The sequence below is a fragment of the Aeromonas enterica genome, from assembly GCF_054052465.1.
The window spans coordinates 1-55,994 of record NZ_JBSTYL010000004.1; the positions used below are offsets into that span (position 1 = coordinate 1).

Annotated in this window: 55 protein-coding genes, 1 tRNA gene and 2 pseudogenes (1 of these 58 running past the window's edge); 30 read left to right on the top strand and 28 right to left on the bottom strand. The window is 59.5% G+C overall.

Going from position 1 to position 55,994, the window contains the following annotated elements; all coding sequences use genetic code 11:
* Positions 1–121: 121 nt before the first annotated feature.
* Positions 122–871 carry a DsbA family protein gene (locus ACW5XD_RS05890; RefSeq protein WP_456494074.1) on the bottom strand — a complete coding sequence of 250 codons (750 nt, stop codon included), beginning with the start codon at positions 869–871 and terminating at the stop codon, positions 122–124.
* Positions 872–1,069: 198 nt separating this feature from the next.
* On the opposite strand from ACW5XD_RS05890, the gene ACW5XD_RS05895 reads away from it, so the two are divergent.
* From ACW5XD_RS05895 to ACW5XD_RS05940, 10 genes and pseudogenes are all read left to right on the top strand, one after another.
* Positions 1,070–1,157 (top strand) — tRNA-Ser (locus ACW5XD_RS05895).
* A gap of 225 nt (positions 1,158–1,382) precedes the next feature.
* Positions 1,383–2,153, top strand: a complete 771-nt coding sequence (locus ACW5XD_RS05900) for a LuxR family transcriptional regulator (RefSeq protein WP_456494075.1) — start codon at positions 1,383–1,385, stop codon at positions 2,151–2,153.
* A gap of 232 nt (positions 2,154–2,385) precedes the next feature.
* Positions 2,386–2,904 (top strand): type VI secretion system effector Hcp1, encoded by a 519-nt coding sequence (hcp1, locus tag ACW5XD_RS05905; RefSeq protein ID WP_042867131.1) that lies wholly within the window; start codon positions 2,386–2,388, stop codon positions 2,902–2,904.
* Between the two features lie 189 nt (positions 2,905–3,093).
* Positions 3,094–3,399, top strand: a complete 306-nt coding sequence (locus ACW5XD_RS05910; protein ID WP_456494076.1) for a PAAR domain-containing protein — start codon at positions 3,094–3,096, stop codon at positions 3,397–3,399.
* Between the two features lie 11 nt (positions 3,400–3,410).
* Positions 3,411–5,417 (top strand): annotated as a pseudogene (tssI, locus tag ACW5XD_RS05915) (type VI secretion system tip protein TssI/VgrG); the annotation flags it as partial.
* The gene (locus ACW5XD_RS05920; protein WP_456494321.1) at positions 5,403–6,155 is read left to right on the top strand and encodes an ADP-ribosyltransferase; all 753 of its coding nucleotides are present in this window, start codon (positions 5,403–5,405) and stop codon (positions 6,153–6,155) included. The pseudogene tssI and the gene ACW5XD_RS05920, both read left to right, overlap by 15 nt.
* Positions 6,152–6,952, top strand: coding sequence for a DUF4123 domain-containing protein (locus ACW5XD_RS05925; protein ID WP_456494077.1), 801 nt, complete (start codon positions 6,152–6,154; stop codon positions 6,950–6,952). Before ACW5XD_RS05920 ends, ACW5XD_RS05925 begins: the two co-directional genes overlap by 4 nt.
* Complete coding sequence (locus tag ACW5XD_RS05930) at positions 6,952–8,958, top strand: T6SS phospholipase effector Tle1-like catalytic domain-containing protein (RefSeq protein WP_456494078.1); 2,007 nt, start codon at positions 6,952–6,954, stop codon at positions 8,956–8,958. Before ACW5XD_RS05925 ends, ACW5XD_RS05930 begins: the two co-directional genes overlap by 1 nt.
* Complete coding sequence (locus ACW5XD_RS05935; protein ID WP_456494079.1) at positions 8,955–9,653, top strand: DUF2931 family protein; 699 nt, start codon at positions 8,955–8,957, stop codon at positions 9,651–9,653. Before ACW5XD_RS05930 ends, ACW5XD_RS05935 begins: the two co-directional genes overlap by 4 nt.
* A gap of 233 nt (positions 9,654–9,886) precedes the next feature.
* Positions 9,887–10,672, top strand: a complete 786-nt coding sequence (locus tag ACW5XD_RS05940) for a tetratricopeptide repeat protein (protein ID WP_456494080.1) — start codon at positions 9,887–9,889, stop codon at positions 10,670–10,672.
* 221 nt (positions 10,673–10,893) lie between these two features.
* Here the strand turns inward: ACW5XD_RS05940 and ACW5XD_RS05945 are convergent, their stop codons facing one another.
* Positions 10,894–11,778 carry a LysR family transcriptional regulator gene (locus ACW5XD_RS05945; protein WP_456494081.1) on the bottom strand — a complete coding sequence of 295 codons (885 nt, stop codon included), beginning with the start codon at positions 11,776–11,778 and terminating at the stop codon, positions 10,894–10,896.
* Positions 11,779–11,887: 109 nt separating this feature from the next.
* Here ACW5XD_RS05945 and budA point away from each other — a divergent pair, with 109 nt between their 5' ends.
* Together budA and alsS are read left to right on the top strand one after the other, a co-directional pair.
* Positions 11,888–12,667 carry an acetolactate decarboxylase gene (gene budA, locus ACW5XD_RS05950; protein ID WP_098984791.1) on the top strand — a complete coding sequence of 260 codons (780 nt, stop codon included), beginning with the start codon at positions 11,888–11,890 and terminating at the stop codon, positions 12,665–12,667.
* Between the two features lie 27 nt (positions 12,668–12,694).
* Complete coding sequence (alsS, locus tag ACW5XD_RS05955; RefSeq protein ID WP_456494082.1) at positions 12,695–14,365, top strand: acetolactate synthase AlsS; 1,671 nt, start codon at positions 12,695–12,697, stop codon at positions 14,363–14,365.
* A gap of 111 nt (positions 14,366–14,476) precedes the next feature.
* Here alsS and ACW5XD_RS05960 read toward each other — a convergent pair.
* Positions 14,477–14,997: pseudogene (locus ACW5XD_RS05960) on the bottom strand (DJ-1/PfpI family protein).
* Between the two features lie 36 nt (positions 14,998–15,033).
* Positions 15,034–15,966, bottom strand: coding sequence for a ketopantoate reductase family protein (locus ACW5XD_RS05965; RefSeq protein WP_456494083.1), 933 nt, complete (start codon positions 15,964–15,966; stop codon positions 15,034–15,036).
* A gap of 201 nt (positions 15,967–16,167) precedes the next feature.
* On the opposite strand from ACW5XD_RS05965, the gene ACW5XD_RS05970 reads away from it, so the two are divergent.
* Complete coding sequence (locus tag ACW5XD_RS05970; RefSeq protein ID WP_005311958.1) at positions 16,168–16,650, top strand: YajQ family cyclic di-GMP-binding protein; 483 nt, start codon at positions 16,168–16,170, stop codon at positions 16,648–16,650.
* A gap of 132 nt (positions 16,651–16,782) precedes the next feature.
* Here ACW5XD_RS05970 and ACW5XD_RS05975 read toward each other — a convergent pair whose 3' ends face one another.
* From ACW5XD_RS05975 to ACW5XD_RS06000, 6 genes are all read right to left on the bottom strand, one after another.
* A complete protein-coding gene (locus ACW5XD_RS05975) occupies positions 16,783–17,625 on the bottom strand; it encodes a nucleoside-specific channel-forming Tsx family protein (RefSeq protein ID WP_043134423.1) in 843 nt (280 codons plus the stop codon).
* 156 nt (positions 17,626–17,781) lie between these two features.
* Entirely contained in the window at positions 17,782–19,161 is a 1,380-nt protein-coding gene (locus tag ACW5XD_RS05980; protein WP_456494084.1) for an AmpG family muropeptide MFS transporter, read from the bottom strand.
* A gap of 85 nt (positions 19,162–19,246) precedes the next feature.
* Positions 19,247–19,576, bottom strand: coding sequence for a hypothetical protein (locus tag ACW5XD_RS05985; protein ID WP_456494085.1), 330 nt, complete (start codon positions 19,574–19,576; stop codon positions 19,247–19,249).
* 115 nt (positions 19,577–19,691) lie between these two features.
* Positions 19,692–20,243: a peptidylprolyl isomerase gene (locus tag ACW5XD_RS05990; RefSeq protein ID WP_456494086.1), complete on the bottom strand. Its 552-nt coding sequence runs from the start codon at positions 20,241–20,243 to the stop codon at positions 19,692–19,694.
* 14 nt (positions 20,244–20,257) lie between these two features.
* Positions 20,258–20,830, bottom strand: a complete 573-nt coding sequence (locus ACW5XD_RS05995; protein WP_456494087.1) for a YajG family lipoprotein — start codon at positions 20,828–20,830, stop codon at positions 20,258–20,260.
* A 29-nt stretch (positions 20,831–20,859) separates the two neighbouring features.
* A complete protein-coding gene (locus ACW5XD_RS06000) occupies positions 20,860–22,005 on the bottom strand; it encodes a methyltransferase (RefSeq protein ID WP_456494088.1) in 1,146 nt (381 codons plus the stop codon).
* A 206-nt stretch (positions 22,006–22,211) separates the two neighbouring features.
* Here ACW5XD_RS06000 and ACW5XD_RS06005 point away from each other — a divergent pair, with 206 nt between their 5' ends.
* The 9 genes from ACW5XD_RS06005 (at position 22,212) to nqrM (ending at position 30,058) form a co-directional block, all read left to right on the top strand.
* On the top strand, positions 22,212–22,520 hold the full coding sequence (locus ACW5XD_RS06005) for a BolA family protein (RefSeq protein ID WP_065401500.1): 309 nt from the start codon (positions 22,212–22,214) through the stop codon (positions 22,518–22,520).
* 439 nt (positions 22,521–22,959) lie between these two features.
* Positions 22,960–24,303, top strand: a complete 1,344-nt coding sequence (locus ACW5XD_RS06010) for a Na(+)-translocating NADH-quinone reductase subunit A (protein WP_456494089.1) — start codon at positions 22,960–22,962, stop codon at positions 24,301–24,303.
* Between the two features lie 3 nt (positions 24,304–24,306).
* Positions 24,307–25,536, top strand: coding sequence for an NADH:ubiquinone reductase (Na(+)-transporting) subunit B (locus ACW5XD_RS06015; RefSeq protein ID WP_456494090.1), 1,230 nt, complete (start codon positions 24,307–24,309; stop codon positions 25,534–25,536).
* Positions 25,526–26,314, top strand: coding sequence for a Na(+)-translocating NADH-quinone reductase subunit C (locus ACW5XD_RS06020; protein WP_456494091.1), 789 nt, complete (start codon positions 25,526–25,528; stop codon positions 26,312–26,314). Before ACW5XD_RS06015 ends, ACW5XD_RS06020 begins: the two co-directional genes overlap by 11 nt.
* Complete coding sequence (locus tag ACW5XD_RS06025) at positions 26,307–26,939, top strand: NADH:ubiquinone reductase (Na(+)-transporting) subunit D (protein WP_042654098.1); 633 nt, start codon at positions 26,307–26,309, stop codon at positions 26,937–26,939. Before ACW5XD_RS06020 ends, ACW5XD_RS06025 begins: the two co-directional genes overlap by 8 nt.
* Positions 26,940–26,942: 3 nt before the next feature.
* Complete coding sequence (gene nqrE, locus ACW5XD_RS06030; protein ID WP_005330713.1) at positions 26,943–27,539, top strand: NADH:ubiquinone reductase (Na(+)-transporting) subunit E; 597 nt, start codon at positions 26,943–26,945, stop codon at positions 27,537–27,539.
* Between the two features lie 18 nt (positions 27,540–27,557).
* Entirely contained in the window at positions 27,558–28,781 is a 1,224-nt protein-coding gene (nqrF, locus tag ACW5XD_RS06035; protein WP_456494092.1) for an NADH:ubiquinone reductase (Na(+)-transporting) subunit F, read from the top strand.
* 3 nt (positions 28,782–28,784) lie between these two features.
* Positions 28,785–29,822: an FAD:protein FMN transferase gene (locus ACW5XD_RS06040; RefSeq protein WP_456494093.1), complete on the top strand. Its 1,038-nt coding sequence runs from the start codon at positions 28,785–28,787 to the stop codon at positions 29,820–29,822.
* Positions 29,823–29,833: 11 nt separating this feature from the next.
* Entirely contained in the window at positions 29,834–30,058 is a 225-nt protein-coding gene (gene nqrM / locus ACW5XD_RS06045) for a (Na+)-NQR maturation NqrM (protein ID WP_042867164.1), read from the top strand.
* 85 nt (positions 30,059–30,143) lie between these two features.
* Here nqrM and ACW5XD_RS06050 read toward each other — a convergent pair whose 3' ends face one another.
* A complete protein-coding gene (locus ACW5XD_RS06050) occupies positions 30,144–30,362 on the bottom strand; it encodes a hypothetical protein (RefSeq protein WP_456494094.1) in 219 nt (72 codons plus the stop codon).
* Positions 30,363–30,494: 132 nt separating this feature from the next.
* On the opposite strand from ACW5XD_RS06050, the gene dinB reads away from it, so the two are divergent.
* The 6 genes from dinB (at position 30,495) to rlmM (ending at position 37,149) form a co-directional block, all read left to right on the top strand.
* On the top strand, positions 30,495–31,547 hold the full coding sequence (gene dinB / locus ACW5XD_RS06055; RefSeq protein ID WP_456494095.1) for a DNA polymerase IV: 1,053 nt from the start codon (positions 30,495–30,497) through the stop codon (positions 31,545–31,547).
* 66 nt (positions 31,548–31,613) lie between these two features.
* Positions 31,614–33,755, top strand: a complete 2,142-nt coding sequence (locus ACW5XD_RS06060) for a methyl-accepting chemotaxis protein (protein WP_456494096.1) — start codon at positions 31,614–31,616, stop codon at positions 33,753–33,755.
* Positions 33,756–34,038: 283 nt separating this feature from the next.
* On the top strand, positions 34,039–34,959 hold the full coding sequence (locus tag ACW5XD_RS06065; RefSeq protein ID WP_456494097.1) for a transcriptional regulator GcvA: 921 nt from the start codon (positions 34,039–34,041) through the stop codon (positions 34,957–34,959).
* 46 nt (positions 34,960–35,005) lie between these two features.
* Positions 35,006–35,644 carry an alpha/beta fold hydrolase gene (locus ACW5XD_RS06070; protein ID WP_456494098.1) on the top strand — a complete coding sequence of 213 codons (639 nt, stop codon included), beginning with the start codon at positions 35,006–35,008 and terminating at the stop codon, positions 35,642–35,644.
* A gap of 31 nt (positions 35,645–35,675) precedes the next feature.
* On the top strand, positions 35,676–36,062 hold the full coding sequence (locus ACW5XD_RS06075) for a DUF423 domain-containing protein (protein ID WP_456494099.1): 387 nt from the start codon (positions 35,676–35,678) through the stop codon (positions 36,060–36,062).
* Positions 36,055–37,149 carry a 23S rRNA (cytidine(2498)-2'-O)-methyltransferase RlmM gene (rlmM, locus tag ACW5XD_RS06080; protein ID WP_456494100.1) on the top strand — a complete coding sequence of 365 codons (1,095 nt, stop codon included), beginning with the start codon at positions 36,055–36,057 and terminating at the stop codon, positions 37,147–37,149. The genes ACW5XD_RS06075 and rlmM overlap by 8 nt, the downstream gene beginning before the upstream one ends.
* Before the next feature lie 74 nt (positions 37,150–37,223).
* Here rlmM and ACW5XD_RS06085 read toward each other — a convergent pair whose 3' ends face one another.
* The 7 genes from ACW5XD_RS06085 to queF all read right to left on the bottom strand — a co-directional run bounded on the left by ACW5XD_RS06085 (position 37,224) and on the right by queF (position 46,360).
* The gene (locus ACW5XD_RS06085) at positions 37,224–37,667 is read right to left on the bottom strand and encodes a hypothetical protein (RefSeq protein WP_456494101.1); all 444 of its coding nucleotides are present in this window, start codon (positions 37,665–37,667) and stop codon (positions 37,224–37,226) included.
* A gap of 121 nt (positions 37,668–37,788) precedes the next feature.
* Positions 37,789–38,796 (bottom strand): isocitrate dehydrogenase, encoded by a 1,008-nt coding sequence (locus ACW5XD_RS06090; protein WP_456494102.1) that lies wholly within the window; start codon positions 38,794–38,796, stop codon positions 37,789–37,791.
* 162 nt (positions 38,797–38,958) lie between these two features.
* Positions 38,959–39,768 carry a flap endonuclease Xni gene (xni, locus tag ACW5XD_RS06095; RefSeq protein ID WP_456494103.1) on the bottom strand — a complete coding sequence of 270 codons (810 nt, stop codon included), beginning with the start codon at positions 39,766–39,768 and terminating at the stop codon, positions 38,959–38,961.
* A gap of 128 nt (positions 39,769–39,896) precedes the next feature.
* The gene (gene ppnN, locus ACW5XD_RS06100) at positions 39,897–41,252 is read right to left on the bottom strand and encodes a nucleotide 5'-monophosphate nucleosidase PpnN (protein WP_456494104.1); all 1,356 of its coding nucleotides are present in this window, start codon (positions 41,250–41,252) and stop codon (positions 39,897–39,899) included.
* A 150-nt stretch (positions 41,253–41,402) separates the two neighbouring features.
* Positions 41,403–43,022: a diguanylate cyclase gene (locus ACW5XD_RS06105; protein WP_456494105.1), complete on the bottom strand. Its 1,620-nt coding sequence runs from the start codon at positions 43,020–43,022 to the stop codon at positions 41,403–41,405.
* 90 nt (positions 43,023–43,112) lie between these two features.
* Positions 43,113–45,383, bottom strand: a complete 2,271-nt coding sequence (locus tag ACW5XD_RS06110) for a hypothetical protein (protein ID WP_456494106.1) — start codon at positions 45,381–45,383, stop codon at positions 43,113–43,115.
* Between the two features lie 128 nt (positions 45,384–45,511).
* Positions 45,512–46,360: an NADPH-dependent 7-cyano-7-deazaguanine reductase QueF gene (queF, locus tag ACW5XD_RS06115; protein ID WP_456494107.1), complete on the bottom strand. Its 849-nt coding sequence runs from the start codon at positions 46,358–46,360 to the stop codon at positions 45,512–45,514.
* A 177-nt stretch (positions 46,361–46,537) separates the two neighbouring features.
* Here queF and syd point away from each other — a divergent pair, with 177 nt between their 5' ends.
* On the top strand, positions 46,538–47,086 hold the full coding sequence (gene syd / locus ACW5XD_RS06120) for a SecY-interacting protein (protein WP_456494108.1): 549 nt from the start codon (positions 46,538–46,540) through the stop codon (positions 47,084–47,086).
* 87 nt (positions 47,087–47,173) lie between these two features.
* Here syd and ACW5XD_RS06125 read toward each other — a convergent pair whose 3' ends face one another.
* The 10 genes from ACW5XD_RS06125 to ACW5XD_RS06170 form a co-directional block, all read right to left on the bottom strand.
* Positions 47,174–47,959: a Zn-ribbon-containing protein gene (locus tag ACW5XD_RS06125; RefSeq protein WP_456494109.1), complete on the bottom strand. Its 786-nt coding sequence runs from the start codon at positions 47,957–47,959 to the stop codon at positions 47,174–47,176.
* A 6-nt stretch (positions 47,960–47,965) separates the two neighbouring features.
* Complete coding sequence (locus ACW5XD_RS06130; RefSeq protein ID WP_456494110.1) at positions 47,966–48,271, bottom strand: hypothetical protein; 306 nt, start codon at positions 48,269–48,271, stop codon at positions 47,966–47,968.
* Positions 48,272–48,371: 100 nt separating this feature from the next.
* Positions 48,372–48,608: a DUF2789 domain-containing protein gene (locus ACW5XD_RS06135; protein WP_456494111.1), complete on the bottom strand. Its 237-nt coding sequence runs from the start codon at positions 48,606–48,608 to the stop codon at positions 48,372–48,374.
* A gap of 127 nt (positions 48,609–48,735) precedes the next feature.
* Entirely contained in the window at positions 48,736–49,035 is a 300-nt protein-coding gene (locus ACW5XD_RS06140) for a DUF3301 domain-containing protein (RefSeq protein ID WP_456494112.1), read from the bottom strand.
* Positions 49,036–49,109: 74 nt separating this feature from the next.
* The gene (locus ACW5XD_RS06145) at positions 49,110–50,138 is read right to left on the bottom strand and encodes a DUF3549 family protein (protein ID WP_456494113.1); all 1,029 of its coding nucleotides are present in this window, start codon (positions 50,136–50,138) and stop codon (positions 49,110–49,112) included.
* 277 nt (positions 50,139–50,415) lie between these two features.
* Positions 50,416–51,372: a D-2-hydroxyacid dehydrogenase gene (locus ACW5XD_RS06150; RefSeq protein WP_456494114.1), complete on the bottom strand. Its 957-nt coding sequence runs from the start codon at positions 51,370–51,372 to the stop codon at positions 50,416–50,418.
* A gap of 128 nt (positions 51,373–51,500) precedes the next feature.
* The gene (locus ACW5XD_RS06155) at positions 51,501–52,265 is read right to left on the bottom strand and encodes a DUF3530 family protein (RefSeq protein WP_456494115.1); all 765 of its coding nucleotides are present in this window, start codon (positions 52,263–52,265) and stop codon (positions 51,501–51,503) included.
* 119 nt (positions 52,266–52,384) lie between these two features.
* Entirely contained in the window at positions 52,385–52,951 is a 567-nt protein-coding gene (efp, locus tag ACW5XD_RS06160) for an elongation factor P (protein WP_456494116.1), read from the bottom strand.
* Between the two features lie 45 nt (positions 52,952–52,996).
* The gene (gene earP, locus ACW5XD_RS06165) at positions 52,997–54,244 is read right to left on the bottom strand and encodes an elongation factor P maturation arginine rhamnosyltransferase EarP (RefSeq protein WP_456494117.1); all 1,248 of its coding nucleotides are present in this window, start codon (positions 54,242–54,244) and stop codon (positions 52,997–52,999) included.
* A gap of 94 nt (positions 54,245–54,338) precedes the next feature.
* The gene (locus ACW5XD_RS06170) at positions 54,339–55,379 is read right to left on the bottom strand and encodes a GMP reductase (RefSeq protein ID WP_456494118.1); all 1,041 of its coding nucleotides are present in this window, start codon (positions 55,377–55,379) and stop codon (positions 54,339–54,341) included.
* Positions 55,380–55,773: 394 nt separating this feature from the next.
* Between ACW5XD_RS06170 and rloA3 the strand changes: the two genes are divergently transcribed.
* Positions 55,774–55,994, top strand: partial view of a retropepsin-like aspartic peptidase RloA3 gene (rloA3, locus tag ACW5XD_RS06175; RefSeq protein ID WP_456494119.1) — the start only. The gene runs 286 nt beyond the window's last position; the window shows 221 of its 507 coding nt (coding positions 1–221); its start codon is at positions 55,774–55,776; the stop codon falls past the right edge of the window.

Sequence of the window (55,994 nt, forward strand, 5' to 3'; positions counted from 1 at the left end):
CGCAGGATGCTGGAGCGTTACGGAAGGGGAGTAAATATCAAAGCGTGTTTGCATGAGGCGCTGGGGCACCCCATGCAACACGTAATTGGGATATAGCCTTTTTTATGTGCCAATGGCTGGGTTACTGAATGCTCTTGCCCGCGCGCACATCCTTGATGAAGCCTTTCAGGCTCGCCAGATCGCGGGGAGCGCCACGCAGTATCTGGTCACCTATGATAAAGGCCGGTGTGCCGGAGATACTCATGGCTTCGGCCAGCGCCCGGTTGGTGCCGAGGTTCTGATCTATGCTGCCGTCCTTGATCTTGGCCTCGACCTTGCTCCAGTTCACCCCGGCTGCTTCAGCCAGCTGCTTCACCTGGGCTTCATCGGACAGCGGGCCCTGATGAGCGTACAGTTTCTCGTGGAAGGCCTGGTATTTGTCAGGCTGACCCAGTTGCACCGCCAGAGCCGCACGGGCCGCGAAGTAGGAGGTCTCGCTCAGAATGGGGAACTGCTTGTAGATGTAGCGGATGTCTTTGTCTTCACCCAGCAACTGCTTGATCAGCGGATGGGCGCGCTTGCAGTAACCGCAGTTGTAATCGAAGAACTCGACCACGGTCAGGCTGCCCTTGGGGTTGCCGCTCTCGGGATCATTATTGGCATAGAGCTGCTTGGCGTGTGCCTGGATCAGGCTCTTGTCGTTGGCCGCCTGCTGGCTCTCCTGCTTGGCGCGCAAGGCATTGGACATCTCGACCAGGATCTCCGGATTCTTGACCAGATAGTCGCGCACGATTTGCTCGACATCGCTCTTGGACAGCTCGCTTGCCTGAACTGGCGCCGCAAGCAGGGTAGCGCCAGTCAGGGCGCAAAGCAGGGCATGTTTGATTCTCATAAGTCCATCTTGCTGGAAATTTCGTGATGGCCACTATAGTGGGTGAGTCTGTTTTCAAGTCAAGTTATCTGGTTGAAAAAGCGTAGCTTATGCCCCGCTTGTCGACTTTATGCGTCATTTAGCCCAATAAATCGGCAAACGAGCGGCGAGGGGATTTACAAGGGCGATCGCCATGGGTAATATTCGCAGCACTGTCGCGGAGGGGTGGCAGAGCGGCTGAATGCACCGGTCTTGAAAACCGGCGATGGGCGACCATCCGTGGGTTCAAATCCCACCTCCTCCGCCATTTATTCAGCCAAAAAGGCCATCCGAAAGGATGGCCTTTTTGCTATGTGCCCCGTGTCCTTTCAACGGTATTTTCATGCAGGCATATCTGAATTTGCAGGATAAACTGTGGGCAATCTCCAATTTTGTGACCGGTCCAAGTGTGCCATCCGTTGACGCTTGTTAACATGCGGTACGTTTCCATGTTTGGCCACCCTACCTTGTGCACGATCCTCATACCGTAGAAATGAACACCCTGCATGCGCTGGATCTCATCGCCCAGTTTGAGACGGCCGCTGATGAAGGCGCCATAGTGACCCTGCTGCGTGAGCTGACCGCGCGCATGGGATTTGATCATTTCAGGCTCGGCCTGATCTTCCCCAGCACCATTCAACGTCCCGACGTCATCATCTTCAACGGTTGCCCGCAAGCCTGGGTGGATACCTATACCAGCAGCGGCTTCTTTGCCATCGATCCCATCGTCAAACGCGGCATGACCCAGAGCCCCCCCATTCTGTGGGCCGATGTGGTACGCGATGAGGAGCGTTGTGATGAGCAGGGCCGAGAGGTCATGCAGCTGGCCAGCGAGTATGGCATTCGCGATGGCGTGACGTTTCCCTGGCACGGCGCCAACGGTCATGTGGGCCTGCTCTCCTTTATCACCAGCGAACCTCGTACCAGGCAACAGTGGCTCACTGCGGTGCCCTTTCTCAGCTGGCTCTCCATGCACATTTTCGAGGCGGTGGCCCGGGTTTGTCTGACCGGTCTGTCACCCCACGATGCGCTGAGTCTGCGGGAGCTGGAGGTGTGCCGCTGGGCGGCGGAGGGCAAGCAGGTGAGCGATATTGCCCAGATATTGGGGATCTCCCCTCGTACCGTGACATTTCACCTGAACAATGTGGTGAGCAAGCTGGGGGCCAGCAGCAAGAGTCAGGCCATTTCATGGGCCCTGAAGCAGGGGATGGTCAGGTTGAACGTGGAGATGGCGCTGGTTGCCAATGTGGATGAGAAACAGTGATTTCATTGGCATTGAGCAAGTCGTTGCGCGATCTGCAAAACATTCAACTGAACGAGCAACTTTTTATGGTGTAAAGGCCGGTAACGCACAATTTATTGCGCTGCATGAGTGAGGTTTGATTGGGGATTTCATCTAAGATGCTGAAATTTAAAGGTTAAAAAGAGTGGCATGGTCGCTGCTTATGGTTTGGTCGAGTGCTATCTCATTTAACCAACCCATCAGGAGCATACACATGCCAACTCCATGTTATATCAGCATCGAAGGTAAAACCCAGGGCAATATCACCGCAGGTGCCTTCACCTCCGATTCCGTCGGCAACATCTTCGTGCAGGGCCACGAAGACGAGATGCTGGTACAAGAGTTCCAACACGTCGTTACCGTGCCGACTGACCCGCAATCCGGTCAGCCTGCCGGTCAGCGCGTCCACAAGCCGTTCAAGTTCACCGTTGCGCTGAACAAGGCCGTGCCGCTGATGTACAACTCCCTGGCCTCCGGCGAGATGCTGCCGAAAGTGACCCTGAAGTGGTACCGCACCTCCGTCGAAGGCAAGCAGGAGCACTTCTTCTCTACCGTGCTGACGGATTCCACTATCGTCGACATCGACTGCCAGATGCCCCATTGCCAGGATCCGGCGAAATCTGACTTCACCCAGCTGATCCAGGTCTCTCTGGCATATCGCAAGATTGACTGGGAACACACAGTGGCTGGTACCTCCGGCTCTGACGACTGGCGTGCACCTATCGAGGCCTAAGCCCCGAGTCCTTATTGACGTTATTCCTTGTAATGCACCCCAGGGTTCTGGTGTTCACAGTGTCAGTGGTCGCCAGGCCCATGCAAGCTTTCTCCGGCCTGTTCGTCTGGATGTGGTCGGAGCTTTTGTGTTTTGCCATATGGCTGAAGGCATCGACCTTATTGCAAAGCACAACAGAGGTCAGTCGTGATGTGTCCCACTATTGCGTTGCCCGGTGATACCGGCACCGACCACGATGGGTTCCACCCATCCCCTGTGATTGCCGCGAGTCCGAGTCCGGACGTTTTTCTCGACGTCAAGCCGGTGGCCCGGCAGGGCGATCCACTGGCCCCCCACGACAAACCCAACAATCCTCCCTATCCACGCAGCATCTCGGGGGGCGTCGGCTCCGTGCTGTGCACTTTACGGCGCAGTGGCAAGCCCATCGCCGTGACCGGTACTGCCATTGGTTGCGGTGGTGTTGTGATTGGCTCGGGCAGCGGACAGGCAGGATAAGGAAAGGCGTTATGGCAGACAGCACAGGATTACAATTTACCGTCAAGGTAGGGGCGCTGCCCGAGAGCACCTTTGTGGTGGCCGAGTTTGCGCTGGAAGAGGCGCTGAACGGTCCCTTCCAGCTGCGGCTGGAATTGGCGAGCTCCGAGCCCGACGTCGACTTCGGCGCCTTGCTGGACCAGCCGTGCGAGCTCTTGGTGTGGTACAACGGCGAGCTGCAGCGGCGGGTGTGCGGGGTCGTGAGCGATGTTGCTCAAGGGGACAGCGGCTTTCGCCGCACCCGCTATCAGCTCATGGTGCAGCCAGCATTGTGGCGACTGGGCCTTCGCCAAAACTCCCGTATCTTCCAGGCGCAAAAGCCTGACGAAATCCTCTCCATCCTGCTGCAAGAGCACGGCATCACCGATTACGCCTTTGCGCTGAAAAACGAGCACGCCCAGCGGGAATACTGCGTGCAGTACCGCGAGACCGACCTCGATTTCGTCAATCGGCTTGCCGCTGAAGAGGGGCTCTTCTACTTCCATGAATTCGACGCGGGCAAGCACCGCATCGTGTTTGCCGACGACGCGGCCGCCCTGACCGCCGGCCCCGAGCTCTTCTTCAACCTAGGCAATCGTTCCCTCGAGCAAGGCCCCTATGTGCGGCAGTTCCACTATCGGGAGGCAGTGCGCCCGTCGGATGTGGAGCTCAAAGACTACAGCTTCAAGACCCCGGCCTACGGCCTCTCCCACAAGAAGATGGGGGCGGAGCTTGAGCACCAGCGCGATACCTACCAGCACTTCGACTACCCCGGTCGCTACAAGCAGGATGACAGCGGCAAGGCCTTTGCCCAGCACAGGCTCGATGCGCTGCGCAATGACGCGGTGGCGGGCAGTGGCAGGTCCAACAGCGCGGCCTTGCTGCCGGGCCAGTATTTTTCGCTGACCGAGCACCCGAACGGCAGTCTCAACACCGACTGGCAAATCGTGCGCATCAGCCACACCGGCTTGCAGCCGCAGGCGCTGGAAGAGGAGGGGGGCAGTGGCCCGACCGTCTACCACAACGAATTTGGCGTAGTCAAAGCCAGCACCAGCTGGCGGGCCCATATCGGTAGCCCGGAGGCGCCTAACAAGCCGATGGTGGATGGCCCGCAAATCGCCATAGTGGTAGGCCCCGAGGGGGAGGAGATTTACTGCGACGAGCATGGCCGGGTCAAACTGCAATTCCCGTGGGACCGCTATGGGTCGAGCAATGACATGAGTTCCTGCTGGGTGCGGGTCAGCCAGGGCTGGGCGGGTGGCCAGTACGGCATGATGGCGATTCCGCGCATCGGCCACGAAGTTATCGTCTCATTTCTGGAAGGGGACCCCGACCAGCCCATCGTCACCGGTCGCACCTTCCACGCCACCAACCGGCCACCCTACGAGCTGCCGGCCAACAAGACTCGTACCGTGCTGCGTACCGAAACCCATCAGGGGGAAGGGTTCAACGAGCTGCGTTTCGAAGACCAGGCAGGTCAGGAAGAGATTTATATCCACGGTCAGAAAGACCTGAACGTGCTCATCGAAAACGATGCGGCCTGGCACATCAAGCACGACCAGCACAGCGATATCGACAACGAGCGGGTGATCCGCATCAAGGCCAATGATCATTTGAGCGTGGAAGGTGAGAAGCGCGACCAGATCAAGGGGGACTACTCGCTCATCGTCGATGCCAGCATGCACCAGAAGCTCGGCCAGTCCCTGCTGGTGGAAGCTGGTAGCGAAGCGCATCACAAGGCTGGCATGAAGATCGTGATGGAGGCCGGCGCTGAGCTGACCCTTAAAGTCGGCGGCAGCTTCGTCAAGCTCGATGCCGGTGGCGTGACCCTCAATGGTGGCTCTATCAAGATGAACTCGGGCGGCAGCCCGGGTTCTGGCGCCGGCTGGGCAGGCAAGCCTCCCATCCTGCCGGGCAATGTTGAGGTGCCAGCACCACCTCCGGCAACCTTGCCCGCTCCGGCCATTCACAAGAGCATGGAGTCCATGGCGCCGCTGGCCAAGCCTTGTCCGCTCGCACCACCTCCACCCGCTCCACCCCAGCTTGCCGGAGGGCCATCGATACCACCGCTGCCGCCACCTGTTGCGGCCAAAGGGGAGGGCAAAAAGCCGGCAAAGAAGTGGGTGACGATAGAGATATCCAAAGCGGATGAAGCACTCAGATACTATTCGGCGCAGGGGTACACGCTGCTCAACAACTATTTGCGGGATCGCCCATACAAGCAGCAAGAGGCCGTCGATACCCTGCTTAGCCGCAGTTATTTGAATGATGAACCGGTATCCGAGAGTGAGTTTGACCAGGCAATGAAGGCCTATGTTGCCGATGTGGAGGCTGGTCTGGCGAAATTGCCGGCTTCACCCGATTTGCACTTCGTGTACCGAGGGTTGGCGCTGGACAAGCCGGAGCTCGCAGCCCTGAAAGATCAGTTCACTGAGGTGGGCAATATCGTTGTTGAGCCAGGATTCATGAGTACCTCACCGGACAAGGCCTGGGTCAACGACACCTTGTTGAGGATCCGCCTGCCCGCTGGTCATGGTGGTCGTCTGCTGGGGGAGGCTGCGCACTTCAAGGGGGAGGCGGAAATGCTGTTTCCGACCCAGACCAGACTCAAGGTTGATCGAGTCGTTTCCTCCATGAGCGGCGATTTTGACTCCTTGTTGAATACAATTCCAACCTCTGACAATGCATCGGACAACCGCAGCAGGATCAAGCGACTGATTGAGGTTTCCGTATTATGACGTTATCTGATTGGCTAGCTGGCGAGCAAGCGGGTGAAATATATGCCGTCATCGATGGGTCTCTGGCAGCGTCAGCCGTGGCAGATTTCTATACATATGACGGAGAGAATGCAAATCCACTTTTTGCCGGCACCTCTTTCGATGAGCAGTCTGCTTTGGGGCCCTGGTTGCTACCTGCGCCTTCCACTGAGTTCATGACTGCCAATCCTGCCCTGAGCGGCTTCTACCTGATCAGCGATCAATCAGTGGAGCTGATCCGTCGCCATTGGCAGAGCCTGATAGAAGCGATACGCGAGGGAGAAGCAGTCTGGTTTCGTTTCTCTGACCCACGCATTTTTCTGCCCATGCTCAGCGCGATGACCCCTGATGAACGCGATACTGTGCTGGGGCCCTGTTCCGGGCTCTGGATCCATGGTGAAGCCTTCGCTCGCACGCCTCATGCCCGGTTCCAACCCGCATTGCAAAGCCCCTGGTTTCATATCCGGCCTCATCACCTGGCTGGACTCTACGACGAGAACCGTCATGCCTACATCTTGCGGCGGCGGTTATGGCAGACCATGACGGCTATGATGGAGCGGCATCCTGACCCGGCCGGGGCCATTTTACCCACCCTCAAACAGGCCAATCAGGATGGGCTGCAAGAGGATGTGCGGGATGGTGTGGTGGCTGGCGTCTTGACCTTGCAGGCCAATTTGCCTCTTGAAGAGATACGGGTGCCTTTGATGCTGACCGACGATGAGCTGGTTCAGGTAGCCAACTGGCTGAACAAACATCACGAATTGACAGGAGTATCCTGATGGCGGCAGATCCCCACTGTATCCCTTGCGAACGTTATGATAACTGGATAGAGATAGACGTTCGTGATGAGCACAACTGTTCGTTCAAGGGGCTCAAGGCGACTTTGACTGACGAAACAGGCAAGTCAGAGACGGTCACCCTGAAGGATGGACCCACCCTGGTGCGAGGGTTTGCAGTTGGCCCGGTGGCTGTAAAAATTGAGACGCCAGCCTGGCTCAAGGCGGCGCAGTCCCGTGAGGCCCTCAAGGAGGGTGGGGCCACACAGGTACCCGCCTATACAGACAAATTCTTCGGGCACGACGACGTCAAACGAGAGCACATCAAGGTGACCTCAGGCGACCTTTGCCTCACTGAACCAGAGCAGCCACTACCAGGAGGACATCAGGCAGAACAGGCTCAGCCTCCTCGCTTTTTCACCAAACACTCCTATGTAATTGAAGTGAAAGGCTATCAGATCAATATCTTGCGGATTGGGGTGTTTTTTGACGGCACGGGTAACAACACCCACAACGCCCAGGCGGGGTTGCAAAAAGTAGAGCAGTGGCTTCTGGAAACCTGCTCAGATCCGGCGCAGCGGGAGAAAGAGCTGCGGGGCTGTCAGATGGGGCAAAGCCCGGTTGAAGGTAGCTCAGCCAATGATGTGACCAATGTGGGCAAGTTGTTTGAGCAATATGACATCGCAGCAGGCCCGTTGCTGGCTCACAGCTATATCAGTGGCATTGGGACTCGCGACCCAATCGCAGGAGAAAATGGCCCTGAATATCGTTCGGATGACACCCTGACCCAGGGATTTGATCTCGATTTTGGTGGGGAGAACACCTCTATTATCGGAAAGGTAGAAGTAGCATGTCAGCAGAGCATAGTTCGCTCGATCAATCGGGATTTGGGCGAGATTTTAGTTGATGTGGATTGTATCCATCGTATCGAGTTTGATGTGTTTGGGTTTAGCAGAGGTGCTGCTGCTGCCCGCCACTTTGTAAATGTGATAGACCAAAAAGCTGATCACCCCTTGGTGCAAGCTATGGCGAATAGCCCGAATATTCCCCTAAAGGCAGGTTTTGACTGGGCTAGCCGCGACGACGTGCGCTTCACCTTTGTGGGGCTGTTCGATACCGTTGTTTCCTCTTACAACCGCAGTGTCAATATTCAACTCAAAGCGGATTGTGCAGAGCGGGTGGTACATCTCACCGCGTTGGATGAAGTTCGCAAATACTTCCCGCTATCACGCATTACAGAAGATGCTGCAGGCACCAGTCCTCCTGCTCACTTTACTGAGCTGGCGCTACCGGGGGCTCACTCTGACATAGGTGGTGGTTACTATAGCCGCTGGAGCTTGAGTAATCCCAACAGCGATCCAGCCCTGATCGAGTGCATTGAGTTGGAGCGTTTTATGAGTGTGGAAACTGTTACAACACCAGATGCCGAGAGCAGTGCCTATCAAAAAGCCAAGGCGTATGCCGAGGAGAAACGAACGTTGGGCTGGGTCACTCGTATCAATCCCAACCTGCCTCGTGGCACCGTGCCGCCGCTGGGGGCGATCAGCCTGAAACCTTACTCCTTCCGGCGTCCCGAGGGGAAAAATGGCACAGGCCCCGGCAAAAAATCGGTCTATGTGGAGGTGCTGATGAGCAGGGTAGTTGAGGGGGAATACTCCCGCATTCCGCTGCATATGATGGTTGAGGCGGGCCGTGCCGTGGGGGTGCCGTTTAAACCATGGATGCCGGATGATAGGGCATTGCAACTTGAACCGCTCTCTATTAAACGGCCAGAGGCTGACTTGAAGGCATTGGATAAACTTTGGGCGCTATCCGCTATCGAACAGAAGGTTGCCAAGAACTTGACCCATCAATTATCGCCCGACATTTATCGTGCCTTGCGTCGTGACTATCTGCACCACAGTGCCAGCAACCAGGGCATCGCCAATCCGGCCAATACTAATAAATATGAGTCCAGCATCAGCAAGGAGAGACGTAAGCTGATAGGGAACAAGGAAACACAAAGATGAAATATATTGTCGCATTGTTGGGGTTTTGCCTGTCATTGATGGCCTGTGCGGCACCCCAATCTCTGCCTAAATTTGCTTGGGATTATGGTACAGGCAGCAATATAGATCTTACTAAGAACACCAAGACAGAGTTCTATCTTGGAGGGAAACAAGTTTATGCCGACCGTTTGGCAGGTGGCGGAGCTGGAGGTTTACTTGCTGATCGAATCAAAGCGCAACGTTACTATTGGGCGGGCGGTGGTGGCCTGCCTACCGACGGTGTTCCCATCCCCGATAAAGCGGTGATTGAGATGGTTTCCTTCCATGATCGCAAGCGCTACCGCATAAAGGTGGACTTGCCTGCCAATCTGGAGCAGCAGATGCGCCAGGTCTACTCTGTTGAGGGTCGTTATGACCGCCGTAGCTGGCTCTATTTTGGCCTAGCGCCAGGCGGCTATTTTGAGGTGTTACTTAAGGGAGATAAGCTAAATGTTAAGCCAGATATTCTGCTTGCTCGTGGTATTGCCGAAGTTGTGACCGATGATTGGTATGACCAGAGAGTACCGATAGCGCGCCAATATGGAATGGATGATTTTGATAAGAAATATGGCGCGTTATTTAAGCAATTTCCAGTTCCTAGCGGGATGGATTGGGCTCCCATCATGGATGCCTACCGTGCAGCGCAGCCTAAGACTGATATAAACCCAGTGCAATAATGAGGCGCTTCCCGCCGGGAAGGCAGGTGTCCCTATCAGGTAGGGGTGGCGCGTACCGAAAGCGATCCCGTTTCGCGCTAGTCACGCCTGGCGTCCGAGTTGTGGCGAGGGCAGATAGTGTGGTAACGCATTGCCAAGAAAAAGACAAACTCCGAATCTCAGTTATCAGCTTGGTGGAAGAGTACAGATAATTCGGGATTCTATGGATAGATATAACAGGAAAATTATACCGCATGACCCATATCAAACACCTATTGCTCACATTTGCCATTAGTTGTGCGTCGATTGCTGCCAATGCCAATGCCAATGCCAAAGATTGGAGCAAAGAGACACTGGCAGCAGTGCAACAAGCAGCCGAGCAGGGCGATGCCCAGGCCCAGGGAGAGCTTGGGTTCATGTACTTAATGGGGCGTGGCGTGGAGCAGGACGATAAACAAGCGATGATTTGGTTTCGAAAAGGTACCGAGCAGGGAAATGCGTATGCCCAGTACAACCTCGGGGCAATGTACGCCAATGGTCTCGGCGTGGCAAAGGACCATAAACAAGCAGTGATTTGGTATCGAAAATCAGCTGAGCAGGGAAATGATACGGCTCAATGGTTGCTCGGGAGAATGTACGACATGGGCCAAGGCGTGGCACAGGACGATAAACAAGCCGTAATTTGGTATCGAAAAGCCGCTGAGCAGGGCAATTCTGCTGCCCAGAACGACCTTGGGGAAATGTACCGCGAGGGAAAAGGCGTGGTGCAGGATGATAAGCAAGCAGTGATTTGGTTGCAAAAAGCAGGGGAGCAGGGCAATACCATTGCCCAGTTTAGCCTCGGGAAAATGTACTTCATGGGGGAAGGTGTAGCGCAGGACTCACGCCAAGCCTATGCCTGGTTTTCAACGGCTGTGGCTAATGGCGATACCTATGCTGCTGAATGGAGAGACGGGGTCGCCGATCGACTCACACCTGCAGCCTTAACCGAAGCTAAGCAGTTAGCGGCCAGCTACGTTCAGCAGTACCAGCTCAAGTAATACCCACAGCACTGATAGCTGCGTTTGAGCTATCTGGCATTACGCTGGCTCTTCCCAAGGATCTGGGCAAGCAGATGGCGCAGTGTCTGATTAACGATTCTGTTTTATCTTAACTAGCGATAAAGGTGAGCTGAATTATTAAGTAGACCAATATTTGTACGCTATGTAATGCGGCATCAATGCCCCATCAGCTCATGCCGATGGGGTTTTTTGTTTGTCTTTCAATGATGGCCAGGGATCAGCCCAATCAGGTGCTGCAGGCTTTTCTGGCGGGGATGGCGACGGGTGGCGAGGCTGATGCGGGTGGTGAGCGGTTCATCGGCGATGGGGTGATAGCTGACGCCGTGGGGGTGCAGCTCGCTCACCGATCGCGGGATGATGGCAACCCCGAAACCGGCCTGCACCATGCCGACGGTGGAGATCACTTGCGGGCTCTGGCTGCCGAGGCGGGGGCTGAAGCCGGCCCGCTGGCAGCACTGGGTGATGGCATCGTACAGGCCGGGCCCGAGCTCGCGGGGGAACAAGATGAAGGGGTCCGCCGCCAGGGCCTCGATGGCGATGGCGTCGCCGCCTGCCAGCGCATGGTGCGGGGGGAGGGCGATCAGCATCTCCTCCTCGTCGATGAGGTGGTGGGTCAGTGCCGAGCTGCTGCTGCACGGCAGGCGCAGGATGGCGGCATCCAGCTCCTCGCTCACCAGATCGCGCACCAGGTTGGGCATGCTGTTCTCGATGGGATGCAGGCTCACCTCGGGCCAGGCCTGGCGAAAGTCGTGGATGAGCCGCAGCACGCTCGGGTGCAGCACGGTGGAGCCGGCAAAGCCCAGGCGCAGGGAGCCGAGCTGACCACGGGCGATACGCCTGGCCTTCTGCATGGCCTGCTCGGTTTGCGACAGTATCCCCTTGGCATCCTGATAGAGGCTCAGTCCCGCCTCGGTCAGCTCCACGCTGCGGGTCAGCCGGTGAAACAGCGGCGTGCCCACTTCCTGTTCAAATTTGCGGATCTGCTGGCTGAGCGGTGGCTGGGCCATGCCCAGCGCCTCGGCCGCCTTGGTAAAGCTCTGCTTCTCTGCCACGGCTACCAGGTAGCGCAGGTAACGAAATTCCATATCTGGTACGTCTCGAAGCTGATGGGTTTGGATATTGGTATCAAACTGTGATCTTGGTCACTATTGAATCCTGATTTGCCAACCTAACAGGATTGGAGGTTAAATCCAAATGGAAACCTATACACAGTGTGACTGTGCCATCGAGATCAGCCAGCAGTTTGCCCGCTGGCAGGCCCGTCAGGGGGGCGGCGAGGTCTATCAGAGCTCCTTGATGAGCGCCCTGCTGGCCGGCGTCTATGAGGGCGAGACCACCATGGCCGATCTGCTGCGCCACGGCGACTTCGGTCTTGGCACCTTCAACCGGCTCGACGGCGAGCTGATTGCGTTCGAGCGCCAGATCCATCAGCTCAAGGCCGATGGCTCGGCCCGTCCGGCCCAGGCAGGCCAGAAAACCCCGTTTGCGGTGATGACGCATTTTCGCCCCTGCCTGGAGCGCCGCTTCGATCACCCCTTGAGCCGCGACGAGATCCATCAATGGATCGATCAGCTGGTGGGCACCGACAACGTCTTCGTCGCCTTTCGCCTCGACGGCCTGTTTGAACAGGCGCAGGTGCGTACCGTGCCCTGCCAGACCCCGCCCTACAAGCCCATGCTGGAAGCCATAGAGGCCCAGCCGCTGTTTTCGTTCAGCCAGCGGCGCGGCACCCTGGTCGGCTTTCGCTGCCCGCCCTTCGTGCAGGGGATCAATGTGGCCGGCTATCACGAGCACTTCATCACCCAGGATCGCCAGGGCGGTGGTCATATCCTCGACTACGCCATGGGCCACGGCCAGCTGCAGTTGTCTGTGGTTCAGCACCTCAACATAGAACTGCCACGCAATCCTGCCTTTCAACAGGCTGACCTCAATCCCGCCGATCTGGACCGCGCCATCCGCGCTGCCGAAGGCTAATCCCTTCGCTTACAAGGAGTTATTCTCATGGAAAATCAACACTGGGGCTGTGGGGCCGAACTGGTGGTGCGCCACCTGGAGGCACAGGGCGTCAAGCAGGTATTCGGTATTCCGGGGGCCAAGATCGACCGGGTATTCGATGCCCTGGAAGATTCCCCCATCGACACCATAGTGGTGCGTCACGAGGCGAACGCCGCCTTCATGGCCGCCGCCGTGGGCCGGCTGACCGGCAGGGCTGGGGTGGCGCTGGTGACCTCGGGCCCGGGTTGCGCCAACCTGATCACAGGCCTCGCGACCGCCACCTCGGAAGGGGATGCCATGGTGGCGCTGGGGGGCGCGGTGCGACGGGCCGACGGCCTCAAGCTCACTCACCAGAGCCTGGATACCGTCAGCCTGTGCCGGCCGGTCACCAAGTTCAGCGCCCAGGTGGGCACAGGATCCGCCCTTTCAGAGGTGATGGCCAACGCCTTTCGGTCCGCCGAGCTGGGTCGCCCCGGTGCCGCCTTCGTCAGCCTGCCCATGGACATCATCAACGAGCCGACCGATGGCGCCATCCTGGTGCCCAGAGCCATTCCCGAACCCGGTGCCGCCGATGAGGCAGGCATAGACAGGGCGCTGAGCCTGCTGGCGCAAGCCCGCAAGCCGGTGGTGCTGCTCGGCCTGCTGGCCAGCCGGCCGGAAAATTCCCTCGCGGTGCGCGCCTTTTTGGACAAGAGCCGGTTGCCGGTGACGGGCACCTATCAGGCGGCCGGCGTGGTGGATACCCACCATTTCGATGACTTTGCCGGTCGGGTGGGGCTGTTCAACAACCAGCCGGGGGACAGGTTGCTGCAGGGGGCGGATCTGGTGATCTGCATCGGTTACAGCCCCATCGAATATGACCCTGTGCTGTGGAACGGCACGGGGGAGCGGCAACTGCTGCACATAGATGCCCTGCCGGCGGAGATCGACAGCAGCTACTGCCCGGCGGTGGAGCTGGTGGGCTCCATCAGCGCCAATCTCTATTGCTTGACCAAGATGTTGAACCAGCCGCTGGCACGGGATCCCGCCATCGCTGCCCTGCTCGGAGAGATCCGGGCCCAGCGCCATCAGCTGACCCAGCATGCGCAGCATCTGGGGGGCATGCCGATCCATCCGCTGCGCATCGTCAAGGAGCTGCAGGACATCATAGGGCAGGACATGACCCTGTGCGTGGACATGGGCAGCTTCCACATCTGGATTGCCCGCTACCTCTACAGCTTCCGGGCGCGCCAGGTGCTCATCTCCAACGGTCAGCAGACTATGGGGGTGGCGCTGCCCTGGGCCATAGGTGCGGCCATGGTACGGCCGGGGGAGAAGATCATCTCGGTGTCCGGCGATGGCAGCTTCATGCAGTCGAGCATGGAGCTGGAGACCGCAGTGCGGCTCAAGTCCAACATAGTGCACATCATCTGGGTCGATAACGGCTACAACATGGTGGCGATGCAGGAGGAGAAAAAATACCGCCGCAGCTCGGGGGTGAGCTTCGGGCCCATCAACTTCAAGGCCTATGCCGAGTCCTTCGGGGCGGCCGGGTTTGCGGTCACCAGCGCCGAGGATCTACGGTCGACCCTGCGCGCCGCCATGGCGGTGAGCGGGCCTGCGGTGGTGGCCATACCGGTGGATTACAGTGACAACCACCTGCTGATGGAGCAGCTCAGACCCGAGTTGCTGAGCTAGCGACCAAGGGGGCAGCCGGAGTTGCGCCGGGCCAATAGCAGACCGCCCCTGCCCGGCTGCAATGGGGCGCTCTGTCATGACGAGAGGGCATCCCCGCGATGGCAACAGGGGTCATGGCATGACAGAAGGGGGCATCACCATGGGGCCGGCCACCGCGAGGGCTGTGTCGTCCCCGCGCAGCACCCGCACGATTTCGAGGGCAAATTCGATGGCGCTGCCCGGCCCCTGGCTGGTGATCAGGCGATGAGCCTCATCCGTCACGACCCGCGCCTTACTCAAGTGTGCGGCGGGCAGGCTTGCTTGAAAGCCCGGATGGCAGGTGACGCTGGCATCCCCCAGCAGATCGTGGTGTTGCAGCACCACGGCGGGGGCGGCGCAAATGGCCCCCCGCCCCCGGCCGCGCCCCCCCCCCCCCCCCCCCCCACGACAATGGCCTCGAAGTCACGGCTGGTCAGCTCGTCGATATGGCAATCTGCGACGAGCTGCACCCCGCGGGAGGCGCGGATCTGGCGCAGACCTGCCGGGCAGCAGGAGGCGAGCAGCACCTCGATGCGGGCGCGCACCAGAGTGTCGACGATGGCGACCGTCTCTATCTCTTCCGAGCCTGGGGCTACCAAGACCAGTACTGTCATACTGCACTCCTCAAGTCGTTCGCGATCTCGCCGGGCTCAGCTCTTCTCTTTGATGGCCTGATAGAGGCCCTGATTGACCGGGACGGCGATGCCGTGCCGGGCGGCCCTGGCCAGCAGGAAGCCGGTGATGGCCTCGATCTCGGTCTCCCGGCCCTGCTCCATGTCCTGATACATGGAAGAGTAATTGTCGGCGGTGAGCGTGACAACCGTCATGGCTCGGCGCAACAGTTCCTCGCTGCTGGTGGGCTGGCCTTCGGCCTGCATCACGTCCGCCACTTCCACGCAGATCTGTTGCAGGACATCGGCGAAGCGGGGGCCTGCCAGCTCGCCATTTTTGAGCTTGTAGAGCGCGGTCAGCGGATTGATGGCGCAGTTGATGGCGAGTTTTTGCCACTGGCGAACCAGGATCTGCTCATCCCAACCGGCCTGACCGAGGGCGGCACCGAGATCGTCCGCCAGGGCGGCATGGGCCTTGGCAGCCTCATTGACCGGGCCGAGCCAAGTTTCACCCTTGCCGGTATGGCGGAACACGAAGTGGCCGCTTTGCATGGCGCCATGGCTGGTGACACCCGCGATGACAGGATTATGGGGGAACAGCTGGACCACCTGCTCGGCGATGCCCATGCCGTTGTGCAGCAGCACGATGGGCACGCCCGCCGCCAGCTTGCCCACCAGCGGCGTCAGGGCCGACACCACCTGACCGGCTTTGGTCATCACCAGCAGACGCTTGATCTGGCCTGGCTGGCTGATGAAACCGCGTTCGATGGCGATCAGCTGGGTATGGCCCTCCAGCGAGGTGAAGTCGATCCCGGGGTGCAGGGTCGAACGGTGACGATCGCGCAGCAAGACGCGGGTCGACTGACCGCTTTGAGTCAGCAGGGAGGCGAAGACGCCACCCAGGGCGCCGCAGCCCAGCAGTGACCATTGGGGGGAGGAGGGCAGTCGGGAACTCTGTAATCCGCTTGGCATGGAGAGACTCAATCAAGGTAGGGGTTGCATTCCGGTCAACCGCCCGCCGGGGATAAGTGAAGATGTCGCGTGGCGGACACTAACGGGTCTCGCCATTCCTGTGCGCAGGGGATTCTAGCAGAGCAACCCCATCGAAATCAGCAAATTTGCCGGTTTTCTGGTAGATTTGCCCCCTTATAGCGCAACATGAGGAGCCCTGACATGCCGTCATTCGATATTGTCTCTGAAGTCAAAATGAACGAGGTGTTGAACGCCGTCGATAACGCCAATCGTGAACTGGCGACCCGTTTCGATTTTCGTGGTGTTGAAGCCAGCTTCGAGCTGAACAAGGAAGAAGTGAAGCTGGAGGCCGATGCCGACTTCCAGCTCAAGCAGATGGTCGAGATCCTGCGCGCAGCTCTGCTCAAGCGCAACATCGAGAACAGCTCAATGGACGTGGGTGACAGCGTTCACTCCGGCAAGCGTTTCCACCTGAACGTCAAGTTCAAGCAGGGGATCGAGAAAGAGATCGCCAAGAAGCTGGTGAAGCTGATCAAGGATTCCAAGATCAAGGTGCAGGTCGCCATTCAGGGTGATGAAGTGCGGGTCACCGGCAAGAAGCGTGACGATCTGCAGGAGGCCATGGCGCTGGTACGTGGTGCCGAGCTGGGTCAGCCGATGCAGTTCCAGAATTTCCGCGATTGATGACGGGCGGGAGGGTTTGGCCCTCCCCCTTGTGCCACCGCCACGCGGTGCAACAGTAAAAGGTTCGATGACAGAGCCATAAAAAAACCGGAGCAGCTGCTCCGGTTTTTTGTATCCGCATTACCCGTTCTATTAGAACTTGTAGGTAACGGAGAAGTAGTGGCTGAAGCCAGAGCTCTTCCAGGGGGTACCGTCGTAGGCGGTAGAGCCATCTTTGGTGCCGTAGGCATCCATGAAGTACTTCAGGCCGTAACCGACAGCGTAGCGGTCAGAGTGCCAGTAGATACCGTGGAAGGTCGCCAGGTTGTCGCTGGTACGGTCGGCACGGTCGTGGGTGTCCAGATCGAAGGCGTAATCCAGATAGCCCTGGTAGGAGACGAAGCTGCCGTTGCTGAAGGTGTAGAAAGGCTTGAACCAGTTCATGGCGAACCAGTAACCGTTCCACTCACCTTCTTCTTCGGTGAAGAACTGGTTTTCGGTGGCGTGGCGAGCATACAGGTTCATACCCACTTTACCAAACCAAGGCACCTGTACGTCAGCACCCAGACCGATCATGTTTTCCATCTGGTTGTCGCCGATGTTGTTCAGGGAGGCGATGTACACCTCTTGCACCGGGCCGAAGGAGAGATCTTTACCAGTCAGCGCATCCAGAGACATACGCGGCGCAAACTTCATGAAGAGGTTCTGACCCTTGTGCTTGTCGCTGTGACGGGAATCGAAGATGTCGAACACATCGACGTAACCGTACAGGTCAAACAGACCGGAACGACCGCCAAATTCCATTTCGAAGTAGGTGTCGTTGTAATCTTCTGCACCAGTGGTGAAAGGACGTTGGTCGATGGTATGCATGACGTTGAACTGCATCCACTTGTAATCGTTCTTGTGGATGTCACCGCTGTAGTCAGCAGCGAAGGCCGGGGTGGCGGCAGCAGCCAGCAGACCGGCAGCGATCAGAGTCTTGGTAAATTTGGCCATTTTATTGGTCTCTTGTGCGTTAGTTGAGGTTTTCCGTAGCCTGCCCACAAGGAGCGGAAGGGATTCTAGCCAAATAAATTCATCGGAGAAACAAGAGCCGGGGAACTTTATTCGGAAGTGTGAATCTAATCACCCCCAATTTCACGCAAACGCTTGCTATTTGTCCTGTTGCAAGAGCAATGCTCTGCCTCGTTTGGCAACCAGCACGATCAGGATCAACACCGGAATGCCGAGCAGGCTGGTGCCGATAAAGAAGGTGCTGTAGCCGAACTGTTCGACGAAACGGCCGGAGAAACCCGCCAGCAACTTGGGCATCAACAGCATGACGGAGCTGAACAGGGCGTACTGGGTGGCGGAGAAGGCCACGTTGGTCAGGCTCGACAGATAAGTCACGAAGGCGGCCGTCGCTATGCCGGCGCTGAGGTTGTCGACTGAGATGATCAGGGTCAGCAGCTCCAGGTTGTGGCCTACTTCGTTGAGCAAGGCGAACAGCAGATTGGTACTGGCGGTGAGCAGGGCACCGAGGAACAGGATGCGCAGGGTGCCAAAGCGCATCACCAGCACGCCCCCCAGGCCGGCCCCCACCAGCGTCATGATGACGCCATACACCTTGGTGATGGTGGCCACTTCCGTCTTGCTGAACTGCATGTCCACGTAGAAGCTGTTGGACATCACCCCCATCACCACATCCGAGATGCGATAACAGGCGATGAGCCCCAGGATCAGCATGGCCGAGCCGCCGTAACGGCGGAAGAAATCGGCAAACGGACACCAGATGGCCTCGTAGATCCAGGCGCCGATGCCGGCCAGCGAGGTGGGCCAGCCACGGGAGAGCAGCAGTGCCCTGCGCGCTTCCTGTTGATCGTTCTGACCGGCGAGATCGATATCCGGCTCGTGGCAGATCAGGGTGGTGATGACGCCGAGGGACATGAGCCCCGCCATCAGCAGATAGGTGAGTTGCCAGCCATGGTAGTCATAGCCGCTGTTGCTGCCGAGCCAGGCCGCCAGTGCCAGCGCCCCAGCGCCGGCCATGATCATTGCCAGCCGGTAACCCGTCATGTAGGAGGCCGCCATGGCAGCCTGCAACCGCTCCGGCGCCGACTCGATGCGATAGGCGTCGATGACGATGTCCTGCGTCGCGGAGGAAAACGCGACCAGCAGGGCAAACAGGGCGAGCTGGGCGAGCTGGGTCTTGGGATCGCAATAGGCCATGCCCACCAGAGAGAGGGCAATCAGCACCTGGGAGAGCAGCATCCAGCTGCGGCGCCGTCCCAGCCAGCGGGAGAGCAGCGGCAGCGGCAGTCGATCAACCAGCGGTGACCACAACCACTTGAAGCCATAGGCCAGCGCCACCCAGCTCATGTAGCCGATGTCGGTCAGGCTGACATCGGCCTCGCGCAGCCAGAACGAAAGGGTACCAAACACCAGCAGCAGAGGCAGGCCGGACGAGAAGCCCATGGCAAACAGGATGAGGACCCGAGTCTCAAGATAGACGGCGAGCGAATCTCGCCAGCTCGGGGTGCGGACAGTGTTCAAATACCTGACTCCTCTGGGAAAATTGCGCCATTTTGTCAGGTTCGTGAGGGATAGCCAAGGCAAGCCGAGCGTGACGGATCCGGATTCAGGGGCGCAGGCCGATGCAGTGGCGTGGCAGGGGGCCGTCCGTGGTCAGATAGTTGGCGCACTCCATCAGCTGCAGGCGCAACCAGACGTCGGCGATGATCTGTTGCTCATCCCACTGATGCAGGCTGTGCAGCAGGTGCCAGAACACCCCTTCCCGGTCGGTGGCCGGTTGTTTGTCTGCTGGGATATGGGGTAATTCTTGCCAGTGGGAGAGGAGCTGCCAGCTCATATCTTCCAACTGCTGATAGGGGATTTCTCGTGCCAGAAAATGACGAACCGCCTGGGCCAGCGGGACTGTGTGTTGGGTTAGGTACTCGTTGCTGGTCACCGGAACCTCCTTCTCCTCATGTGGGCCATACCCTGAAAAACGGGGCAAGGTCAGAGTATAGAAAGAGGCGCCGGTGACCCGGGCAAAAACGCGGTGGAATGTGATCCGGCCTGCGTTATTTCTCTGCCAGCAACACCACCTTCTTGAGGATGATGGGGCTGGTGGGCACGTCGTTGGCGCGCAGGATGGAGCTGTAACCCGTCTGAACCTGGGCCAGCTTGTCCAGCACCTCCATGCCCTGTACCACTTGGCCGAATACGGTATAACCGGCACCGCCATCGGCATTGAGGTTGTTGTTGTCGGTCAGGTTGAAGTAGAACTGACGGGTGGCGCTGTCCACCGCCTGGGTGCGGGCCATGGCGATAGTGCCGCGTTTGTTGGGCAGGCCGCCCTTGGACTCGTTGACCACGGGGTCGAAGGTCGGCAGTTGCTGGAACTGCTGGTTGTAGCCACCCCCCTGCACCACGAAGTCCTGGATCACCCGGTGGAAGATGCTGCCGTCATAGCTGCTATCCGCCACGTAGCGCAGGAAGTTTTTCACCGTCTGCGGCGCCTGCTTGGACGCCAGCTCCACCACTATGTTGCCGTGGTTGGTCTCCATCCTGACCTTGGGGCCTGCGAACGCCAGCGGGGCGATCAGCATGGCCAGTAACCAGAGTTTTTTCATTTGACTCTCCTCGCTCAGCTCGGCTGACCCTTGAGATAACCACGCAGGGCATTGTCCGCCATGATCTGTTGCAGCAGGCTGCCCAGCTGTTGGTTCAGGATGGATTCCAGCTCGGCCATGGTCGGTTCACCCGGGCCTTCCTTGCTGGAAGACATGTTGAACTGCTTGGTCAGTTTGCTGCCCTGGAAGTCGGCGATCACCTGCAGGCTGACACGGGACTTGGTGACATAGGTGAAGGTCTTCTCTTCCACAGTGACTGCGGCGCTGGAAATGGCCAGGGTCAGGTTGGTGGTACCGCTGTTGCCCACTTCCAGCCCCTGGCTGCGCAGGCCTTCCGCCAGCTTCTCGGCCAGCAGGGTGTTGAGTGGCTGTTCGCTGTTGACCAGCACGGCGGCCTTCTCTTTCTTCTTGATGGAGAAGACGTAGGCGGCTTCACGCTTGTCGACCCCTTCCAGGGTGATGCGGTTGCCCGAGTAGTACTGCTGATTGGACGGAATAACCTGCGGGTTGAGCAGGGCGGTTTCCGGCCAGTGAGTCGCACAACCACCCAGCATCAGGGCGGCCAGCAGCAAGAGTGACTTTTTCATCATGGGTTTCCTTTAGCGTTCGATGGTTTTTATCGTTTGATGGCTTTCAAAATAACGAATTTGCTGTTCGACGCAACGACTTGTGCATTGGCAAACAGGCGCTTGAGCTTGTTGTGATAATCCAGGTGACGGTTGCCTACTATCCAGAGTTCGCCCCCCTGGGGCAACACCCGGTGGGCATCGCTGAACATCTGCCAGGCGATATGATCGGTGATCGCCTGCAACTGATGGAAGGGCGGGTTGCAGAGGATCCGGTCCGCCGAACCAACTTCCACCCCATCGAGACAGTTATTGACCATGAAGCGGGCCCGGGGCAGGGCATCCGGCAGATTGTGTTCGACGTTGAGCTTCGCCGAGGCCACCGCCATGTGGGATTCGTCGATGAAGGTCACCTCCACCTCGGCATCCCGTGCCAGCAGCGCCAGCCCCAGCACACCGTTGCCACAGCCGAGATCGATCACCCGCCGCGCACTATGTATCGGTAAATTGTCCAGCATGAAGCGGGCGCCAATATCCAGGCTGGTGCGCGAAAACACGTTGGCATGGTTGTGGATGAGCATGTCGGTGCCCTCCAGTGGCCAGGCTGTCGGGAAGGGATTGCTCAGGGCTGGTCGCTCGCTGGCCGATGTGCCATCAACGGTGCAATGAATGAGGCGCGCCTTCTTCCAGGCCAGCGAGGTGCGGGTCTGTCCCAGGTATTTTTCAAACAGCGCCAGGGTCGAGCTGTGAATGTCCTTGGCCTTGCCGGCGGCAAGGATGCGGGTGGCCGGGGTTGCCACCTGACGCAGGGCCAGCAGTTGCTGTTCCAGCAGCGCCTGATATTTGGAGACCTTGATCACCACCAGAGCAGGTGCATCGGGCAGGGGGGCCAGCGCATCCTGCAGCGTGATAGCGTGAGGATCCAGCCCGTTCCCCGCGAGGTTGACCAGGGTCGCCTGCTCGCTGATATGGGAGTCGCTCACACAGACAGGGGCATAGCCGTGCAGGTAGGCGGCCAGCGCGCCGAAGCCGTCATTCATGATGATGACGGGGCCGGTCTGCTCGAGTGGCGCTTCTGCCAGGGTATTGATCAGGTACTCGTCTGCCGCATCCCAAGCCTGCAACGGATCCTGGCTCTGGCGTGGATAGCGATACAGGGTCAGACGACAATGGGCCGTGTCGAGAAGGGTTTGCATAGGCTAAGCGTCCAGATGATTCATAAAACAGGCGCCGGCGGGGCGCAAAGTGGCGCTATTCTAGCGGGGGCGGAGAATTTCACCAGCCCGGCGGCACAGGGCGGGATGCAAAACCGCGCCTCTTTCTCCGTGCCGGACGATTTCGTCATACTACCAACCCTGGCTACAATGGCCGGACATCCATTTTGGGAGTTTTGCTCGTGACCATGCAACAACAGATCGAGGCCAAGCTGGCCGCTGCCTTGTCCCCCAGCCACCTGGAGGTGATCAATGAAAGCTACATGCACAGGGTCGCGCCGGGCTCAGAGAGTCATTTCAAGGTTGTAGTGGTGAGCCAGGCCTTCGAGGGTCAACGGCTGCTGGCCCGTCATCGCCAGGTCAATGGCGTGCTGGCCGACGAGCTGGCGGGGGCCATTCATGCACTGGCATTGCATACCTATACGGAGCAAGAGTGGCAGCAACGGGAACAGGCGCCGACGACCCCGAGTTGTGTCAGCAAGAATGGCCTGGCCTAGGATCATTGACTAATTGATTACTCAATCCTCGACTAGTTAACAATTACCAAACGTTTTTTGCCGCGTCCCGAGTCCTTGCTCGGGACGCGACTCTCCTGCCCAGCCATCAAAATTTCTAATCTATTTTTGAACATAAACACCATTACCCATTTTGGGGTATTTAAGGCTAACTTGAGGCAAATCCTGAGGTTTAGTGAAGAAAACGGCGTGATTAAATTTCGATGATTTTGTGATAGAGCGGGGATTTTCCCCATTTTGCATGGCAGGTAACTTGTCATAGGTGGTAAACTCAGGCGCTTTTGAATGACCCTGTATGTTGCTTATTTGTTTGTTTCTTCGACATTATTTCGCAACATGGTCGGGCTCATTCAACAACTCGTCGTGATGTATTTCTCGGCGCTAACCAACCTGTCTTCCCTTAACGGTAGTGCAAGTGAGTATGATTACAATTAAAAGAGGACTGGACATCCCCGTGCTGGGTGCTCCGGAGCAAGTAATCTACGATGGCCCGGCCATCACCCGTGTTGCTACACTCGGCGAAGAGTTCGTGGGGATGCGACCTACTATGTTTGTCAAAGTAGGTGATCGCGTCATTAAAGGTCAGGAGCTCTTCGAAGATAAGAAGAACCCCGGCGTTAAATTCACGGCCCCTGCCACCGGTGTGGTTTCAGAGATCAATCGGGGTGCCAAGCGCATTCTGCAATCCGTTGTCATCGAACTCGATGGGTCCGACGAGCAGGTGACCTTTGAGCATTTTGCGTCCGCCGAGCTGGCACAGCTCGCGCGCAGCAAGGTGCAAGAGATCCTGGTCGCATCAGGCCAATGGACTGCGTTGCGTACTCGCCCGTTCAGCAAGGTGCCGGCCGTGGAGTCTTCTCCCCGCGCTATCTTCGTCACCGCGATGGACACCAACCCGCTGGCCGCCAATAGCGATCTCATCATCAAGGAACAGTCTCAGGCGTTCCTCGATGGTCTGGCGGTATTGACTCGCCTGACTGATGGCGCCGTCTACGTCTGCAAGGGCGAGGCCAGTCTGCCGCACGCTTCCCTGGCGCAAGTCAAAGAGGAAGTGTTCGTTGGCCCGCACCCTGCCGGTCTGCCTGGTACCCATATCCACTTCCTGGATCCGGTCAGCGCCAAGAAGGTGCAGTGGTACATCAACTATCAGGATGTCATCGCTTACGGCAAGCTGTTCACCACTGGCCAGATTTTTACCGACAAGGTGATCTCCCTGGCCGGCCCGAACGTGGTCAAGCCACGCCTGCTGCGCACCCGCATGGGCGCCTGCATCAGCCAGCTGACCAACAACGAGCTGCGTGCGGACGAGAACCGTGTCATCTCCGGTTCCCTGCTCAGCGGTGCCAAGGCCGAAGGCGTGCATGACTATCTGGGTCGTTACCACAACCAGGTGAGTGTGCTGGGCGAGGGGCGTGAGAAAGAGTTTCTGGGGTGGGTCAATCCCAGCGCCAGCAAGTTCTCCATCACCCGTACCACCCTCTCTCATCTGATGAAGGGCAAACTCATCAACTTCACGACCACCACCAACGGTAGTGATCGCTCCATGGTGCCTATCGGCAACTATGAGCGTGTGATGCCGCTCGACATCCTGCCGACCCTGCTGCTGCGGGATCTGGTCTCCGGTGACATCGACAGCGCCCAGGCGCTCGGTTGTCTGGAGCTGGATGAGGAAGATTTGGCGCTCTGTACCTTCGTCTGCCCCGGCAAGACAGAGTACGGCCCAGTCTTGCGTGAGTGCCTGACCAAGATAGAACTGGAAGGTTAAGCGATGAGTTTCAAGCAACTTCTTGAAAATATGGAACATCACTTCGAGCCGGGCGGCAAGTACTCCAAGTACTATGCCCTGTTCGAGGCGGCGTACACCCTGTTTTATACCCCCGGGTCCGTGACCCGCAATGCTGCCCACGTCCGTGATGCGATCGATCTGAAACGCATGATGATCATGGTGTGGCTGGCCGTGTTCCCGGCCATGTTCTGGGGCATGTACAACGTCGGCAATCAATCCATCGCCGCCATCGCCCATCTGGGCACGGCTGCCGGTGCCGACACCTGGCAATACACCATTGCGACCCTGCTGGGTGCCTCGCTGGATCCGGCGGTCGCCGGTATCGGCAGCAAGATGCTGATCGGTGCTGCCCACTTCCTGCCCATCTACCTGACCGTGTTCCTGGTCGGTGGTTTCTGGGAAGTGCTGTTCGCCATGGTGCGCAAGCACGAGATCAACGAAGGCTTCTTCGTGACCTCGATCCTGTTCGCACTGATCGTGCCGCCCGAGCTGCCCCTGTGGCAAGCTGCCCTGGGTATCACCTTCGGTGTGGTGCTGGCCAAGGAAGTGTTCGGTGGTACCGGCAAGAACTTCCTGAACCCGGCGCTGGCGGGGCGTGCCTTCCTGTTCTTCGCCTACCCGGGCCAGATCTCCGGTGATGCCGTCTGGGTTGCCGTTGACGGCTACTCAGGTGCGACAGCGCTGAGCCAGTGGGCCCAGGGTGGCCAGATGGCGCTGATCAACGGTGCAACCGGTCAGGCAATCAGCTGGATGGATGCCTTCCTCGGCAACCTGCCGGGTTCCATCGGTGAAGTCTCCACCCTGATGATCCTCATCGGTGCCGCCATGATCGTCTACATGCGGATCGCCTCCTGGCGCATCATCGCCGGTGTGATGATCGGCATGGTCGCCACCTCCCTGCTGTTCAACGTCATCGGCTCAGACACCAACCCCATGTTCAACATGCCGTGGCACTGGCATCTGGTGCTGGGCGGCTTCGCTTTTGGCATGGCCTTCATGGCGACCGATCCTGTCTCCGCCGCTTTTACCAACAAGGGCAAGTGGTGGTATGGCGCCCTGATCGGCGTCATGGTCGTGCTGATCCGTGTCGTGAACCCCGCGTTCCCGGAAGGCATGATGCTGGCCATTCTGTTTGCCAACCTGTTTGCCCCCTTGTTTGACCATTTCGTGGCGCAGGCGAACATCAAGCGGAGGATCGCTCGTGGCGTTTAATAAAGACTCTACTGTCGGCACCCTGACTGTCGTAACCGGTCTGTGTCTGGTCTGTTCCATCGTGGTCTCCGTGGCTGCCGTGGGGCTGCGTCCGGCTCAGCTGGAAAACAAGGCGCTGGACAAGCAAAGCAATATCCTGTCCGTTGCCGGTGTCGATGTCAGCAGCGTGGCCAAGCGTGACCTGGCCCAGCTGTACGGCGACAAGATTGAAGCGCGTCTGGTCGATCTGGCCACGGGTGAATTCGTTGACGGCGATGCCGACAACTTCGACACCAAGCTGGCGGCGAAAGATCCGGCCAAGAGCATTCGTCTGGCCCCGGCCGACGACAAGGCCGGCCTGCGTCAAATCTCCAAGCTGATCCCGGTGTTCTTCGCGAAAGATGCGCAAGGCAAGGTCGACAACATCATACTGCCGATCTACGGCCAGGGTCTGTGGTCCACCATGTATGCCTTCGTGGCGGTCGCGGCCGATGGCCAGACCATCAAGGGCATCACCTACTATGACCACGGTGAAACCCCGGGTCTGGGTGGCGAGATCGAGAACCCGGCCTGGCGTGAGCTGTTCGTCGGCAAGAAGCTGTTCGATCAGGATGGTCAGCCTGCGCTGCGGGTGATCAAGGGCCATGCTCCGGCGGGTTCCGAGCATGAAATCGACGGCCTGTCCGGCGCGACCCTGACCGGTAACGGCGTGCAGCACACCTTCGACTTCTGGATGGGACCCAAAGGCTTCGGTCCTTTCCTGGCCAAGATTCGTGCAGGAGAAATCAACAATGGCTGACAAGAGCGAAATGAAGAAGTTGCTGTTGACGCCTGTGCTCGGCAACAACCCCATCGCCTTGCAGGTGCTGGGTGTCTGTTCCGCGCTGGCCGTTACCAGCCAGATGAAGACCGCGTTCGTGATGACGCTGGCCGTTACTGCGGTCACCGCCTTCTCCAACCTGTTCATCTCCCTGATCCGCAACCAGATCCCGAACAGCGTGCGGATCATCGCCCAGATGGCGGTGATTGCCTCGCTGGTTATCGTGGTTGACCAGGTGCTCAAGGCCTATGCCTATGACATCTCCAAGCAACTGTCGGTTTTCGTGGGTCTGATCATCACCAACTGTATCGTGATGGGGCGTGCCGAAGCCTATGCCATGAAGAGCGCCCCGCTGCCCTCTTTCCTGGACGGTATCGGCAACGGTCTGGGTTACGGTGCCGTGTTGCTGGCTGTTGCGACCGTGCGTGAGATCCTGGGCTCGGGTACCTGGTTCGGTATCGAGCTGCTGCCGCTGGTGAACAATGGTGGCTGGTACGTGCCTAACGGCCTGTTGCTGCTGCCGCCGAGTGCGTTTTTCATCATTGGTCTGATCATCTGGGGCGTTCGCACCAAGGATCCCAAGCAGGTGGAGGCGAAGGATTAAGGTATGGAACACTATCTGAGTCTGTTGATTCGTTCGATTTTCATCGAAAACCTGGCCCTCTCCTTCTTCCTGGGGATGTGTACCTTCCTGGCGGTGTCCAAGAAGGTCAAGACCGCCATGGGTCTGGGGATTGCCGTTATCGTGGTTCAGACCGTGGCCGTTCCGGCCAACAACCTGATCTACAACTATGTCCTCAAAGATGGCGCCCTGGTCTCCGGCCTGGATCTGAGCTTCCTGAGCTTCATCACCTTCATCGGTGTGATTGCGGCCCTGGTGCAGATCCTGGAAATGGCGCTGGACAAGTACTTCCCGGCGCTCTACAACGCGCTCGGTATCTTCCTGCCGCTCATCACGGTGAACTGCGCCATCTTCGGTGGTGTCTCCTTCATGGTGCAGCGTGACTACAACTTCGTTGAGTCCGTGGTTTATGGCGTGGGGTCGGGTGCCGGCTGGATGCTTGCCATCGTGGCGATGGCGGGGATCCGCGAGAAGATGAAGTACTCCGATGTGCCGGAAGGCCTGCGTGGTCTGGGCATCACCTTCATCACCGCGGGACTCATGGCGCTGGGCTTTATGTCCTTCTCTGGTATTTCCCTGTAATCGGAAAAGGAATAATAGATGGAAATTATTCTGGGTGTGGTCATGTTCACCGTGATCCTGCTGGCCTTGGTGGCAGTCATTCTGTTCGCCAAGTCCAAGCTGGTGACCGCAGGTGACGTGACAATCAGCATCAACGGCGACCCGACCAAGGCTGTGACCAGCCCGGCGGGTGGCAAGCTGCTCGGCGTCTTGGCCGGCAGCGGTATCTTCGTCTCCTCCGCCTGTGGCGGCGGCGGCTCCTGTGGTCAGTGCAAGGTGCGGGTGAAGGCCGGCGGCGGCGACATCCTGCCGACCGAGCTAGATCACATCAGCAAGGGCGAGGCCCGTCACGGCGAGCGTCTGGCCTGCCAGGTCACCGTTCGTGGCGACATGGACATCGAGCTGCCGGAAGAGATCTTCGGGGTGAAGAAGTGGGACTGTACCGTTATCTCCAACGATAACAAAGCCACCTTCATCAAGGAGCTCAAGCTGCAGATCCCGGATGGTGAGAGCGTCCCGTTCCGCGCCGGTGGTTATATCCAGATCGAAGCCCCTGCCCACCACGTGCAGTACAAGGACTTCGATATCCCCGAGGAGTATCGCGGGGACTGGGATCGCTTCAAGATCTTCGAACTGGAGTCCAAGGTCAACGAGCCGATCATTCGTGCTTATTCCATGGCCAACTATCCGGAAGAGTTCGGCATCATCATGCTGAACGTGCGGATCGCGACCCCGCCGCCCAGCAACTGGACTGCGCCTCCCGGCCAGATGTCCTCCTACATCTTCAGTCTCAAGGCTGGTGACAAGGTGACCATCTCGGGTCCGTTCGGCGAGTTCTTCGCCAAAGACACCGACGCCGAAATGGTGTTCATCGGTGGTGGTGCGGGTATGGCGCCGATGCGCTCCCATATCTTCGACCAGCTGCGTCGCCTGAAGACCCATCGCAAGATGAGCTTCTGGTATGGTGCCCGTTCCAAGCGCGAAATGTTCTATGTCGAAGACTTCGACATGCTGGCCGCCGAGAACGACAACTTCCAGTGGCACGTCGCCCTGTCCGATCCGCAGCCGGAAGACAACTGGGATGGCTACACAGGCTTCATCCACAACGTCTTGTTCGAGAATTACCTCAAGAACCACGAGGCGCCGGAAGATTGTGAATTCTACATGTGCGGGCCTCCCGTCATGAACGCTGCCGTCATCAACATGCTGAAAAACCTCGGTGTTGAAGACGAGAACATCCTGCTGGATGACTTTGGTGGTTAATCAATGCACAGTGTTGTAAAGACCTGGCTAGCCTTCGGGCTAGCCTTTTTCTTGACTGGGTGTGGTCAGGAAACGGTCCAATCCAAGCCGGAGATCCACATCACCGGCAGCACCATGGGTACCTACTACTCCATCAAGGTGGCGGATAACGTCATCACGGATCCGGCCAAGTTCCAGGCCGAGGTCGATGTCCTGCTGGAGCGGGTCAACGACCAGATGTCGACCTATCGTCCCGATTCCGAGCTGTCGCGTTTCAACCAGCACCGCAGCTCGACCCCCGTGGTGGTCTCCCGCGATACCGCGCGGGTGGTGACCGAGGCCATTCACCTTGGCCGTGAAAGCCGTGGGGCACTGGATGTCACCGTCGGCCCCCTGGTCAATCTGTGGGGCTTCGGGCCGGATGCCAGACCGACCAAGGTGCCGTCTGACGAGCTGATTACCCAGACTCGCCAGAAGACGGGTCTTGGCAATCTGCATGTGATCACCTCGGCTGATGCCGATACCCTGCAAAAAGATATTCCGGATCTCTACGTGGATCTCTCCGCCATTGCCAAGGGCTTTGGTGTGGACAAGGTTGCCGAATACCTGGAGTCCATGGGGTCTCGCAATTATCTGGTGGAGATCGGTGGTGAACTGCGGATCAATGGTGTCAACGGCAAGGGCCATCCCTGGCGCGTCGCCATCGAGAAGCCGACCGTCAATGCCGGCTCGGTGCAAGAAGTGATTATCCCGGGTGACAACGGGGTTGCCACCTCGGGTGAATATCGCAACTATTACGAGATGGACGGCAAGCGCTTCTCCCACACGATCGATCCCATGACGGGCAAGCCCATCCAGCATCGCATGGTGTCGGTGACAGTGATCCACCCCTCCTGCATGACGGCAGACGGCTTGGCGACCGTGTTTATGGTGCTCGGGCCCGAGAAGAGCCTGGCCTATGCCAAGGAGCGCGGGCTGGCTATTTTCGTGATCACCAAGACGGCCGATGGCTTTGAAGAGGCATATTCAGATGCCTTCAAACAGTATCTGGTTAGAAAGTAGGAGGCGGTAGCATGCAGATTTTCTTGATCACCTTCGGGGTGTTTCTGGCGGTAGTGGTGGCCATGGCCATAGGTTACATCTTCCAGAAGAAGACCATCTCAGGTTCCTGCGGTGGGTTGGGCACGATCGGCATAGAAAAAGAGTGCGATTGTCCGGAACCCTGTGACAACCGCAAGAAGAAGATGGCCAAGGAAGAGGCCCGTCGCAAAATGCTGATCGATAACCGGATCATATAAAAACGGACCTGAATCTCATTCGGGGTAATGCCGGATGGCAGGCGGGCTGACCTTGTGGTCAGCCCGTTTTTTGGCTCAAGGAGGCTCAGTAGTCGTATTGATGGCAGGCTTTCTTCTTGAACTCGGCCTTCCAGCGCGCCAGTTCTTCTCGCGTTCCCAGCTCGTCTCCCTGTTTGATAGCCTGCTCCAGTGCCGCTATGCGGTCATACAACCAGCTGCATTCGGCAGTCGGGTTGTCCTTGCTGCTGCCGGGCTGCGGCAGCAGGCAGAACCCCAGCGCTAATACCAGCCAGAGTGTTTTCATCTCGTCCTCCTTGACCCATGGGGTGGTGAATGGTGCCTTAAGAGTCTATGCCTGTTCGCCGTTTCATGCCGATGGCAGAAACGGCAGCACTGGGTTAGCATAGGCAAGTTACCTGTTTATCCGTACAGTGGTATGCGCAAAATCATTCACATCGACATGGACTGCTTCTACGCGGCGGTAGAGATGCGGGACAACCCGGCCCTGCGCGAGGTGCCACTGGCCATCGGCGGCTCGGCAGACAGGCGCGGCGTCATCTCGACCTGCAATTATGTGGCGCGCCGTTTCGGGGTGCGCTCCGCCATGCCGAGCGGCCTGGCCAAAAAGCTCTGCCCGCCGCTGGTGCTCATTCCTGGCCGGATGGCGCTCTACAAGGAGATCTCCCGCCAGCTGCGCGCCATCTTCCTGCGCTACACCGAGCTGGTGGAGCCGCTTTCCCTCGACGAAGCCTATCTCGACGTCACCGACAGCTCCTGCTGTGGCGGCAGTGCCACCCTGATGGCGGCCGAGATCCGCCAAGCCATAGTGAGCGAGCTCGGGCTGACCGCCTCGGCCGGGGTCGCGCCAAACAAGTTTCTGGCCAAGCTGGCCTCGGAGCAGCGCAAGCCAGACGGCCTGTTCGTGATAAGGCCCCAGGAGGTTGATGAGTTCGTGTGTCAGCTGCCGTTGGCCAAGTTGCCGGGGATTGGGCGCAAGACGGCCGATCGGCTGGAGTCCCAGGGGCTTTACTCCTGTGAGGATGCGAGAGTGCTCAGCCGCGAGGAGCTGATCGCCCGATTCGGCAAGTTGGGAGAGATGCTGACGGGGCGGATTTGGGGCCATGACGATCAGCCCGTGCAGGCGCAGCGGGTGCGCAAGACCATAGGCGTGGAGACAACCCTGGCCAGCGACGTGCTGGATGAGGCCGCCTGTTGGCAGGTGCTGAGCCGGCTCATTCCGGAGCTTGAGCAGCGCTTTGCCAAGGCTTGCCCGGCAGAGGCGCTGATGGGACAGGGGATCAAACTCAAGTTTGCCGATTTTCAGCAGACCACAGTCTATCGCCGTGGTGGCTATCAGCCCGAGCTGTTTCACGATCTGCTCCATGAGGGCTTGCTGCGGGCACAGGGCAAGCCGATCCGGCTGCTCGGGCTGGTGGTCGGTTTGCCCCGTGACGGGGAAGTTAACCAGCTCAGCCTGGATTTCGCTTGATAAGGTTAAGTTTTTGTTTCCAAACCCGATAAACTGATCACATCTGTATGAGCTAGGAATGGTGGCATGAGTTCTCTTTCTGTTCAGGGGCGCATTACCCTGATCGCCGGTTGTTGTTTGTTGGCCAGTGCCGGTGCTCTGGTCGCCTCTTCTCTCTATAGCGCCGCCCGGATGCAGGATCAGGTACTGACCTCCACCACGGAGGAGGCGCAGCGTTCGGCTGAAAACTGGATGAAGGCGATGGGAGCCGAGCAGGCGGCCAAGGTCACCAGCTATCTGGACGAGGCCTATTTTCGCACCACCCTGCTGGCGCAGGGGATCCTGTTTCAGCGCAAGAATGCGGCCGACAACTTCGGCTCCTCCGAGACGCTGCGTAGTGCCGTCAATCAACAACTGCACGATGCGGCGGCCTCCTCGGCCAATCTGCTCGGTGTCTATGCGGTGTTCGAGCCGGATCAGCTCGACGGGGAGGACAGCAACTACCATGGCTCCAGTGCGCTCGGCGCCAACGACAAGGGGCGCTTCTCCACCTATTGGGCCCGGGTCGACGGCAAGATAGAAGCTGAGGTGCAAAACGAATCCGTGCTGGCAGACGAGAGTCAGACGGCGGCCGGCGGAGTGGAAAACGAATGGTATCGCTGCAGCATCCGCAGCAAGGCGCTCTGTCTGCTCGAACCTTATCTCGACGATGTAGGGTCGCAGAAGGTGCTGATGACCTCGGTGACAGTCCCCCTGCTGGAGCAGGAGACCCTGCTTGGCATGGTCGGGGTCGATATCTCGCTGGCCACCTTGCAAAACCTGGTCAAGGAGATGGATCAGGCGCTCTACGACGGTCAAGGCAAGGTGCTGCTGGTCAGTCACGAAGGGCGCGCCGCCGGGGTGGATGGCTTTGACGTGACTCTGGGCAACCCGCTTGGTCAGCAATACCAGGCGCTGGCCGGTGATCTGACTGGCTGGCTTGGTCAGGGGCAGACCATGACCCGCTGGAGCCCGGACGGTTCTTTGCTGCAAACCTTCGTGCCGGTCAGGATGCGCGGCACGGCGCAGACATGGGGTATCTATATCGAGCTGCCTCGCAGCGTGGTGCTGGCCTCGGCCCGTCAGCTACAAGATGATCTCTCCAGCCAGGCCAATCGCAGCGTGGTCACCCAACTGGTGATAGGCGGCGTGATCTCGGCGATCGGGTTGCTCTGTATCTGGCTGATGGCCCATCAGATAGTGGCGCCCATCCGCGCCGTGGTGGCCCGCCTCAAGGACATCGCCACCGGGGAGGGGGACCTGACCCAGCGCATCGACTTGCATCGCGATGACGAGATAGGTGAGCTGGCCAAATGGTTCAACAGTTTCCTCAACAAGTTGCAATCCACCATCAGTCAGGTGATAGACACGGTCGCGGGCACCCGCGCCAGCGCAGAGCAGGCGGCTCAGGTTGCCGAGCGTACCAGTGCCGGCATGCAGGCCCAGTATCAGGAGGTGGATCTGGTGGCGACCGCGTTCGAGGAGCTCAGCGCCACCGCCCTGCAGGTAGCGGGCAATGCCAACTCGGCGGTGGCCGCGGCCAACCAGGCCGATACCTCGGCGCAGGAGGGCAAATATGTGGTTGCCGATACCCAGGAGGCGATGCGCAAGCTGATGGCGGTGATCAGCGATGCCAAGCCGGTGGTGGAGCGGCTCTCCGCCAACAGCGAGAACATCAACGACATCCTGGTGGTGATCCAGGGCATAGCCGAGCAGACCAACCTGCTGGCGCTGAACGCGGCCATCGAGGCGGCACGGGCCGGTGAGCAGGGCCGTGGTTTTGCCGTGGTGGCCGACGAGGTGCGCAATCTGGCAGGGCGTACCCAGAGTGCCATCGTCGAGATCCAAACCCTCATAGGGCAGTTGCAATCCGGCACCCAGGCCGTGGTCAAGGCGATCATGACGGGTCACAGCCAGGCGGATGTGACGCTGACAAAGGTGGATCTGTCGGTCAGCGTGCTGGAGCAGATCATCCATGCGGTGGCGACCATTCATCAGATGAACGAGCAGATTGCCAGGGCGGCGCAAGAGCAGAGCGGGGTGGCGGACGAGATCAATCGCAACGTCAGCAACATTCGCGATGTGAGCCACACCATACGGGCCGAGGCGGCGACCTCCGCCGAAAACGGGCGCGAGTTGTCGGCGCTGGCGGACAAACAGCAGCAGCTGGTGGGACAGTTCAAGGTATAGGGATAAGAAAAAAGGCGCCATCCAACCGGAGGCGCCAAACACATTCAGATGACAGACTGGGTTAAATCGGTCCGATTTAAGCCCCTCTTCCCGCAGAGGAAGAAACACAACACCACAATCGCAGACCACTGACTCACAAAAATCACATGTAAACCAACATGGAAGAGAAAAAGTGAGCCATATGACAACGGATTGCGAAGCGAATTATGTTTATTCACTGGTCGGCCTGCAACCGACAAATTATAATGCGGCCCATTAGAAAAACTCATCGTCGGCTGGTCTCATGTCTCGTCGTTTACCCCCGCTCAATGCACTGAAAGCATTCGAAGCCGCAGCCCGTCACTTAAGTTTCACCCGGGCTGCGGAAGAACTGTTCGTGACCCAGGCTGCCATCAGTCACCAGATCAAGGCGCTGGAGGAGTATCTCGGCATCAAGCTGTTTCGCCGCAAGAACCGCTCCCTGCTGCTGACCGAGGAGGGGCAGGGCTACTTCCTCGACATCAAGGACATCTTCACCTCCATCTCGGAGGCGACCGACAAGCTGCTGGCCCGCAGTGCCAAGGGGGCGCTCACCGTCAGTCTGCAGCCGAGTTTTGCCATCCAGTGGCTGGTGCCCAGGCTGGTGAAGTTCAGCGAACGCCATCCGGACATAGACGTGCGGATCAAGGCGGTGGACATGGACGAGGGGTCGCTCACCGACGATGTAGACGTGGCCATCTACTACGGCCGTGGCAACTGGCCGGGGTTGAGATCCGACAAGCTGCACACCGAATATCTGATCCCCGTCTGTTCGCCCTTGCTGCTGACTGGTCCCAAGCCACTGCGCACTCCGGATGATCTGACCCGTCATACCCTGCTGCACGATACCTCCCGCCGCGACTGGAAGGCCTGGTTTCGCCAGCTCGACATAGATGCCCCCAACGTCAATCAGGGGCCCATTTTCAGCCACTCGACCATGGTGATCCAGGCGGCGATCCACGGTCAGGGGGTGGCGCTCGGCCACAGCGTGCTGGCCCAGCCCGAGATCGAAGCGGGCCGGCTCATCTGCCCGTTCGAACAGGTGCTGGTAAGCAAGAACGCCTTCTACCTGGTGTGCCAGGAGCAGCAGTCCGATCAGGGCAAGATAGTGGCCTTCCGCGACTGGATGTTGGAGCTGGTAGAGCAGGAGGAGGCCCGTCGCCGGGCACGGCTCGCCGATGCATGAGGCCTGATGGGTGATGCTCTGAGGTGATTGCGTGAGAGAGGACGTCATGACTGAGGTGATAAGGGAGGGGGCAAGCGATGCCCCCGTTCGCATTTTGCTGGCCCATGGCGCCGGGGCCGGCATGGAACATGTCTTTCTTTCCGAGCTGTCACGTCTGCTGGCGGGGCCCGATATCGAGGTGGTGCGTTTCAACTTCCCCTACATGACCAAACGGGCTCTGGATGGCAAGCGCAGGCCGCCGGACAGAGCGCCCGTGTTGCTTGAGCATTGGCGTCAGATGGTGCGGCAATTTGCCCATCCCCGGTTGTTCCTGGCGGGCAAGTCCATGGGGGGGCGCATGGCGGCAGAGCTGTATCGCGAAGGAGAGGACGAGATGAATGCTGCAGGATTGCTCATTCTCGGGTATCCTTTCCACCCCCCGGCCAAGCCCGATAGTTGGCGGGGAGAGGTGCTCAAGCAGATCAAGACGCCGACCCTGCTGTTGCAAGGGGAGCGCGATACCTTCGGCACGCGCGCCGAACTGGCCGATTTTCCCTTCTCACCCCACGTATCGGTCCACTGGCTGACCGATGGTGACCATGGTTTCAAACCGCGAAAAGCCAGTGGTGTGAGCGAGCAGGAGAACCTGCAACAGGCGGTCGATCGGATAAAGAGCTTTATTGCCGTCACTCGGGTTGAGGCCTGACGGTGGTGAGCGAGACAAGGAGGAGCCAAGGATGCAGATCCAGCGGCATTGGTTGGTGCTGGCGGGCCTGTTTGGCCTGACGGCAACCCTGCTGGGGGCCTATGGCGCCCACGGTCTGGCGGCGAGCGGCATCACGCCTTCGCTGCTGGCGGCGTTCAACACCGCCGTGCAGTATCAGTTTTTTCACGCATTGGCCCTGCTGGTGCTGGGTTGGTGCGGTGTGCGTAGCAAGGTGATCACCTTTGCGGGCTTCGCATTTGTGCTGGGGATCCTCGGATTTTCCGGCAGTATTTACGCCATGGTGCTGCTCGGCAGCAAGGGGCTGGGGCTCATTACCCCGGCCGGTGGCCTCTGTTTTATGTTGGGATGGGCGGCTCTGATATGGGCTGGCTGTCGTCTTGGAGGAAAAAATGAATAATCTGCTGCTTTATTGCCGCCCCGGTTTTGAGAAAGAGGCGGCGGCAGAGATCACCGAACGTGCCAGTAACATGCAGTGTTACGGTTTCGCCCGGGTCAAGGACGACAGCGGTTATGTGATATTCGAGCTGTATGACGAGGAGCAGGCCGATCTGCTGGCCCGCAAGCTGCCGTTCAAGGAGCTCATCTTCATCCGCCAGATGCTGGTGGTGACCCATGAGCTGAAGGATCTGGATCTGTCCGACCGGATCTCTCCCATCCTGGAGGCGGCTGCCAGCTATACCATCTGCGGCGATCTGCGGGTGGAGACAGCCGACACCAACGAGGCGAAAGAGCTGTCGGCCTTCTGCCGCAAGTTCACCGTGCCGCTTCGCCAGGCGCTGCGCAGCAACGAGTTGCTGACCAAGAAGGAGACGCCGCACCGTCCGGTGTTCCACGCCTTCTTCATGGCCAACGATCACCTGCTGATCGGTTACTCCTACTCGTTCAACAACTCCGAATTCCACATGGGTATCCCGCGTCTGCGTTGCCCGCCGGATGCACCTAGCCGCTCCAGCCTCAAGCTGGAAGAGGCCTTCTACGTGTTCGTGCCACGGGAAGAGTGGGACCTGCGCCTCACCTCCGGCATGAAGGCGGTCGATCTGGGTGCCTGCCCGGGTGGCTGGACGCATCAGCTGGTGCGTCGCGGCATGATGGTAACCGCGGTGGATAACGGCACCATGGCTCCCTCCCTGATGGATACAGGCCAGGTGAAGCACCTGCGTGACGACGGTTTTGTGTGGCGTCCCAGCAAGAAGAACATCTACTGGCTGGTGTGCGACATGGTGGAGAAGCCGGCACGGGTTGTTCACATGATTGCCGACTGGTTCCGCGAGAACGACTGCCAGGAGGCCATGTTCAACCTCAAGCTGCCGATGAAGAAGCGTTACGCCGAAGCCGTGCACAACATAGAGGTGTTGCGCGGCCTGCTCAAGGAGATCGACAACGCCTTCGTCATCCAGGCCAAGCAGCTCTACCACGATCGCGAAGAGATCACTGTGCACGTCTACAACAAGTACTGGGTCTCCAAGCTGGAAGCCAAGGACTGACGTCCGGCGCCTTGCCGTGAACGGAAAACAGAGCCGACAGCAGAGATGTTGTCGGCTCTGTCGTTTATGCAGGTCTAGAAGCGATAGTCGAAGCGCAGAGCGGATTCGCCGTTGGTGAGCTTGAGCTCTATGTCGAGGGGGATGGTGCGATCGGTCGGGCTGAATTCCAGCTTGACCCCGTTGCCGCGCAGCTTGATGGCGGTGTTCATGCCGCCGGCCTTGAACTTGATCCTGGGTTTGTGCTGCTCGAAGGAGAGGCTCACGCTCTTTTCGGCAGTCAGGTTCAGCTTCTGATAAGGGGTGACCAGCCTGTTGCCATCGCTGTCGGTCACGACATCCACCCCGAAGGAGAGCGGTTTGGGCGCCTTGAGCAGGTCATTGGTATCCAGGGTGGAGCGCCAGACCTGGCTGGCTTGCTGAGTGCCGGATGCCGGTAGATCTCTCCAGGCATTGTCGACCGGTCTGTCTACTGCCATGACGCTGCTGCTGATGAGCAACAGGCTGCAAATAGCGCGCATAATGGATCTCCTTATCCCTTATCTATTGAACATAGTAGCCAATCGATGAGGGAGGTAGCGCGCCGCGAGATAAAACAAAGGGAGCCGAGGCTCCCTTTTAAAATCAATCTATTAGGCTAGATTACAGCCGATCTATGATGGACTGGGTGAACTCGCTGGTGGAGGCGGTGCCCCCCAGATCCCGGGTCACCCGATCGCCGGATTCTATGGTGGCGCGCACCGCTTCCCGGATGCGTTCAGCCTTGTCTTGCATGCCCAGATATTCCAGCATCTGGATGGAGGCAAGGATCACCGAGGTCGGGTTGGCAATGTTCTTGCCCGCGATATCCGGTGCCGAACCGTGCACGGCTTCGAAGATGGCGGCGCCATCCCCTATGTTGGCTCCCGGCGCCATGCCAAGGCCACCCACCAGACCGGCGCACAGGTCCGAGAGGATGTCGCCGAACAGGTTGGTGGTGACCATGACATCGAACCGCTCCGGGTACATCACCAGATTCATGCAGGCGGCATCGACGATCATCTCCTCACTCTGGATATCCGGATAGCGGGCCGCCACTTCACGGGCCACCTCCAGGAACAGGCCCGAGGTGGACTTGAGGATGTTGGCCTTGTGGATGATGGTGACCTTCTTGCGCCCTTCCTGACGGGCCAGCTCGAAGGCGAACTTGACGATGCGTTCTGCCCCGTCGCGGGTGATGATGCTCATCGCCTCGGCGCTATTGTTGTCATCGCTGCGCTTCTGACCGGCGCCCGAGTACATGCCCTCGGTGTTCTCGCGGACCGTGATGATGTCGATGTTGTCGTAACGGCTGCGGGTACCCTTGAAGGAGATAACGGGGCGGACGTTGGCGTAGAGGTTGAATTTCTTGCGCAGGGAGACGTTGATGGAGGTGAAGCCACCGCCGACCGGGGTGGTGAGCGGTCCTTTCAGGCTGACCTTGTTCTTCTCGATGAGATCCAGCGTCGCCTGGGGCAGCAGCTCGCCGTGCTTCTCCAGCGCGACCAGACCGGCATCCGCATATTCGTATTCAAAGTCACACCCGGCGTGGGTCAGGATCTGGACGGCGGATTCTATGATGCTGGGGCCAATGCCGTCGCCCGGGATGACGGTAATTTTTCTTTTTGACATGAGACGTATCCACTTCTAGGGAACAGAGGGGGAGGATTCGGCCGTTTTATACCATTTCTACACCTAACTCTCCATGTTTCTTTACATTCTATCTGCTTTTGTCAACAGCAAGGGTGAGTCCTGTCATGATTGGCAGGATTGCTGGATCATGGGGGAGGCCTGTCAGGCCTCGCTGCCAGGTACGGGAGGATAACGTATCTCCCGCAGGTTGAACCCCAGCGGAATGTCCCGCTGCAGCCGCACCAGCCGCTGGGCCAGCAGGGCTTCATCCTGATGTTGGCGCAGTTTGAGCAAAGGCTTGCCGGCACCCTCCTGCTGACAGGCTGCGAGCAGGGCCGGGAGATCACCATGTTGTTGCAGCAGCTGGGTCGCTGTCTTGGGGCCAATGCCGGGCACCCCCTTGATGTTGGAGCCACCTATGCCGGTCAGAGCCCAGAAATCCACCAGTTGCGCCGGCGCCACCCCGTATTGTTGCTCGACGAAGGCGGCATCCAGCCAGCGTTTGTTGAAGTAGTCGCGGATCTGGATCTGCGGACAGATGAGCTGACAAAACCCCTTGTCGGTAGAGATGATGGTGGCCCTGGCGCCGTGCTGGGAAATGCCGGTGGCCAGGGTGGCGATCAGGTCATCCGCCTCGTCGGTCTGGGAGAGCAGGGCATCCACGCCGCACTCCCAGAACGCATCCTGCAAGGTGTTCAAGCCTTCGCGCAGCTCGACCGGCATGGGGGTTCGCCCCTCTTTGTAGGCCGGATAAACCTCTTTGCGCCAGCTGTGTACCTCACCGTCAAATACCGCTATGGCGTGGGTCGGCTCGCTGCCCGCCAGCAGCTTGCGGCAGGTATTGATGAGGTTGGCACGGGTGGCGATCAGCGCCTGGGCCGGGGTCAGCGCCTGTTGGGCTTGCACCGCGTGCAGCCGGCGAATGAGATTGAGGGCATCGATGATGAGCAGGTGTGGCCTGAGGTTTGACATGGGGCACTCTTGGCTGTCGGGACGCCCCATTGTAACAAACCGCCGGGCCTGATGGGGGATTGATGGTCGAGGCTGCCGGAGCGACAAAAAAGGGGCGCCATGCGCCCCTCGTTTCATCGTTGTACCCGTCAGCGCACGATTTCGTAGCAGGGCACATACTGGCTGCCCGGCAGCTTCATGCGCTGCTGCTTGACGAAGCTCTCCAGCAACTTGTCCATCAGGTGCATCAGCTCCTTGTCGCCGTGCAGCTTGAAGGGGCCCTTCTTCTCGATGGCGCGAATGCCCCCTTCCTTGACGTTGCCGGCGACGATGCCGGAGAAGGCACGGCGCAGGTTGGCCGCCAGCAGCTGGGGCGGCTGGTTGCGGTGCAAATCCAGGCTGGCCATGTTGGCGTGATCCGGCTCGAATGGCAGCTGGAACTCGGGCTCGATCTTGAGGGACCAGTTGAAGGAGTAGGCATCGCCGACCGACTTGCGATATTCGCGGATCTTCGGCATCGCCTCCTTCATGACGCGCGCCACTTCCGGCGCATCGCCGACGATGATCCGGTAGAGGCTGGTGGCAGGCTCGCCCAGGGTCGCTTTGACGAAGTCATCAATGGCGCGGAAGTAATCGGCGCTCTCCTTTGGACCGGTCAGGATAATCGGCATGGGCTGCCGCTCGTTGGCCGGGTGCATCATGATGCCGAGCAGGTAGAGCAGCTCCTCGGCGGTACCGACTCCGCCCGGGAATATGATGATGCCGTGGCCCAGACGCACGAAGGCCTCCAGCCGCTTTTCAATATCCGGCAGTATCACCAGCTCGTTGACGATGGGGTTGGGCGGCTCGGCGGCTATGATGGATGGCTCGGTCAGGCCTATGTAGCGGCCGTTGCGCACCCGCTGCTTGGCGTGGCCGACGGCGGCGCCCTTCATGGGCCCTTCCATGGCACCCGGGCCGCAGCCGGTACAGATGTTGAGCTCGCGCAGCCCCAGCTCGCTGCCCACCGCACGGGTGTACTGGTACTCGATCTCGTTGATGGAGTGGCCGCCCCAGCAGACTACCAGATTGGGATCCGCACCCGGCATGATCGCCTTGGCGTTGCGCAGGATGGCGAATACCACGTTGGAGATGTGGGTGGAACTGGTCAGGTTGACCAGCCGGTTCGACTCCAGCTGGGTCGAGACATAGAGGATGTCGCGCAGCACGGAGAAGAGGTGCTCCTGAATGCCGCGGATGATCTCGCCATCCACAAAGGCGTGTTCGGGGGCATTGAACAGTTCGAGTTTGACCCCGCGCTCGCGCCGGATCACATGAATATCAAAGGATTTGAAGCGCTCCAGTATCTCTTTGGAGCTGTCAGTGTGGCTACCTGAGTTGAGCACTGCCAGCGAGCAGTTGCGAAACAGTTGATAGATATCGCTGGAAGCGGTTTGCTTGAGGCGGTCCACCTCGAGCTGGGACAGCAAGTCCATGCTGCCGACTGGATTGATGTGCGTAATCATAGGTTCCCCTTTCACTCGCTTGTTATCGTTGTGCTTTTCCCTGGGGAGAAAACGGGATGCCTTGTGGCATCCCTTGAATTTGATAGTAGAGGCAAGCGGTGGTGCAGGGGAATAGGGGAGGTGTGCGTTTGCTGATTTTTTAGCCTGTCATCAGGCCAGGTTGACCTGATCCCGGCCCGAGTTCTTGGAACTATAGAGCGCCTTGTCGGCCCGCTCGAACGCATCCGTGGTGTGATCCCCTTCTCTAAACAGGGTGGCGCCGATGGAGATGGTGATCTCGACTCTGGCATCGCGAAAGCGGAACGGTATGCTCTTGATGGTCTGGCGCAGGGTCTCCAGCGGCTTCTGGTACTTGTCCGGGTTGATGTTCGGCAACAGCACCACAAACTCCTCGCCACCGAAGCGGGCGATGAAGTCGGTATCACGCAGGGCCCCCTGCAGCGCCTTGGCAACCACCTTCAGCGCCTTGTCACCGGCCATGTGGCCGTAGTTGTCGTTGATGTTCTTGAAGTGGTCTATGTCGATGATGGCCAGACAGAGCGGTGTGTTGTAGCGCAGCCAGCGCTTGTATTCGAGTTCGAGCCGCTCGTCGAGGGCCGCCCGGTTGTGTACCTGGGTCAGGCTGTCGAGGAACAGCTTGTGTTTCTGGATGGTGAGCCGCTTCTTGTACTCGGCAGTCTCTTCCTTCATCAACCGCAACTTGGCCTCCATGGTGGAGAGGCGGGTGAGCAGGTGGCGCTCGCGGGCGGCCATGGCCTCCCTGTCCTGCAGCAGCAGGTTGATGGCGCCCATGTGGCCCGAGATGGCGCCCTTGAGCTCATGGAGGGTGTCGTGGCTGGCCAGGGTATGGTCGATGGCCCGCAGCTCCTTGTCGATGGCCTGACGGGTATCCTGGGTGGCGCTTTGCAGGGCGCGCCCCTCGTCGAGGGATTCGGTGAAGCTGAAATGCACCGCCGAGAGACTCTCGTTGAGGGTGCTCAGGAAGGCCTGGGAGGATTTTCGCTCCTCGCGGGTGCCTTCAATGATGAGTTCGATCACCTGCAGGCAGATCTCGGCCAACAGGGGGGGCGTGATGCCATTGAGCAGCTGACGCCGGATATCCGCCAGGCTCTCGCCGACGGCACCGGCAAAGTCCAGCTCGGTAATGAGCCGTTGCAACTCGTCGGCGATGTGGGCGTGGGTCTTGGCATCAAACGGAGCGGCTGGCTCGGGGGAAGATAGCTCGGCTATGGCCACGGCTGGCGTGCTGGCAACGGGAGCGGGAGCTAGCAGGGGTTGGGTTGGCAGCAGCTGGATCTTGATGGCCTGCTGGTAGAACTCCAGCAGCCGGATCACCTTCTTCTGATGATCGCCAATGCCATAGCCGTCCGGACTTGCCAGAAACTCCTTGAGGGACTTGCGGGTATCCTCTGGAAAGCCCTTGATGGACTTGAGCTGCTTGGAGCCAAGATCGATAGCGGACTTGGTCAGGGTGATGGACTCTTCCAGCGCGTTGCCGTGTTGCTGCAACAGCTTCTCGATGACGGCGAGGTCGGCATCGAGAGAGGAGAGCGGCGGACTGCCATCGAGTTTTTGCTTGAGCTTGGCGAGCTTGTTGTCCAGCTCGCGATCATGGCCGCGACAGGCCTGCATCAACTTGCCGATGAACTGGATGCTGCGGGCGCGCTCGGTGTCGGAGAAAGAGACGATGCCGTCGAGCTCCAGCTGCTTTTGCTGAAGGGATTCCCTGAGTCTGGCCAATTGTCCTGCTACGGCAGCGATATCATTCATTATTCAGGTCGCCCTGTTGTCATTATCGTTTTTGTGTTGGATAGCAACAGCGGTCGAACCCAGTTCCAGACCCAGTTGATTATCTATTTGTCATTGATCAACCGGCGCTTTCATCCGTGAAAGTCGAAGCCAATTAACCCATTGCTTTTCATGAGAAGAATTTACTTTTACTAGTCCCTTGTCAATTGCCATCAAGCAGCATTGCCACACATCCCCATTAAAAAACGCGGCCTGTTGGCAATCGATGGCGGCAAGCTCCAGCCAGACACTTTGTTGGTGTTTTTCACTGAGCTGAATGGCTCCGGCCAGTGCCAGATAACAGAGATCGAACAGGCCATGGTGGTCAAGGGCGGTCGCCGCTCTGGGCAGGAAGGGGTGGCTGACGATACCGAGGCTGATGTGACGATCCAGCGGATGCTGGCAGGGGAAGGCGGCAAACGCCGCGAGCAGTTCTTGGGCCAGCCGGTGCAGATCTTCCACATGGCGCTGAGGCACCACGTAGAGCAGATGGCCTTCACGCAGATCGTAGATGCGCCCATCCTGCGGTGTCAGCCCGTTGACATAGCTGCCGAAAGCCTGCTCTATCTCGCGGCTCACCTGATAGCCGTGCCGCTCCAGATTGTTGACCAGGAAGGGCACCCTAAACAACAGGTAGTGCAGCTTGTCGTCAAATTCGCTGGTAGGCAGCTCGCTTAAGAACCAGCGCTCGGATTTCTGCTGACGCCTGGCCATCTCGCGCGGCCAGCGACTCATCAGCCGCCGCCAGTTGGCAAGGCCGGTACGCGGCTCAATTAACAGCGCCTCGTTCACCTGTTTGCCTTGCTGGCGGGCGACCCGCAGCTTGAGCCAGAGGGTGAAGAACAGATAGATGAACAGGGTCAGCAGTAAACCTGTGATGACACTCGACCAGAGGTAGCGATCCTTCTGGTACCGGCTGGTATCGAGCTGTTGTTCCAGCTCCTTGATCTGCTGCTCCCGCTCCACCTGGGCATAGTTGTCACGGATCGCTTCCTGCTCCTGATCGACTTGCTGCTGGCGTATCTGTTCGCTGCGTTGGTGGAAATTCTTGTAGCTGTCCAATGCCTGCTTGAGGTAGCCCTTCTGCTCGTAGGCCACCGAGAGCAGGCGGAAGATCTCGAACTGGCGCTGGGCATCGCCGATCTGGTTGGCCAGTGCCAACGCGTTTTCCAACTGCAGGATGGCGATGCCCACCTCCTTTTGCTTGAGGTGAAGTTCTCCCAGTAGCAGCAGGGTGTCGATCAGCGGTTCCTTGTCGTCTCCCAGCTCGTGGGATTGGCGAGCTGCGGTGAGGTAGTTGCGGGCCAAAATCAGGTTACCGGTCTGCAGATAGGTCTTGCCTATCTCGAACTTGAGATTGGCGATGCGGGTACGATTATTGCCCTCGTCCAGCAGGTCCAGCGCATTGAAAAAGTAGACCAGCGCCATGTTCATCTCCCCCTGGTCCCGGTTGAGGCTGGCCAGCACGATCAGTGCATCGCTGAGCAGGGAGGGGTTGCCGAGGGCGTGGAAGTAGTTGGCCGCCTCATTGGCGTATTGCAGCGCCTTCTGCGGCTCCTGCTCCTCTTGATAGAGGTTCACTATCTGGTTCGACAGCAGGCCGAGGAAGAGGGGGTCTTGCAGGCCTCTGGCCTGTTGCTGGGCATCTATGTAGTCACCGAGGGAGAGCTGGGGCTGCCTGAGGGCATGGTAGAGATCGCCGCTCACCGCGCTGACCCAGGCACTGGCCAGCGGCTCCTTGGTCTTGTCCGCCCAGCGCCGCGCTTCGGCCAACTGGCGTTTGGCCTCGTCAAACTGGTGTGCCTCTATGCTGGCATTGGTGCGCAGCAAGCGGCTGTAGACCTGCAGCTGGCTCTCCTTGAGACTGGGGTTGCTGAGCAGTGTTTCCAACTGGCCGAGCAGACCGGCGCTGGCGCCATGGGATCGTTCCTGCACATTCTGGCTGCGGATCTTGAGATAGAGGCCGTGGGCCTGCAGTTCCAGCTGCTGCTCCTTGGCGGCCATGGCGATGCCTTGATCGAGTGACTTTTGGGCTGCCTGGAACTGGCCCAGTTGCAGCAGGCACTCTCCCTTGAGCAGGTGGGCGCCTGTGGCCTGGGCGGCGGTGCCATAGCTCAGCAATGGCTCGCGATACCCGTACTCCTGACGATTGCTGATGATTTGCTTGGGATTATTGGCTGTGCGTGTCAGGAAGGCGGACGTTATCTGGACACATCTGGCAGGATCGGTCAGCACCAAGGTCTGGGCCTGCTGCAGATCGATAGACAACTGCTCCTTGGCCAGATCCAGATCAGGAGCGGACAGGGAGGACATCATCATTGCCAGAAAAAACAGTTGATTCATTGGATTAAGGACAGCACAGGGGTGTGGGCATGTTATCCAAGCCCCCCCCTGCACGTCCAGTGTTTACTGGCGGCGAAAGGGGAAGGGGCCCGGTATCCAGGCCCCTGACGGTCAACTGCGCCCGGCGTTTATTGCCGGATAAGGCGCAGGTTGGCGGGGGGAACTTCCCAGTCACTTCGAAACGGGTTGATATCCAGTCCGCCCCGGCGGGTATAGCGGGCATAGACGGTCAGCTGGCTCGGGCGACAGAAGTGCTTGAGATCGGTGAAGATCCGCTCGATACACTGCTCGTGGAACTCGTTGTGCTGGCGAAACGAGATGAGGTAGCGCAGCAGTTTCTCCCGATCCAGCCGAGGGCCGCGATAGTGGATCACCACGGAGCCCCAGTCCGGCTGGCTGGTCACCAGGCAGTTGGACTTGAGCAGGTGGCTGTGCAGTGTCTCTTCCACCTCCTCGTGGCTCGCCGCCCCCTGCAGCAGCTCGGCATCGAACTCGTAGCAGTCCACCTCGATGTCTTGCTCGTCGATGCACTCCCCCGGCAGGGTCGCAATGTGGTGAGGCGCCTGGGTCAGCGGGAACAGGGTGACGCTCACATCGCTGCCGGCGCAGGCACTCAGATCCTTGACCAGCAGCGCCTGTACCGCTGCCAACGAGTCACAACGGGTCTGGTTGAAGGAGTTGAGATAGAGCTTGAACGACTTGGATTCGATGAGGTTGGCGCTGGTCGCCGGGACTGACACCTCGCCAACGGCGACCATGGGTTTGCCCTTGGTATTGAGCCAGGAGAGCTCGTACAGAGTCCAGACGTCGCAACCCTGAAACGGCAGCGTGCCGGTCAGGCCGAGGTCGTCGCGGTTCAGGCTGCGCGGTACCGGTTGCAGCAGGGCCGGGCTGTACTGGCTGATGTAGGCGGACTGCTGGCCCAGGCTCAGCCCCTGCAAGGCGCTGGCACCTGCGTATCTCTCTTGTTTGCTCATGTGTTTGATGATCCGGACGTTGAATGGGCCATTGCGCTGGCAGCGGCTGGGGCCCTTGCCCCAGGTCGGTGTCGCGGGAGGATTGCCACCCTGTGGCGGCGTCTCGCGCTTCACCTTGTCTGCTCACGGCTTTGATGGTGCAATAGCGGACTTTGGCAGCAATTGTGGGGAATTTCGATGTCGGATCAAGTCTTGTCTGCCCTGGAACACTTTTTTTTACGCTGGCAGCGTGATGGCGAGGCAAGGCGGGGGCTGCCCCTGTGTGAATGGGAGGCTGACTGGCGCTCCCCTTGCGAGCTGAATGAGCCCAGAGAGGGGCGGGTCGCCTGGCGTCCGCATCAGCGCAGCGAACCCGCCGACTTCACGGCCATGGCCGATGCACTGGAGCTGGTGCTGCATCCCGCTGCCCTTGCCCTGTTTGGCCACTGGTTCAGCCGCTCCATCCCCTGTTCCTACAAGGGGTTGCGCCTTGAATTGATCCTGCCGTGGAACGAGGCGGATCTGGACCTGCTCAGGGAGAACCTCATTGGCCACTTGCTGATGCTGCGCAAGTTGAAGCGATCGCCATCGATCTTCATCGCCACCACCCGCAACGAGATGATGCTGATCTCCCTTGATAACGACAGTGGTCAGGTGTGGCTGGAGTGGCTCGACTCGGGTCGCCGTCTGGTGCTGGCGCCCTCCCTGCCCGATTTTCTCGCGCGACTGGAGACATTGCCGCAATAAGGGGCCTTGCACAAATCTGAACGAAAAGAGCCTTGCCGCTTGGCAAGGCTCTTTTTCATTGTCCCTTTATCACCGCTGGCGTAGCCCCTAATCCTTGAAGTCCCAGGAGAGGTTGGAGACCAGCCGGCAGGGATCGCACTTGAAATCGAAGATCTCGTGCAGCGGTTCGGTTAGCGCCCACTCGCCACCACAGCCGGGGCAGGGGCGAGCCTTCTCTTCTGCGGCGCTCAGCCCGCCGACCCGGTAGAGGTAGTAATAGGTAGGAATGCCGCTCAGCGCTTCCAACCGCTTGCCGAGATCGCTGCCACGCCGTTGCAGACGGCTGCCTACCTCGCCGATTTCGTGCAAGGCCGCGTGTTCGGCGATGGAGCCGTTCATCTGCAGCTGATCACACGCCTCCCAATCCTCCTGCCACTTGATGATCTGCTTGTGGTCGCCGTTGGCGATGGCGGGCAGCCGATAGAGTGGTATGGGAGCGAAGTGGTCACCACAGCGCAGTGGCGAGCAGGTGTGCAGGAAGCTGGTGTAGAGCAGCATCCAGCTCGGCCGCTCGTCGGTGTGACCACAAGGATCCGTGCTGTCGGAGAGCAGATCCACCCCTTGCAGCTGAAGTTTTGGTGCAAGCAGTCCTGCCTGATTGAGCTGCTGTTCAGCCAGCTTGACCTGTTCGCTCTGGTTGTCCGGGTGCAGGCTGTCCTGCTCGGGGCAGACCACCCGGCTGATGAACTGACCCTGCTGCATGCTGGTGGGAAACTCCCGGCCAAGGATCTGGCCCTGATAGCGCAGCATGTCCAGGTAGTTGACGATGGCCCGCTCTGCCTCACCGAGGGAGGTATCGCGATAGCACTCAAAGCTGAGTTCGAGAATGTACATGGGCGCTCAGTCCGGCTGGCGTTGCAGCAGCAGGGCGGTCAGGCGATCGACCTTCTGCTCGAGCCGGTTGAGCTGCTCGCTCAACTGCTGCAGGTTGGCGGCATCGGCCGCCATCTCGGGCTTGGCAACTGCAGGCGTGGTGGCCGCGAGTGGCTCGGTGGGCTGGGGTTGCTGTTTCCACTGGCTCAGCACCTTGAGCAGCTCGGCCATGGGCACGGGCTGGCTGAGGCGAGCCTTGACCATGGCGGTGGAGGGGGTGATCCCCTTCGCGGCCAGTTCGTTGGCAATGCGGATAATCTCTTGGGCGGACATGGGGGCTCCTGTGCAGGATGGCGGTGATACGGGCTGGACGGGGCACAGAGCTTAACCAAACCGCCTTCGTCTGGAAAGCGGGCTGGCAACAAGAGGAGGCTCAATCGGTCTGGCGCAGCAGCACATCCAGCTGATCGATGGCTTCCGACCAGTCCGAATCATCCCACAGCGCATCGCGCAGGAAGCTGGCCTGGGACTGGGTCCAGAAATCGGCCTCGGGCAGCAGGGTCTGATTGTCCAGCCTGTGTTCGTGGATGAAGCGGTGCAGGCTCAGTTCATCGTTGGCCAGGCCCAGCTGGGCAAACAAGGCGGGCAGGTCGTGGGTCAGGAATTCCATCTTATCTCTCCCGGGGGACATTCCTGAAAATTATAGGCCCGGATCCGTGCCGGCTTGCTATTGCGATGACGTGGGCCCGATGCGGGCTGGCCTGACTTGATCTCTGACCCGCGGGAGCCGCGCAGGCTTACCGGGATGGCATGCGATGGGGTGGCAGATCTACGCCGACTATGTGCAGTCCCTGCATGCGCAACTGTCCCTGATAGTGGCTCTCGCCATCGCTGGAAAATTCAAACTCGTAGTAGGTCAACAGTCGCAGCGGCTGATGGGCCAGCGCACGGTGGCTGCGCGCCAGCGACAGCAGTTGCAGATCGTGATGCTGGCAGTAGCGGCGCATGTATTGCCAGGCGAGTTCGGCCTGGCGGCGCTGATGCCAGAAGGCAGCGCCGATGAGGATAAGCAGCAAGATACCGAGCATTTCACCCATCGAGGGCTCCTTCCGTGTGATGTGGCCTTGTGTGGACCGGGTGGCGAGCCACCCGGTCGTTATGCCATCAGATGTTACGCCGCGGCAAACAGGCGACCTATGGCCTGACCGAGCGCATCGCTGCGCGCGGGATCCCGCAATCTGGCCAGCATATCATCGCGCAGGGCCGGCAGGGTCACCAGTTCGGCAAACACCTGATTGAAGAACTGGGTCGGTTGCAGCGCCAGCTGCTCCAGGAACAGGCCGAGCAGGTTCGGTTCCTTCAGATCGGGCCAGAGGCGACCGGCGATGGCCAGCAGCAGGGCCGGGCTCGGCTGGGTTTGCAGCAGGGTCAGCAGCTTGTTGGTGCGCATGGCATTGCCGTTGCAAGAGGCCAGCGCCCGGCACAGGTAGGCCAGGGTTTCCGGGTTGGGCTCGGCGCTCTCCTGCTCCTTGCCGATCCGCTCGAACAGGGCACCCTGCACGGCCGGTGGCAGCGGGACATTTTCCAGGCTCTGGCACAGGGCGTAGAGCGGCGCCTGTGGCAGTTTTGGCAGCGCCTTGCATACCAGCGCCAGATTGCGCTCGTCCTGCAGTCGTTCGGCCATGTCGGCAAAGCCTTGCAGGCCCAGCGCTTGCCAGCCTTCGTCACCGGGTGCAGCCAGATAGTGGCACAGGGCGTCGTAGTAGGCGGAAGGGGCCTGTTCCAGCTGGCGGGCCAGCTTGGCATGCAGGCTGGCCATCTTGGCCTCGGCCGGGCGGAAGGTGTAGGGGTTGTCGGCCAGTCGCTGGGCCTTCTCTTCATCCAGATCGCCGGTCAGCTTGTAGCCCAGGGTCTCGACCACCTGATCCATGAAGAGCTTGGGGCCGCTGCCGATGAGCAGACCGCGCTCATCGAGGGCGAATTTGAGGAACCAGAGGTAGTGTCTGGACTCCGCCGGCTGGAAGAAGTGAACGCCGAGCCAGGCGTGCTGTTGCAGGGGCCAGGGATAGGGTTCCTGTTGCTGCTCGATGCGCACGAAGGTGTCGCTCGCCAGCGGCCGCACCTGGCGGCCCATGTCGAACAGTTGAAACTGGGTATCGGCCTGGGTCAGAAACTCGGTCAGCGTGTTGATGGTAGACATGATGTGATCCGGCTAAGGGTGATGCGGGCCGATTATAAGGCGGTTATATCAGATAGCCAGTGGGGGCGCCTCGCGCGTACGCAAGGTGCCCCCACTGGTTGTGAATAAAGCAGAGAGATGCAATGGATTGCTGCTCTCAACTCTTTGTTTGAATGGGAACTATGCAAGAGGGGAGGCAGGGTGTCTCCCTCTTGCTTATTCGCCCGCATGTTCGCGGGGATGCAACCTTCTCCACGGGTTGGCATCTGCGGATAGATTTCTTGTCGGGAGTATCGCGTCAGACCAGCCGGTGCTGGCGTCGTCCCTCGGCGAAGGCGTTGATGTTGTCGATCAGCTGATCCGCGAGACGCTGCATCGACTCTTCGCTGGCCCAGGCCACATGCGGGGTCAGGATGAAGTTGGGGTATTGCAGGGCTTGCATCAGCGGGTGATCGGGTGGCGGCGGCTCGACGCTCGCCACATCAAAGCCGGCGCCGCCGAGGCGGCCGTTGGCCAGTGCTCGCAGCAGGGCTTCTTCATCCACCAGACCACCGCGGCCGACGTTGATCAGCAGGGCGCCCGGCTTCATCAGCCCGAGCTCCCGCTCGCCGATCAGATGGCGGGTGTAGGGGGTGAGCGGGCAGTGCAGGCTGATGACATCCGCGCTTTGCAGCAGCGCATCCAGCGGCAGCCGATCCTCATCGTGACTGGCACCCACCTGGCTCTGTGCGTAGCGCACATCCATACCGATCCCCTTGGCCCGCTCGCCAAGCGCCTGGCCCAGGGTGCCCTTGCCGATGATGCCGAGCCGCTTGCCGTGCAGATCCATGATGGGGTGATCGAAGAAGCAGAACTGGCCGCTCTGCTGCCAGCGCCCCTCCAGCAGGGATTGGCGCCAGGCGAACAAATTGCGCGACAGGGCCAGCATCAGCGCCATGGCGTGCTCCGGCACCGAGGGACCCGAGTAGTTGCGAATGTTGCACACCCCGACGCCGGCGGCGCGGCACGCCTCCAGATCCACGTTGTCACTGCCGGTGGCGGCCAGGGCGATCAGTTTCAGATCCGGCAACCGGGCCAGCTCGGCGGCGCCGATGCGCACCTTGTTGATGATGGCAATGCTGGCGTTTTGTAGCCGCTCCACCACCTGTTCGGGAGCCGTGCTCGGATGGCTTTGCCAGTGGTGGGGGAAGCCGGGGTGGTGCAGGGTGACACCCGCATCCAGAGTATCGCTGTCGAGAAAGACTATTTGCTGCATGACGCCTCCTGCCATTGGTACAGACATGATGCCAAATATGGGCACTCGGGGGCCAGTCCGAACGAGGTCAGTGGCGATCCGATCGCAACGGATGTGAGGCTGGCAGCATTTTGGCGTTGCGGCAGGGCTCAGAGCCAGCCGAGGTGGGTGAGCCAGCCCTGAATGCGGGTTGGCGTTTCATCCAGTTCCATCAGGGCGTAGGGGCGGTAGTTGAGCTTGTGGCTGCGGCGGCTCTCGCTCTGGCGGGCCTCGGCGGCCAGCAGGGGCCAGCGGCCGCCGTCCTCCTGATAGAGGTCCAGGGTCGGCATGGTGGCCTGGGCAACCTGTTTGGCCAGGGTCTGATTGCTCTGCTGATTGGGGAAAAAACCGTCCAGCAGCACCAGGGCATCGGGGGCGGGCAACTGCTCGCTGGCGATGAGGTTGGCAGCCCAGGCGGCGCTGGTGCCCTGCGCCAGTATCAGCTTGAAGCCCCCCTCCTGCAGCTTGGCATCTCCCAGCTTGCTGATGCGGGTGGCAAACTGCTTGCGAAAGTCATCGATGGCCTGCTGTTTCTTCTCGGCGGCGGGATCCAGCTCAATCTGTTGGGGGGAGGGGAGCAGCAGCAGGGTATCGAAACCAAGCTGGCCGAGGGCCCGGGTCAGCTGCCACAGCTGGCCGCTGCGTTGCCAGTCCGGCAGCAGGATCGCCAGCCCGACATAGCTGTCGCTGTCATGCTTGGCAAACAGCACCGTCTGCTTGTCTATCTGGGTGCTGTTGGGCAGACCCTGCCAGTCGCTGTTTTGCCAGTAGTCGAGGGGCTGTGGTGCGACGATGGGGGGCGCGACGTCGCTGGCCTGCAATGCGTGGCTTGCCAGCAGGGTCAGTAACAGCAGTGATAAGGATAATCTGGCCATAGTGCGCTCCCCGGTTAACTGGGTTAACGGCACGGGGCCGGTTTTCTGAAGCGCGGTATGGCATCAATAAAAAAGCGAGCCGGAGGCTCGCTTTTTTACCATGGATTCAAGGGGTCAACTTAGTTGACGCGACGCTTGAACTCACCGGTGCGGGTATCGATTTCGATCTTGTCGCCGATCTCTACGAAGGCGGCAACGGCCAGCTCGTAGGTAGTGCCCTTCAGACGGGCCGGCTTGGTCACTTTACCGGAGGTGTCGCCACGGGCGGCCGGCTCGGTGTACTCGACTTCACGAACGATGGTGGTCGGCAGTTCTACGGAGATGGCTTTCTCGTTGTAGAAAGTCACTTCGCAGATGTCTTCCATGCCGTCAACCATGTAGTTCAGGGCGTCACCCAGGTTGTCTTTCTCGACGTCGTACTGGTTGTACTCGGTGTCCATGAAGACATACAGAGGGTCGGAGAAGTAAGAGTAGGTGCACTCTTTACGCTCCAGCTGAACCACGTCCAGCTTGTCGTCGGCCTTGAATACGGTCTCGGTCGCGCTACCGTTGAGCAGACCCTTCAGTTTCATCTTGACCACGGCGGAGTTACGGCCGGATTTGTTGAACTCAGCCTTCTGGACCACCATCGGCTCGGTGCCGATCATGACTACGTTACCAGCGCGGATTTCCTGTGCGGTTTTCATGTAAAAAATTCCTGTTCGTGAAACGGACGGATAAAAACTGCCAGATTATATACGGCTTTCTAAAAATTTCACCAACCGCGTGACGAGATCCCCATCCGCGAGTGGCTTCTGTGACCAGCTTCGCGCATGTTGCCGCCAAATGGCACCGTATCGCGACCATTGGGCCCAAAGTTCGCGGGTCTCTTCCCCCTGATTGAGGGCGTGGCTGAAGGCGCGCAGCCACTGGGCCGTGTCCGCGGGCAAGTCTGCCAGATAGTGATCGAGAAAACCGTTCAGCTTGACCATGTGGGCCTGCTCTTCCTGCGGGTAGATGTGCCACAGGAAGGGGCGACCGGCCCACTGGGCCCGCACGAAAGAGTCCTCGCCGCGCACCAGATTGAGATCGCAGCTCCACAGCAGCCGATCGTAGCCGGCCTGATCGGTCATGGGCAGCAGCTTGATGCGCAGATTGCCCGAATGCAGCAGGTCCCCCGCTTGTGCGGTGGCGATGGCGCTTTCAAGGCCGGCGCCGCGCAGCACGTCATCGAGGGAGCGGCCGAGGGGCAGCAGCAGGGTGACGGGGGTTGGGCTCTGGCACCAGCTGTTGACCAGACTCAGCAGCGCGTCGCTCTCGTAGGTAAAGAGGCTGACCCTCAGCTCGTCGTTCGCTTGAGGTGGCAGCCCCAGGCTGGCCCAATAGGCTGAAAGGCCGGCTTCATCCTGCTGCCACTGTTCACGTTCGGCGATGAGCCCCCGCTCGCACAAGAGGCCGCCGGTTTTAGGGGTGAAGCCCGGGAAGAAGAAGTATTTGTTGAGGCTCAGGTCGCCGAGGCTCTGGTTAACGAGACGTTGCGGCGAGGCGAGGCCGTGGCAATCCTCGACCCAGCTCTCGGCCGAGAGGTACTCCAGGTTGATCCAGCAGGGGGGCCTGGGTTGGCCGGCCATGCGCTCGATGAAGGGGGCGGGCAGTTCGCAGGCGAACGCTTCTATGACCACCTTTGCCGGGATCACATCCGCCGGCAGCGCGTCGTGCCAGTGCTGGATATAGATGCCCGCGACCCACTGGCCATCTTGCGCGGGGTCGAGTCCCGGGCAGATGCGGGCGAAGCTCGCCAGATCGTCCACCCAGAGCCTGACGTTTGCTTCATTGCCGTGGGCCAGCCCTTGCCCTTCTTCTGCTCCGCTAGCGTGGGTCGGGACATGCCCTTCCCGCTCCAGCTGGCGTGCCAGCCGCCAGGTGACGCCTATGTCGCCGAAGTTGTCCACTACGCAGCAGAAGATATCCCAGTCAAACGGGGGGAGGGGGCTGGTCATGTCAGGGCATCCAGATGCAAAAAAACCGGTGCGCAGGGTAGCACACCGGTTGGCTGGCTTCTAACCGTCAGCGCGTGACGGTGGCTGCGGCAGGTTACTCCTTGCCGTAAACGTTGTTCTCTTGCTCGCGCACCCGGATGAAGGTGGTGCGTTTGGTCAGTTCTTTGAGCTGGCTGGCGCCGACGTAGGTGCAGGTGGAGCGCACGCCGCCAAGGATGTCGCGCACCGTGTTCTCGACCGGGCCGCGGTAGGGCAGCAGCACGGTTTTGCCCTCGGAGGCGCGATAGTCGGCGACGCCGCCGGCGTGCTTGTCCATGGCGCTCGATGAGCTCATGCCGTAGAACTTCATGAAGGGGGTGCCATCCACGTCCACCACTTCGCCGCCGCACTCCTCGTGGGCTGCCAGCATGCCGCCCAGCATCACGAAGTCGGCGCCGCCGAACGCTTTGGCCACGTCACCCGGGCAGGTGCAGCCGCCGTCACCGACGATCTGGCCACCGAGGCCGTGGGCCGCATCGGCGCACTCTATGATGGCGGAGAGTTGGGGGTAGCCGACCCCTGTCTTGACCCTGGTGGTGCAGACAGAGCCCGGGCCTATGCCGACCTTGACGATGTCGGCGCCGGAGAGGATCAGCTCTTCCACCATCTCGCCTGTGACCACGTTGCCGGCCAGGATGACGTGGTTCGGGCAGGCTTCACGTATTTTGCGCAGGAACTCGACGAAGTGCTGGGAGTAGCCGTTGGCCACGTCCACGCAGATGAAGCGCAGGGCCGCCGACATGGCCAGGATCTGGCGGGTCTTGATGAAGTCCTCTTCGGAGGTGCCGGTCGATACCATCACATGGCCCAGCAGCGCCGGGTCTGTCTCGTTCACGAAGGCTTGCCACTGCGCAAGGCTGTAGTGCTTGTGGACTGCGGTCATCATCTCGAAACCGGCCAGGGTTCTGGCCATGGCGAAGCTGCCGACGGTATCCATGTTGGCGGCGATGACGGGAACGCCCTGCCATTGAGTCTGGGTGTGCTTGAAGGTGAACTGACGGGTCAGGCTGACTTGGGAACGGCTCTTGAGAGTGGAGCGCTTGGGGCGGAATAGAACATCCTTGAAACCGAGCTTCAAGTCTTCTTCGATACGCATGACGAATTCCTTATTGAGCCTTGTTGAAAGTCACTTTTGCAGTGGTCAATTTTCGGCAGGCGCAAAAAAACCGGCGGTTTTCATGGCCTCCGGTTTACAACAGTGTAGGCAAAAATCCCGCCAGAACAAGACTGATAATTCACTCATCATTATGTTAGCCTTTGGCGTCACAACCTGAGCACAATGCTGGGTTTCATCCAGCACTGATTCTCGGCCTGGGCGCCTCCATCAATACCACCTTGCCATGCCTCTTTTTTGTCAACCTATGTCGCGCGTTTGACACGGGTCCATCACCCCTGCCTGTCGCCGCGTTTCGCCGGTTGACAGCAGGCGCTTCCATCCCCACCCTTGACATCTGGGGCCACTGTCGGCCTTGTCCGGACAAGGAGCGAACATGTTTGGATCGCGAATGATGCCGCTGTTGCTGCTGGCTTGCCTCTCTCTGCCGGGGGCGGCCTTTGCCGCCTCCGCTCCCGCCGTGTATGGCTGGATCGAGAAGGGGCTCATCATGCCAAGCGGTGTGGCGGTGAAGATGAAACTGGATACCGGGGCGCTCACTTCCTCGATGGATGCGCGGGATCTGCGTCACTTCAAGCGTGATGGCAAACCCTGGGT

Bases quoted from the DNA above. Each gene is read 5' to 3' on its own strand.
- ACW5XD_RS05890 (WP_456494074.1), bottom strand. From the start codon at position 871: ATGAGAATCAAACATGCCCTGCTTTGCGCCCTGACTGGCGCTACCCTG.
- ACW5XD_RS05900 (WP_456494075.1), top strand. From the start codon at position 1,383: ATGAACACCCTGCATGCGCTGGATCTCATCGCCCAGTTTGAGACGGCC.
- hcp1 (WP_042867131.1), top strand. From the start codon at position 2,386: ATGCCAACTCCATGTTATATCAGCATCGAAGGTAAAACCCAGGGCAAT.
- ACW5XD_RS05910 (WP_456494076.1), top strand. From the start codon at position 3,094: ATGTGTCCCACTATTGCGTTGCCCGGTGATACCGGCACCGACCACGAT.
- ACW5XD_RS05920 (WP_456494321.1), top strand. From the start codon at position 5,403: ATGGCGCCGCTGGCCAAGCCTTGTCCGCTCGCACCACCTCCACCCGCT.
- ACW5XD_RS05925 (WP_456494077.1), top strand. From the start codon at position 6,152: ATGACGTTATCTGATTGGCTAGCTGGCGAGCAAGCGGGTGAAATATAT.
- ACW5XD_RS05930 (WP_456494078.1), top strand. From the start codon at position 6,952: ATGGCGGCAGATCCCCACTGTATCCCTTGCGAACGTTATGATAACTGG.
- ACW5XD_RS05935 (WP_456494079.1), top strand. From the start codon at position 8,955: ATGAAATATATTGTCGCATTGTTGGGGTTTTGCCTGTCATTGATGGCC.
- ACW5XD_RS05940 (WP_456494080.1), top strand. From the start codon at position 9,887: ATGACCCATATCAAACACCTATTGCTCACATTTGCCATTAGTTGTGCG.
- ACW5XD_RS05945 (WP_456494081.1), bottom strand. From the start codon at position 11,778: ATGGAATTTCGTTACCTGCGCTACCTGGTAGCCGTGGCAGAGAAGCAG.
- budA (WP_098984791.1), top strand. From the start codon at position 11,888: ATGGAAACCTATACACAGTGTGACTGTGCCATCGAGATCAGCCAGCAG.
- alsS (WP_456494082.1), top strand. From the start codon at position 12,695: ATGGAAAATCAACACTGGGGCTGTGGGGCCGAACTGGTGGTGCGCCAC.
- ACW5XD_RS05965 (WP_456494083.1), bottom strand. From the start codon at position 15,966: ATGCCAAGCGGATTACAGAGTTCCCGACTGCCCTCCTCCCCCCAATGG.
- ACW5XD_RS05970 (WP_005311958.1), top strand. From the start codon at position 16,168: ATGCCGTCATTCGATATTGTCTCTGAAGTCAAAATGAACGAGGTGTTG.
- ACW5XD_RS05975 (WP_043134423.1), bottom strand. From the start codon at position 17,625: ATGGCCAAATTTACCAAGACTCTGATCGCTGCCGGTCTGCTGGCTGCT.
- ACW5XD_RS05990 (WP_456494086.1), bottom strand. From the start codon at position 20,243: ATGAAAAAACTCTGGTTACTGGCCATGCTGATCGCCCCGCTGGCGTTC.
- ACW5XD_RS05995 (WP_456494087.1), bottom strand. From the start codon at position 20,830: ATGAAAAAGTCACTCTTGCTGCTGGCCGCCCTGATGCTGGGTGGTTGT.
- ACW5XD_RS06000 (WP_456494088.1), bottom strand. From the start codon at position 22,005: ATGCAAACCCTTCTCGACACGGCCCATTGTCGTCTGACCCTGTATCGC.
- ACW5XD_RS06005 (WP_065401500.1), top strand. From the start codon at position 22,212: ATGCAACAACAGATCGAGGCCAAGCTGGCCGCTGCCTTGTCCCCCAGC.
- ACW5XD_RS06010 (WP_456494089.1), top strand. From the start codon at position 22,960: ATGATTACAATTAAAAGAGGACTGGACATCCCCGTGCTGGGTGCTCCG.
- ACW5XD_RS06015 (WP_456494090.1), top strand. From the start codon at position 24,307: ATGAGTTTCAAGCAACTTCTTGAAAATATGGAACATCACTTCGAGCCG.
- ACW5XD_RS06025 (WP_042654098.1), top strand. From the start codon at position 26,307: ATGGCTGACAAGAGCGAAATGAAGAAGTTGCTGTTGACGCCTGTGCTC.
- nqrE (WP_005330713.1), top strand. From the start codon at position 26,943: ATGGAACACTATCTGAGTCTGTTGATTCGTTCGATTTTCATCGAAAAC.
- nqrF (WP_456494092.1), top strand. From the start codon at position 27,558: ATGGAAATTATTCTGGGTGTGGTCATGTTCACCGTGATCCTGCTGGCC.
- ACW5XD_RS06040 (WP_456494093.1), top strand. From the start codon at position 28,785: ATGCACAGTGTTGTAAAGACCTGGCTAGCCTTCGGGCTAGCCTTTTTC.
- nqrM (WP_042867164.1), top strand. From the start codon at position 29,834: ATGCAGATTTTCTTGATCACCTTCGGGGTGTTTCTGGCGGTAGTGGTG.
- ACW5XD_RS06050 (WP_456494094.1), bottom strand. From the start codon at position 30,362: ATGAAAACACTCTGGCTGGTATTAGCGCTGGGGTTCTGCCTGCTGCCG.
- dinB (WP_456494095.1), top strand. From the start codon at position 30,495: ATGCGCAAAATCATTCACATCGACATGGACTGCTTCTACGCGGCGGTA.
- ACW5XD_RS06060 (WP_456494096.1), top strand. From the start codon at position 31,614: ATGAGTTCTCTTTCTGTTCAGGGGCGCATTACCCTGATCGCCGGTTGT.
- ACW5XD_RS06065 (WP_456494097.1), top strand. From the start codon at position 34,039: ATGTCTCGTCGTTTACCCCCGCTCAATGCACTGAAAGCATTCGAAGCC.
- ACW5XD_RS06070 (WP_456494098.1), top strand. From the start codon at position 35,006: ATGACTGAGGTGATAAGGGAGGGGGCAAGCGATGCCCCCGTTCGCATT.
- ACW5XD_RS06075 (WP_456494099.1), top strand. From the start codon at position 35,676: ATGCAGATCCAGCGGCATTGGTTGGTGCTGGCGGGCCTGTTTGGCCTG.
- rlmM (WP_456494100.1), top strand. From the start codon at position 36,055: ATGAATAATCTGCTGCTTTATTGCCGCCCCGGTTTTGAGAAAGAGGCG.
- ACW5XD_RS06085 (WP_456494101.1), bottom strand. From the start codon at position 37,667: ATGCGCGCTATTTGCAGCCTGTTGCTCATCAGCAGCAGCGTCATGGCA.
- ACW5XD_RS06090 (WP_456494102.1), bottom strand. From the start codon at position 38,796: ATGTCAAAAAGAAAAATTACCGTCATCCCGGGCGACGGCATTGGCCCC.
- xni (WP_456494103.1), bottom strand. From the start codon at position 39,768: ATGTCAAACCTCAGGCCACACCTGCTCATCATCGATGCCCTCAATCTC.
- ppnN (WP_456494104.1), bottom strand. From the start codon at position 41,252: ATGATTACGCACATCAATCCAGTCGGCAGCATGGACTTGCTGTCCCAG.
- ACW5XD_RS06105 (WP_456494105.1), bottom strand. From the start codon at position 43,022: ATGAATGATATCGCTGCCGTAGCAGGACAATTGGCCAGACTCAGGGAA.
- ACW5XD_RS06110 (WP_456494106.1), bottom strand. From the start codon at position 45,383: ATGAATCAACTGTTTTTTCTGGCAATGATGATGTCCTCCCTGTCCGCT.
- queF (WP_456494107.1), bottom strand. From the start codon at position 46,360: ATGAGCAAACAAGAGAGATACGCAGGTGCCAGCGCCTTGCAGGGGCTG.
- syd (WP_456494108.1), top strand. From the start codon at position 46,538: ATGTCGGATCAAGTCTTGTCTGCCCTGGAACACTTTTTTTTACGCTGG.
- ACW5XD_RS06125 (WP_456494109.1), bottom strand. From the start codon at position 47,959: ATGTACATTCTCGAACTCAGCTTTGAGTGCTATCGCGATACCTCCCTC.
- ACW5XD_RS06130 (WP_456494110.1), bottom strand. From the start codon at position 48,271: ATGTCCGCCCAAGAGATTATCCGCATTGCCAACGAACTGGCCGCGAAG.
- ACW5XD_RS06135 (WP_456494111.1), bottom strand. From the start codon at position 48,608: ATGGAATTCCTGACCCACGACCTGCCCGCCTTGTTTGCCCAGCTGGGC.
- ACW5XD_RS06140 (WP_456494112.1), bottom strand. From the start codon at position 49,035: ATGGGTGAAATGCTCGGTATCTTGCTGCTTATCCTCATCGGCGCTGCC.
- ACW5XD_RS06145 (WP_456494113.1), bottom strand. From the start codon at position 50,138: ATGTCTACCATCAACACGCTGACCGAGTTTCTGACCCAGGCCGATACC.
- ACW5XD_RS06150 (WP_456494114.1), bottom strand. From the start codon at position 51,372: ATGCAGCAAATAGTCTTTCTCGACAGCGATACTCTGGATGCGGGTGTC.
- ACW5XD_RS06155 (WP_456494115.1), bottom strand. From the start codon at position 52,265: ATGGCCAGATTATCCTTATCACTGCTGTTACTGACCCTGCTGGCAAGC.
- efp (WP_456494116.1), bottom strand. From the start codon at position 52,951: ATGAAAACCGCACAGGAAATCCGCGCTGGTAACGTAGTCATGATCGGC.
- earP (WP_456494117.1), bottom strand. From the start codon at position 54,244: ATGACCAGCCCCCTCCCCCCGTTTGACTGGGATATCTTCTGCTGCGTA.
- ACW5XD_RS06170 (WP_456494118.1), bottom strand. From the start codon at position 55,379: ATGCGTATCGAAGAAGACTTGAAGCTCGGTTTCAAGGATGTTCTATTC.